Annotated in this window: 52 protein-coding genes and 2 tRNA genes (2 of these 54 running past the window's edge); 45 read left to right on the top strand and 9 right to left on the bottom strand. The window is 53.0% G+C overall.

Annotated features, from left to right (window positions below; all coding sequences use genetic code 11):
- Nucleotides 1-1,446, top strand: the 3' portion of a protein-coding gene (gene groL / locus V8I28_RS07390; RefSeq protein WP_341779483.1) for a chaperonin GroEL. The gene continues 180 nt to the left of window position 1, outside the view; only the last 1,446 of its 1,626 coding nucleotides appear in the window; its start codon lies off the left edge, out of view; it ends in the stop codon at nucleotides 1,444-1,446.
- A 505-nt stretch (nucleotides 1,447-1,951) separates the two neighbouring features.
- Nucleotides 1,952-3,787, top strand: coding sequence for an APC family permease (locus V8I28_RS07395; RefSeq protein ID WP_341779484.1), 1,836 nt, complete (start codon nucleotides 1,952-1,954; stop codon nucleotides 3,785-3,787).
- A gap of 203 nt (nucleotides 3,788-3,990) precedes the next feature.
- Here the strand turns inward: V8I28_RS07395 and lrgB (V8I28_RS07400) are convergent, their stop codons facing one another.
- The 4 genes from lrgB (V8I28_RS07400) to V8I28_RS07415 all read right to left on the bottom strand — a co-directional run bounded on the left by lrgB (V8I28_RS07400) (nucleotide 3,991) and on the right by V8I28_RS07415 (nucleotide 6,939).
- Nucleotides 3,991-4,797, bottom strand: a complete 807-nt coding sequence (lrgB, locus tag V8I28_RS07400) for an antiholin-like protein LrgB (protein WP_341779485.1) — start codon at nucleotides 4,795-4,797, stop codon at nucleotides 3,991-3,993.
- A 24-nt stretch (nucleotides 4,798-4,821) separates the two neighbouring features.
- Entirely contained in the window at nucleotides 4,822-5,202 is a 381-nt protein-coding gene (locus tag V8I28_RS07405; protein WP_341779705.1) for a CidA/LrgA family protein, read from the bottom strand.
- A 439-nt stretch (nucleotides 5,203-5,641) separates the two neighbouring features.
- Nucleotides 5,642-6,448 carry an antiholin-like protein LrgB gene (gene lrgB / locus V8I28_RS07410; protein ID WP_341779486.1) on the bottom strand — a complete coding sequence of 269 codons (807 nt, stop codon included), beginning with the start codon at nucleotides 6,446-6,448 and terminating at the stop codon, nucleotides 5,642-5,644.
- Between the two features lie 50 nt (nucleotides 6,449-6,498).
- The gene (locus V8I28_RS07415) at nucleotides 6,499-6,939 is read right to left on the bottom strand and encodes a CidA/LrgA family protein (RefSeq protein WP_341779487.1); all 441 of its coding nucleotides are present in this window, start codon (nucleotides 6,937-6,939) and stop codon (nucleotides 6,499-6,501) included.
- Nucleotides 6,940-7,340: 401 nt separating this feature from the next.
- On the opposite strand from V8I28_RS07415, the gene V8I28_RS07420 reads away from it, so the two are divergent.
- On the top strand, nucleotides 7,341-8,435 hold the full coding sequence (locus tag V8I28_RS07420) for a glycosyltransferase family 4 protein (RefSeq protein ID WP_341779488.1): 1,095 nt from the start codon (nucleotides 7,341-7,343) through the stop codon (nucleotides 8,433-8,435).
- 221 nt (nucleotides 8,436-8,656) lie between these two features.
- On the opposite strand, the gene V8I28_RS07425 is transcribed toward V8I28_RS07420, so the two are convergent.
- Nucleotides 8,657-9,046 (bottom strand): alpha/beta hydrolase, encoded by a 390-nt coding sequence (locus tag V8I28_RS07425; RefSeq protein ID WP_341779489.1) that lies wholly within the window; start codon nucleotides 9,044-9,046, stop codon nucleotides 8,657-8,659.
- A 27-nt stretch (nucleotides 9,047-9,073) separates the two neighbouring features.
- Here V8I28_RS07425 and V8I28_RS07430 point away from each other — a divergent pair, with 27 nt between their 5' ends.
- Nucleotides 9,074-9,322: a hypothetical protein gene (locus V8I28_RS07430; protein WP_341779490.1), complete on the top strand. Its 249-nt coding sequence runs from the start codon at nucleotides 9,074-9,076 to the stop codon at nucleotides 9,320-9,322.
- Between the two features lie 57 nt (nucleotides 9,323-9,379).
- Here the strand turns inward: V8I28_RS07430 and V8I28_RS07435 are convergent, their stop codons facing one another.
- The gene (locus V8I28_RS07435; RefSeq protein ID WP_341779491.1) at nucleotides 9,380-10,051 is read right to left on the bottom strand and encodes a YigZ family protein; all 672 of its coding nucleotides are present in this window, start codon (nucleotides 10,049-10,051) and stop codon (nucleotides 9,380-9,382) included.
- A 78-nt stretch (nucleotides 10,052-10,129) separates the two neighbouring features.
- Between V8I28_RS07435 and V8I28_RS07440 the strand changes: the two genes are divergently transcribed.
- The 29 genes from V8I28_RS07440 (at nucleotide 10,130) to whiA (ending at nucleotide 43,934) form a co-directional block, all read left to right on the top strand.
- A complete protein-coding gene (locus V8I28_RS07440; protein WP_341779492.1) occupies nucleotides 10,130-11,449 on the top strand; it encodes a DEAD/DEAH box helicase in 1,320 nt (439 codons plus the stop codon).
- A gap of 113 nt (nucleotides 11,450-11,562) precedes the next feature.
- The gene (locus tag V8I28_RS07445) at nucleotides 11,563-12,123 is read left to right on the top strand and encodes a ComF family protein (protein WP_341779493.1); all 561 of its coding nucleotides are present in this window, start codon (nucleotides 11,563-11,565) and stop codon (nucleotides 12,121-12,123) included.
- Between the two features lie 138 nt (nucleotides 12,124-12,261).
- Complete coding sequence (gene hpf, locus V8I28_RS07450; protein WP_341779494.1) at nucleotides 12,262-12,816, top strand: ribosome hibernation-promoting factor, HPF/YfiA family; 555 nt, start codon at nucleotides 12,262-12,264, stop codon at nucleotides 12,814-12,816.
- 1,307 nt (nucleotides 12,817-14,123) lie between these two features.
- Nucleotides 14,124-16,487 (top strand): preprotein translocase subunit SecA, encoded by a 2,364-nt coding sequence (secA, locus tag V8I28_RS07455; protein WP_341779495.1) that lies wholly within the window; start codon nucleotides 14,124-14,126, stop codon nucleotides 16,485-16,487.
- A 639-nt stretch (nucleotides 16,488-17,126) separates the two neighbouring features.
- A protein-coding gene (gene prfB / locus V8I28_RS07460) for a peptide chain release factor 2 (RefSeq protein WP_341779496.1) occupies nucleotides 17,127-18,243 on the top strand; the annotation gives its coding sequence in 2 pieces (ribosomal slippage) (nucleotides 17,127-17,198 and nucleotides 17,200-18,243; 1,116 coding nt in all).
- Between the two features lie 170 nt (nucleotides 18,244-18,413).
- A complete protein-coding gene (locus V8I28_RS07465) occupies nucleotides 18,414-19,586 on the top strand; it encodes a PDZ domain-containing protein (RefSeq protein WP_341779497.1) in 1,173 nt (390 codons plus the stop codon).
- Nucleotides 19,587-19,589: 3 nt separating this feature from the next.
- Nucleotides 19,590-20,297, top strand: coding sequence for a response regulator transcription factor (locus tag V8I28_RS07470; RefSeq protein WP_341779498.1), 708 nt, complete (start codon nucleotides 19,590-19,592; stop codon nucleotides 20,295-20,297).
- Complete coding sequence (locus V8I28_RS07475; RefSeq protein WP_341779499.1) at nucleotides 20,294-21,643, top strand: sensor histidine kinase; 1,350 nt, start codon at nucleotides 20,294-20,296, stop codon at nucleotides 21,641-21,643. Before V8I28_RS07470 ends, V8I28_RS07475 begins: the two co-directional genes overlap by 4 nt.
- A gap of 890 nt (nucleotides 21,644-22,533) precedes the next feature.
- Nucleotides 22,534-23,418 (top strand): phosphate ABC transporter substrate-binding protein, encoded by an 885-nt coding sequence (locus V8I28_RS07480; RefSeq protein ID WP_341779500.1) that lies wholly within the window; start codon nucleotides 22,534-22,536, stop codon nucleotides 23,416-23,418.
- A complete protein-coding gene (pstC, locus tag V8I28_RS07485; protein WP_341779501.1) occupies nucleotides 23,418-24,347 on the top strand; it encodes a phosphate ABC transporter permease subunit PstC in 930 nt (309 codons plus the stop codon). The genes V8I28_RS07480 and pstC overlap by 1 nt, the downstream gene beginning before the upstream one ends.
- A gap of 2 nt (nucleotides 24,348-24,349) precedes the next feature.
- Nucleotides 24,350-25,234: a phosphate ABC transporter permease PstA gene (pstA, locus tag V8I28_RS07490; protein WP_341779502.1), complete on the top strand. Its 885-nt coding sequence runs from the start codon at nucleotides 24,350-24,352 to the stop codon at nucleotides 25,232-25,234.
- Between the two features lie 49 nt (nucleotides 25,235-25,283).
- Nucleotides 25,284-26,072, top strand: coding sequence for a phosphate ABC transporter ATP-binding protein PstB (pstB, locus tag V8I28_RS07495; RefSeq protein ID WP_341779706.1), 789 nt, complete (start codon nucleotides 25,284-25,286; stop codon nucleotides 26,070-26,072).
- An 18-nt stretch (nucleotides 26,073-26,090) separates the two neighbouring features.
- On the top strand, nucleotides 26,091-26,849 hold the full coding sequence (pstB, locus tag V8I28_RS07500; RefSeq protein ID WP_341779503.1) for a phosphate ABC transporter ATP-binding protein PstB: 759 nt from the start codon (nucleotides 26,091-26,093) through the stop codon (nucleotides 26,847-26,849).
- 11 nt (nucleotides 26,850-26,860) lie between these two features.
- Entirely contained in the window at nucleotides 26,861-27,538 is a 678-nt protein-coding gene (gene phoU, locus V8I28_RS07505; protein ID WP_341779504.1) for a phosphate signaling complex protein PhoU, read from the top strand.
- A gap of 210 nt (nucleotides 27,539-27,748) precedes the next feature.
- On the top strand, nucleotides 27,749-28,087 hold the full coding sequence (locus V8I28_RS07510) for a PspC domain-containing protein (protein WP_341779505.1): 339 nt from the start codon (nucleotides 27,749-27,751) through the stop codon (nucleotides 28,085-28,087).
- A 1-nt stretch (nucleotide 28,088) separates the two neighbouring features.
- Nucleotides 28,089-28,460, top strand: a complete 372-nt coding sequence (locus V8I28_RS07515) for a phage holin family protein (protein ID WP_341779506.1) — start codon at nucleotides 28,089-28,091, stop codon at nucleotides 28,458-28,460.
- Between the two features lie 88 nt (nucleotides 28,461-28,548).
- On the top strand, nucleotides 28,549-29,484 hold the full coding sequence (gene hprK, locus V8I28_RS07520; RefSeq protein WP_341779507.1) for an HPr(Ser) kinase/phosphatase: 936 nt from the start codon (nucleotides 28,549-28,551) through the stop codon (nucleotides 29,482-29,484).
- Between the two features lie 5 nt (nucleotides 29,485-29,489).
- A complete protein-coding gene (gene lgt / locus V8I28_RS07525; protein ID WP_341779508.1) occupies nucleotides 29,490-30,353 on the top strand; it encodes a prolipoprotein diacylglyceryl transferase in 864 nt (287 codons plus the stop codon).
- A 15-nt stretch (nucleotides 30,354-30,368) separates the two neighbouring features.
- Nucleotides 30,369-31,382 carry an NAD(P)H-dependent glycerol-3-phosphate dehydrogenase gene (locus tag V8I28_RS07530; protein ID WP_341779509.1) on the top strand — a complete coding sequence of 338 codons (1,014 nt, stop codon included), beginning with the start codon at nucleotides 30,369-30,371 and terminating at the stop codon, nucleotides 31,380-31,382.
- Between the two features lie 32 nt (nucleotides 31,383-31,414).
- Nucleotides 31,415-32,320, top strand: coding sequence for a UTP--glucose-1-phosphate uridylyltransferase GalU (galU, locus tag V8I28_RS07535; protein ID WP_341779510.1), 906 nt, complete (start codon nucleotides 31,415-31,417; stop codon nucleotides 32,318-32,320).
- Nucleotides 32,321-32,386: 66 nt separating this feature from the next.
- Nucleotides 32,387-33,328 carry a thioredoxin-disulfide reductase gene (gene trxB / locus V8I28_RS07540; protein ID WP_341779511.1) on the top strand — a complete coding sequence of 314 codons (942 nt, stop codon included), beginning with the start codon at nucleotides 32,387-32,389 and terminating at the stop codon, nucleotides 33,326-33,328.
- A 330-nt stretch (nucleotides 33,329-33,658) separates the two neighbouring features.
- Nucleotides 33,659-34,303, top strand: coding sequence for a YfbR-like 5'-deoxynucleotidase (locus tag V8I28_RS07545; RefSeq protein WP_341779512.1), 645 nt, complete (start codon nucleotides 33,659-33,661; stop codon nucleotides 34,301-34,303).
- Nucleotides 34,300-34,821, top strand: a complete 522-nt coding sequence (locus V8I28_RS07550; protein WP_341779513.1) for an acetyltransferase — start codon at nucleotides 34,300-34,302, stop codon at nucleotides 34,819-34,821. Before V8I28_RS07545 ends, V8I28_RS07550 begins: the two co-directional genes overlap by 4 nt.
- 213 nt (nucleotides 34,822-35,034) lie before the next feature.
- Entirely contained in the window at nucleotides 35,035-37,041 is a 2,007-nt protein-coding gene (gene uvrB / locus V8I28_RS07555; RefSeq protein WP_341779514.1) for an excinuclease ABC subunit UvrB, read from the top strand.
- Between the two features lie 21 nt (nucleotides 37,042-37,062).
- Nucleotides 37,063-39,921 (top strand): excinuclease ABC subunit UvrA, encoded by a 2,859-nt coding sequence (gene uvrA / locus V8I28_RS07560; RefSeq protein ID WP_341779515.1) that lies wholly within the window; start codon nucleotides 37,063-37,065, stop codon nucleotides 39,919-39,921.
- Nucleotides 39,922-40,066: 145 nt separating this feature from the next.
- Entirely contained in the window at nucleotides 40,067-40,609 is a 543-nt protein-coding gene (locus tag V8I28_RS07565; RefSeq protein ID WP_341779516.1) for an HdeD family acid-resistance protein, read from the top strand.
- 488 nt (nucleotides 40,610-41,097) lie between these two features.
- Nucleotides 41,098-41,982 carry an RNase adapter RapZ gene (gene rapZ, locus V8I28_RS07570; protein WP_341779517.1) on the top strand — a complete coding sequence of 295 codons (885 nt, stop codon included), beginning with the start codon at nucleotides 41,098-41,100 and terminating at the stop codon, nucleotides 41,980-41,982.
- Nucleotides 41,979-42,992, top strand: a complete 1,014-nt coding sequence (locus V8I28_RS07575) for a gluconeogenesis factor YvcK family protein (RefSeq protein WP_341779518.1) — start codon at nucleotides 41,979-41,981, stop codon at nucleotides 42,990-42,992. Before rapZ ends, V8I28_RS07575 begins: the two co-directional genes overlap by 4 nt.
- Before the next feature lie 3 nt (nucleotides 42,993-42,995).
- Nucleotides 42,996-43,934 carry a DNA-binding protein WhiA gene (gene whiA, locus V8I28_RS07580; RefSeq protein ID WP_341779519.1) on the top strand — a complete coding sequence of 313 codons (939 nt, stop codon included), beginning with the start codon at nucleotides 42,996-42,998 and terminating at the stop codon, nucleotides 43,932-43,934.
- A gap of 191 nt (nucleotides 43,935-44,125) precedes the next feature.
- Here whiA and clpP read toward each other — a convergent pair whose 3' ends face one another.
- Nucleotides 44,126-44,722 carry an ATP-dependent Clp endopeptidase proteolytic subunit ClpP gene (gene clpP, locus V8I28_RS07585; RefSeq protein ID WP_341779520.1) on the bottom strand — a complete coding sequence of 199 codons (597 nt, stop codon included), beginning with the start codon at nucleotides 44,720-44,722 and terminating at the stop codon, nucleotides 44,126-44,128.
- Nucleotides 44,723-44,997: 275 nt separating this feature from the next.
- On the opposite strand from clpP, the gene V8I28_RS07590 reads away from it, so the two are divergent.
- Nucleotides 44,998-45,447, top strand: a complete 450-nt coding sequence (locus tag V8I28_RS07590) for a LytTR family DNA-binding domain-containing protein (protein WP_341779522.1) — start codon at nucleotides 44,998-45,000, stop codon at nucleotides 45,445-45,447.
- A gap of 5 nt (nucleotides 45,448-45,452) precedes the next feature.
- Nucleotides 45,453-46,190 (top strand): LiaF transmembrane domain-containing protein, encoded by a 738-nt coding sequence (locus tag V8I28_RS07595; protein ID WP_341779523.1) that lies wholly within the window; start codon nucleotides 45,453-45,455, stop codon nucleotides 46,188-46,190.
- A gap of 242 nt (nucleotides 46,191-46,432) precedes the next feature.
- Here V8I28_RS07595 and V8I28_RS07600 read toward each other — a convergent pair.
- Nucleotides 46,433-46,504 (bottom strand) — tRNA-Arg (locus V8I28_RS07600).
- 191 nt (nucleotides 46,505-46,695) lie between these two features.
- Between V8I28_RS07600 and V8I28_RS07605 the strand changes: the two genes are divergently transcribed.
- Nucleotides 46,696-47,304 (top strand): ECF transporter S component, encoded by a 609-nt coding sequence (locus tag V8I28_RS07605; RefSeq protein ID WP_341779524.1) that lies wholly within the window; start codon nucleotides 46,696-46,698, stop codon nucleotides 47,302-47,304.
- A gap of 239 nt (nucleotides 47,305-47,543) precedes the next feature.
- Here the strand turns inward: V8I28_RS07605 and V8I28_RS07610 are convergent.
- A tRNA-Arg gene (locus tag V8I28_RS07610) sits at nucleotides 47,544-47,615 on the bottom strand.
- Nucleotides 47,616-47,871: 256 nt separating this feature from the next.
- Between V8I28_RS07610 and V8I28_RS07615 the strand changes: the two genes are divergently transcribed.
- From V8I28_RS07615 to V8I28_RS07655, 9 genes are all read left to right on the top strand, one after another.
- Nucleotides 47,872-48,900, top strand: coding sequence for a sugar-binding transcriptional regulator (locus tag V8I28_RS07615; protein WP_341779525.1), 1,029 nt, complete (start codon nucleotides 47,872-47,874; stop codon nucleotides 48,898-48,900).
- A 68-nt stretch (nucleotides 48,901-48,968) separates the two neighbouring features.
- Nucleotides 48,969-49,979 carry a type I glyceraldehyde-3-phosphate dehydrogenase gene (gene gap / locus V8I28_RS07620; protein ID WP_233669699.1) on the top strand — a complete coding sequence of 337 codons (1,011 nt, stop codon included), beginning with the start codon at nucleotides 48,969-48,971 and terminating at the stop codon, nucleotides 49,977-49,979.
- A 189-nt stretch (nucleotides 49,980-50,168) separates the two neighbouring features.
- Complete coding sequence (locus V8I28_RS07625; RefSeq protein ID WP_341779526.1) at nucleotides 50,169-51,371, top strand: phosphoglycerate kinase; 1,203 nt, start codon at nucleotides 50,169-50,171, stop codon at nucleotides 51,369-51,371.
- A 143-nt stretch (nucleotides 51,372-51,514) separates the two neighbouring features.
- Entirely contained in the window at nucleotides 51,515-52,273 is a 759-nt protein-coding gene (gene tpiA / locus V8I28_RS07630; RefSeq protein WP_341779527.1) for a triose-phosphate isomerase, read from the top strand.
- 108 nt (nucleotides 52,274-52,381) lie between these two features.
- Complete coding sequence (eno, locus tag V8I28_RS07635; RefSeq protein ID WP_233669702.1) at nucleotides 52,382-53,701, top strand: phosphopyruvate hydratase; 1,320 nt, start codon at nucleotides 52,382-52,384, stop codon at nucleotides 53,699-53,701.
- Between the two features lie 121 nt (nucleotides 53,702-53,822).
- A complete protein-coding gene (locus tag V8I28_RS07640; protein WP_341779528.1) occupies nucleotides 53,823-55,043 on the top strand; it encodes an LPXTG cell wall anchor domain-containing protein in 1,221 nt (406 codons plus the stop codon).
- A gap of 58 nt (nucleotides 55,044-55,101) precedes the next feature.
- Entirely contained in the window at nucleotides 55,102-56,658 is a 1,557-nt protein-coding gene (locus V8I28_RS07645; protein ID WP_341779529.1) for a ClC family H(+)/Cl(-) exchange transporter, read from the top strand.
- A gap of 96 nt (nucleotides 56,659-56,754) precedes the next feature.
- Nucleotides 56,755-56,991 (top strand): preprotein translocase subunit SecG, encoded by a 237-nt coding sequence (secG, locus tag V8I28_RS07650; RefSeq protein ID WP_168849226.1) that lies wholly within the window; start codon nucleotides 56,755-56,757, stop codon nucleotides 56,989-56,991.
- 146 nt (nucleotides 56,992-57,137) lie between these two features.
- Nucleotides 57,138-57,671 carry the 5' portion of an alpha/beta hydrolase gene (locus V8I28_RS07655; RefSeq protein WP_341779530.1) on the top strand. It continues 210 nt past the right edge of the window, so only the first 534 of its 744 coding nucleotides appear in the window; its start codon is at nucleotides 57,138-57,140; its stop codon lies off the right edge, out of view.

Here is a 57,671-nt window from a genome sequence, read left to right on the forward strand (position 1 = left end):
CTTGACGACCACTTCGAAAACATGGGAGCTAAGTTGGTTTCTGAAGTTGCTTCTAAGACCAACGATATCGCCGGTGATGGGACCACCACTGCTACGGTATTGACGCAAGCCATCGTTAACGAAGGCATGAAGAACGTCACGGCCGGTGCCAACCCTGTCGGCATCCGTCGTGGGATTGAAAAGGCAACGAAGGCCGCCGTTGATGGTTTACACAAGATGTCACATGACGTCAAGACCAAGGACGACATCGCCCAAATCGCTTCTATTTCATCAGCTAGCGAAGAAACCGGTAAGTTAATTGCCGATGCCATGGAAAAGGTTGGTAACGATGGGGTTATCACCATTGAAGAATCCCGTGGTGTTGACACCAGCTTGGACGTGGTTGAAGGGATGCAATTCGACCGTGGCTACATGTCACAATACATGGTTACCGACAACGACAAGATGGAAGCCAACTTGGACAACCCTTACATCTTGATTACCGACAAAAAGATTGCCAACATCCAAGATATCTTACCATTACTGCAATCCGTTGTTGAACAAAGCCGTTCATTGTTGATCATCGCCGATGACATTACCGGTGAAGCTTTGCCAACGTTGGTTCTGAACAAGATGCGTGGGACCTTCAACGTGGTTGCTGTTAAGGCACCTGGCTTTGGTGACCGTCGGAAGGCAACCTTGCAAGACATCGCGGTTCTGACTGGTGGGACGGTCATCACTGATGACTTGGGTCTTAACTTGAAGGACACCACGATTGATCAATTAGGTCAAGCCCAAAAGGTTAACGTGACTAAGGACAACACCACTGTGGTTGAAGGTGCTGGTGCCAAGGATCAAATCGCTAACCGGGTTGCTGAAATCAAGGGCCAAATCGAAGAAACGACTTCTGACTTCGACCGTGACAAGTTGAAGGAACGTTTGGCTAAGTTAGCCGGCGGGGTTGCCGTTGTTCGGGTCGGTGCCGCAACCGAAACTGAATTGAAAGAACGGAAGTACCGCATTGAAGATGCCTTGAACGCAACGCGTGCCGCTGTTGAAGAAGGCTTCGTTGCTGGTGGTGGAACTGCTTTGATCAACGTGATCAAGGACGTTGCCGCTGTCAAGGCAGAAGGCGACGAACAGACCGGGGTTAACATCGTTCTCCGTGCCCTGGAAGAACCCGTTCGTCAAATCGCTGAAAACGCTGGTGTTGAAGGCTCCGTTGTCGTTGAACACCTGAAGGGTGAAAAGGAAGGCATCGGTTACAACGCCGCTGACGGCCAATACGAAGACATGGTTAAGGCCGGTATCACCGACCCAACTAAGGTTACCCGTTCTGCTCTGCAAAACGCCGCATCCGTATCCGCTCTGTTGTTGACGACCGAAGCCGTTGTGGCTGACAAGCCTGAAGACAACCCAGCACCCGCTGCACCTGCTAACCCTGCAGGCATGGGCGGCATGATGTAAAAACTGAATCGCTAGCTTGCTAGTGGATTAAAAAAGCCAATCGGTGCGCCGATTGGCTTTTTTGTGGTTGCACCTAGTTGGCTAAATATGGCCGTCAGACAAGTCGTTTTGAGCACGGGTCTCTTCACCTGGGAGCACGGGAGAAGGCCCACTACGACCGCCTAGGGATGGTTAAACGGCCATGTGCTTCGGCCAGGCTATGCTGGTCCTTGGGGAGCACCTGGGCAGAGCGGTGACCAGTCGGTAGCGGCATAAAATTTATCAACGGCTCATTTAAAACGTGAAGCGCTTTCTTCTGCCATAGACTGGCAACGGTGAATTGCCGATAATTGGCGGTTACGTCGTCATGGCCAGTTTTCTTAGTTGCTATGCTGAACAAGAGTGGTATTGTGGAGCTAGTTGTAGTAGAATTACGTTTGCGTTTGAAATTGGAACGATTAATAAAGACTTTTTAGGCGGGTGCGAGCCCGTTTTCATTATTTATGGAGATAAGGAGTAAGTAGTCATGTGGCGTTATTTAAAGCGGGTTTTGATTGGGAAACCCCTAAAGACCATGGACGAAGGTGGCCAGGCGTTAACGAAATTTAAGGCGCTGGCCTTGCTGTCATCTGACGCACTGTCCTCCGTGGCTTATGGTACTGAGCAAATTACGACAGTTCTGATTACCTTGTCCGCAGCGGCCTTGATGTATCAATTGTGGGTTGCCGCGCTGGTTCTGGTCCTGTTGTTTGCGATCACGCTTTCTTATCAACAGATCATCCATGCCTATCCGACAGGTGGTGGCGCCTACGTGGTTGCTAGCACCAACTGGGGACAGTCGGCCGGTTTAGTCGCCGGGGGATCGCTGTTGGTTGATTATATGCTGACCGTGGCCGTTTCAACGACGTCTGGGACCGAGGCGATTACCTCGGCAATTCCGGCGTTGTCGCCTTATTCAGTGTTGGTTTCGGTGCTGATCGTTATCGGCATTATGTTGCTTAATTTACGGGGAATGCGAGAGTCGGCGTCCTTTCTGACCGGTCCCGTGTACTTCTTCATCCTGATGATTGTGGTCATGATTGGTGTGGGCTTTTACAACATCGTGACCGGGAGCATCACGTATCACGCCTCGGCACGACTGGGCGGTTCGGTCTCCGGGATGACGCTGTTGCTGTTCTTCCGGGCGTTCTCGTCCGGGTCTTCTTCCCTGACTGGGGTGGAAGCCATCAGTAATGCCGTGCCAAACTTTAAGAAACCGAAGAGTCACAATGCCGCGGCGACGTTGGCCATTATGGCAACGATCCTGGCCATCTTCTTCGGCGGGATTACCTTCCTCAGTTATTACATGGGGATTCGGCCCGAGGCAAGCCAAACGGTGCTTTCCCAGATTGGGGTCGGCGTTTTTGGCCATGGGGTTATCTACTATTTGCTACAATTGTCCACGGCTTTGATTTTAGCCGTTGCGGCCAATACCGGGTTTTCGGCCTTTCCGATTCTGGCCTACAACCTGGCGAAGGATAAATTCCTACCACACGCTTACCTGGACCGGGGGGACCGTCTCGGTTACTCCAACGGGATTATTTCCTTGGCGGTCGGGGCCATTGTCCTGATCTTCATCTTCCACGGGCAAACGACGCTGTTGATTCCACTGTACGCGGTCGGTGTGTTCGTGCCATTTACGTTATCGCAATCCGGGATGATTATTCACTGGTTCCGGACGCGCGAAGGGTTCTGGCTGGGCAAGGCCTTCATCAATCTGATTGGGGCCCTGATTTCCGTGGTCCTGGTCATCTTCCTGCTGTTCTTGCACTTCGCCAACGTGTGGCCATACCTCATCATCATGCCGCTGTTGCTCTTGCTGTTTTATCGTATTCACCAGCATTACAAGAAGGTGGCGCGGCAGCTGCGGGTGGCGGCCAAGACGAAGGCCGACATGCACGAGTACGATGGGGCGACCGTCATCGTGCTGGTCAGCAACATCACCCGGGTAACGGCCGGCGCCATCAATTACGCCCGGTCCATTGGGGATTACGTCATCGCCATGCACGTGTCCTTCGACGAGAATCCAGAGAAGGAACACAAGACGGCGCAGGAATTTAAAGAGGAATTTCCGGACATTCGGTTCGTGGATATTCACTCCTCCTACCGGTCGATCGCAACCCCGACGCTGCGGTTTTGTGACGTGATTGCTAAGCGGGCGGCCGAACGGAACTTTACTACCACGGTATTGGTTCCACAATTCGTTCCGCGCCATCCTTGGCAAAACGTCCTGCATAACCAAACGGCGCTGCGCTTACGGACGACTTTGAATTCACGAGAAAATATTATTGTTTCGACTTATAACTACCACTTGAAAGAGTAGTTCCGAAAGGCCCCCAAAACCGGTTTGGTTTTGGGGGCCTTTTTGAATGAAAGTAAAATTAAGGGGTACCGGCACGATGAGGTTCTGTTCACTAAGATTGGTGAAGCCATGAGCCCACGCCTGCTAGGGAGTCCGCCCTCTGCGTTTCAACCCCGATTTGGCGAACGGTCGGGCGGCTGGAAAGGAGCGGCGTCACGATCAGGCTACCGTAATCCCACCAGCGAGGCGAACGGTGGCACGAGCAGATCGACCACAATCGAGATGATGACCACAGCAATGGAAGCCATGGACCCCTGGATGGAGCCCAGTTGAACGGCCTTAGCCGAGCCTACCGTATGGCCGGCGGTTCCTAGCCCTAACCCGGCCCCAATGGGATCCTTGTCAATCCGGAAGAATTTGACAAGCCAGTCGCCCAGCGCGTAAATAATGACGGAATTCAGGATACAAGCGGTGGCCGTGACCGCGCCGACTCCACCAATGGCGTTGGAAATCGGCATGGCAATCGCCGTCGTGGCCGCTTGCGGTAGCATGGAGGCAATCCCCACGGTATCCAGGCCGATGAGCTTGGCGGCCTCGTAGATGACCAATAGGGAGATGCTCAGGCCAATGATCAGGGACAAAATGATTTCTAGCCAAAAGCGTTTGACAATGTCGTTTCGGCGATAGAGCGGCACGGCAAAGGCAATCGTGGCCGGATTCAAGAACCAAAAGATGATGTCACCCCCGGGCTTGTAGGCCGACCGATAGAACGTCTCGGTTGACGTGCCAAAGGTCTTGGCGAGGAGGAAGAGGACTAAAATACCCAGAACCATCCCGACAAAGAGGGGTTGAAAGAGAAAGAAACCTTTACTGACTTTGAAGAGCCATTGGCCGATGAGGTATACGACCAGTGACAAGAAGATGCCAAAGATGGCATTCCCAGCGGTGGAGCCGTCGGCGTTGTTCCCGAGACCGTCGCCGAGCCATTTGCCCCACAGCGCTAAATCGGGGTTTTCCGCTAAAATTATCATGTTATAACCTTCTTCGTTAAGGCGCTAAAGTGTCGTCTCTTGTTCCACCGTACAACTGCGGTGGAATAGGTGTTGTCGAAGCCAGATCAAGCCGACGGCGGTGTAGCTGACTAGCACCAGCATGACAATGGTGGCAATCAGAACGACCGCGGTAATCTGTAGCCCCTGAGTCTTTAAGATATCCAGACTGGCGGCTAGTTGAACGCCGGCGGGAACAAAGAGAAAAGCAATCAAACTGATCATGAAATCGGCAAATTTTTCAACGTGACGTAATTTTAAAATATGAGTGGCCAGTAGGGTGTAGAGAATTACAATCCCGATGACTGGCGTAGGGACTGGGAGCGATGCCGGAAACAGCGGTGAGATGAGGCTGGCCACAAAAAGAATGGCCGCGAAGATACTCATCTGTACCAGAATGGGTGCGGGCTGTTCGTCGACGGGCGCCGTCTTAGTCGTGGGGTGCTGTTGAGCCAAGATAAAATCTCCTTTCAGACGCAAGGCATAATCAGCGATGCGAGAGAGGTTACAAAGAAAACCTTGGCAGAGGCAGTGATGAAACTAGCTGTGAAACCGCTCTCAATCGCTCACCATCATTATATGAGATCTTGACGGTTTGCACAAGGCTAAACTGCGGTGTGGCGCGGTTCAGGCGACCACTTGTGCAGTGAACCGCGCTTGCAAGCGACCGAACGAGGTTTCAAAAAGCTTTTCAGAACGACTAATTTTTCACAAGCGTAAAAATTCGGGGGCGTCTTGTCAAATTTGGCCAAAAAAGTTTATTTTTTTGTGGGAAATGACGCCCAAGAATGACGGCCACCGTCTAGAATGACCTTTGTTCGGCGGACTACTTCAATCCCATAAAGGCCGCGAATGGGGGCACCACGATGTCGACCACAATGGAGATAATAACCACGGCGATGGAGGCCATGGACCCTTGAATGGACCCGAGTTGAAGCGCCTTGGCGGAACCGACCGTGTGACCGGCTGTTCCTAAGCCTAGGCCAGCGCCGATGGGATCGTTGTTGATCCGGAAGAATTTAACCAGCCAATCGCCCAGCGCGTAAATGATGACGGCGTTGAGGATACAGGCCATGGCGGTAACGGCGGCATTTCCACCAATCGCGGTCGCAATTGGCATGGCAATCGCGGTGGTTGCGGCCTGTGGTAGCATGGAGGCAATCCCGATATCGTTGAGACCAAGTAACTTGGCGGCACCGTAGATGAAGAACAGTGACGCAATCAGCCCAATAATGAGGGACAATACAATTTCAAGCCAGAAGCGTTTAACCACATCGTTTCGTCGATACAGTGGGATGGCGAAGGCAATGGTTGCGGGGTTCAGGAACCAGAAGATGATATCGCCCCCGGGCTTGTAGGCCGACTTATAAAAGGTTGCGGTCGTGGTCCCGAAAACCTTGGCCATCAGAAATAAAATGAAGATGCCGAGGACCATCCCAACGAAGAGTGGCTGGAAGAGGAAGAACCCCTTGCCAATCTTGAACAGCCATTGACCGATTAAGTAAACCAATAGGGAAAGAAAAATTCCAAAGATCGCGTTACCTGCTGGTGCGCCGGCGGCATTGGTGCCGAGGGCATCGCCTAACCACTTGCCCCAGATCGCCATGTGTGGCGCGGCTGTTAAAATAATCATGGACACTCATCTCTCTTATGCTTATTGAGTAAGAATCAGGCGGATAAACCTTATGACTTCACGTCAACACTTCGATGGAAGACGTGCTTGCGAATCCAAATCATTCCGGCAGTGGTGTAGGCCACCACGACCAGCATGACAATGGTTGCAATCAGGACCACGGCAACAATCTGGACGCCTTGGGTCTTGAGAATATTCAGGCTGGCGGCCAGCTGAATGCCCGATGGCACAAACAAGAAGGCAATCAAGCTGATCATGAAGTCGCCAAACTTCTCAACGTTACGCAGCTTCACGATGTGCGTGGCGAGTAGCACGTAGAGGAGAATGAGCCCGATAACCGGGGTGGGAACTGGAAAAGAAGGCGGGAAGAGGGGTGAAATCAAACTGGCAACAAACAGAATAGCGGCGAAGATCGCCATTTGAACAATGATGGGCGAGGGCTTCTCCTCCGTCTGCTCCGCCGTTTGGGGAACTTTATCTTGGCTAGCCATAGAAAAATCTCCTTTCGATGAAACACCAAATCTAACCGACAATCGGCCTAATTTCACAAGAAAATTAGGCGCCTATTATAAAGAAATTAATTAGGACTTAAATCTACCTGAACTAACCTCATTATATTGGGCGGGTTCCTAATACTCAAGCTTAATCTCCGCCATTTCGGGAATTCCGGCATATTTATTAACTAATATTGAGCCAACGTAACTAGGCATTTGTTTTCATGAGGTTTTCGTTGAACTAACTAAACGATGATTAAGCCCCACAAGTTTGTGAAAACTGGTTAGACCGATTGAAAAGGTTAACTTTTCTGAACAATCTTAAAATGGCGGTTGTGTTTAAATTGGGAGATTTGTATAATTAGCAAAAGATATGTAGAAAAGAAAGAGGACACTTTATGAGATTTGAGATTATTGTTAGCTTATTTGCTACCATGATTATCTCCGCAGTCCTAACGCCGTTTGTACGCCGCTTCGCGTTTCAAATCGGTGCGGTGGATAAACCGAATCAGCGACGGGTCAATAAGATTCCAATGCCAACGTTGGGTGGCCTGGCGATCTTTATCGCGTTTACATTTTCAACCATGTTCCTCTTGCGTGATCAGATGCCAACGCAACAGTTGTGGGGCCTGTTCGGAGGTGAGTGTATCATCATCGCGGGGGGCATGATTGATGACGTCTTTGAATTAAAGCCACGCCAAAAAGTCATGTTTCAACTGGCGGCGGCACTAGAAGTTTACTTCGTGGCCGGAGTGCGGATGCGTTATCTGACGCTGCCCTTCGTGGGGGTGTGGCACTTTGGCTGGTTGGCGTTGCCCATCACGTTGCTGTGGATTGTGGCGATCGTCAACGCGATTAACCTGATTGACGGCTTGGATGGCCTGGCCACCGGCGTGTCAATCATCGCGTTAACCACTACCGGGATTACCGGTCTGTTCTTCTTAAACGTGGCTAACACCTGGGTTGCCATCATGATTTTTGCCTTGGTGGCCGCGATGGTCGGTTTCCTACCTTATAACTTTTTCCCCGCCCGGATCTATCTGGGGGATACGGGGGCCCAGTTCATTGGGTTCATGATTGCCTGCTTCTCGCTGTATGGCTTGAAGAACGTGACGTTTATCTCCGTCATCATCCCCGTGATTATTCTCGGAGTGCCCATCACGGATACGGTGTACGCCATGATTCGCCGGATTTTAAACAAGCAGCCCATCTCGCACGCCGACAAACACCACTTGCATCACCGCTTGATGCAGCTGGGCTTGACGCATCGACAAACGGTGCTCGTGATTTACGGGATTGCGTTGATCTTTTCCTTTATTTCCCTGCTCTACCCGTTGTCGACCATCTGGGGGTCCGTCCTGTTGACGATTGCCATCCTGATTGGGTTGGAGTTGTTCGTGGAGGCCATTGGCTTGGTCGGTTCGGACCGGCAGCCCCTCCTGCACTGGATTAAGCGTGTCGTGAAGCAGTTAACGTCTAAAAATTCAGATTAGTTTCGAGCAATTGCCGGATTGGTGATTGGTCAAATGATTGAGGGCCGCGTGCTCACCTGTGAATGGGTGAGGATGCGGCCTTTACTTGTGCCCGTCCACCGCGATCCGGACCGAATTTGGCGAACGGTAAGGTGGAGGCGGACGAACCGGCAGTTGACAGAAAAAAAGCCCGGTCGATTGTCGAGAAAATGGCAATCGGTCGGGCTTTCGTGAGGCGGGATTTAGTTCAAATATTGGTTAAAGAAGGTGTCCAACTTGTCGAATGGAATCAGGTCGCGGTTCTTGCCGCCGTCATACAGGTCGGTATGCACGGCACCGGGAATCGTCATTAATTCCTTGTTATCGGTGTACTTAGAGTTGGTCGTCATCTTCTTGTATTCGTCCTTACTGAAGTAGTAAGAGTGGGCCTTGTCCCCGTGGACCATCAGAACCGCACTGCGAATTTCGTTGGTGTACTGGTTGATGGGTTGGTTGATAAAGGACATCGTCCCCGTGACGTTCCAGCCGTCGTTAGAGTTGACGGAACGGGCGTGGTAACCGCGGTCGGTCTTGTAGTAGGCGTTGTAATCGCGGATGAATTGTGGGGCATCGGCCGGAACAGGATCGACCACGCCACCGGCCCGCTTGTAGGCCCCGCTTTGGTAATCGGCCGTCCGTTGTTGGTTGAGGCCGACCTTCAGTTGATGGCGGTCTTCGTGCGCAGTGGGCTAGGCGCCATGCTGACCTTTGCGGGACTCTGTGACACCGGTGCCGATAGCGACCTGGTCTTTCGCCCGTTAGCGCCCCAACTGACGTCTAAGATGTATATTATTTGGAAGAAGTATCAGGTGTTCTCGCCGATTGCGGAGCGCTTCGTCAAGCAGTTGCGCCAGGCATTCCCGGCTTAATTGTCGTCAAAAAGGCGTCGGAAAGCGGATAGGCTTTCCGACGCCTTTCTAGTACGCTCACGATTCCGAGGTGTCCTGATGGCTGCTGGCGTTGATTTCTACCGGAACCTCATTGTAAATGACGTCGCCTAAGGTCACCGTCAATCGGTCGCTCAGCAGGTTGGTGATGGCCTGTTGGGTAGCCGCGACCGCGTCTAAATCGACGGCAATCGTCACGGCAACGTTGTCCGTGTAGACCGTATCGAGAGTGGCAATCTTTTCTTCCGTTAAGTAATGGTTGAGTCGGTCGTAATTGGCGTAATCCACGGCCAGCGTCATCTCCCGCTGACGGACGCGTTTGACCACGCCCACGGCCTCGATTGCCGTGGAGGTGGCGTTGCTGTAGGCACGAATCAGGCCACCGGCACCGAGCTTGATGCCACCGAAGTACCGGGTGACCACGGCAATCACGTTGTGCAGTCGATTACGCTGAAGCACCGTTAGAATCGGGACGCCAGCGGTTCCCGAGGGTTCACCGTTGTCGCTTTCGCGTTGAATCTCGTCGTGTTCGCCGATGACGTAGGCCCAGCAGTGGTGATTGGCCTTGGGTTCGCGGGCGCTGACCGTGGCCAGAAAGGCCTTGGCCTCGTCTTCGGTCGTCACCCAAGCGATATCGGTGATGAACCGGGACTTCTTAATCGTCAGGCTGTGCTGACCGGTTGCTTGAATCGTTAAATAGTCGGTTTCCATCAAAAAACACCTTTCTTAAAAAAATTTTAGCCGTTTTTTACGGAGTTAGTTCCTGTACCGTAAGAGGGGAGGAACGTCATGAATGATTTATCAGAATTCTTTGGCCGCCGCATCCCTGCCCGGCAGGTGATGCCGGCGTTGGGAGACGGTCAAGTCGCCGTGCAGCGGGTCGGCCGCCGCTATCGGTGTCAACGCTGTCAGCAGTGGGTGCAACCGGAAGATCGGTTGCCAAATGGCGCTTGGTATTGTCGCCACTGCTTGCAACTGGGGCGGGTGACGTCACAGACTAAATTATACACTATTCCGGAGCCCAATCGGTTTACGATCCCACCGGCGCCGATTCTGACGTGGACCGGAAAGCTCAGTGACGATCAGCAACGCGCCGCTCGGGCCGTTCGTGACCTGACCCAGCGGAAACAAAATCAGCTCCTGTGGGCCGTGACCGGCGCTGGGAAGACGGAAATTGTGTATCCAGCCTTGGCGTGGGCGTTGGCCCGGGGCTGGCGAGTGGCCTGGGTCTCCCCCAGAGTCGACGTGTGTTTGGAGTTGGCCCCGCGGATTCGCCAGGCCTTTGCGGCGGTGAGTCAGTGTCTCCTGTACGGGGAGCAGCCACTGCCGTACGCCTACAGTCAGTTGACCGTCTGTACCACCCACCAATTGTTGCGCTTCGAGCGGGCCTTCGACTGGATTATTGTCGATGAAGTGGATGCCTTTCCCTTGACGACCAGTCCGTTACTACAGGATGCGATTACCCGTGCGGAGAAGACAACGGGCTGTCACTTGTACCTAACGGCCACGCCGGGCGAGGCCCTGCAACGCCAAATCCGTCGGCACGAGGTGGCCACGACCTATTTACCCTTGCGTTACCACGGCTTTTTGCTACCGCGCCTACAATTACGGTTGGCCTGGCGGTGGCGGGCGGCTCTGGTGAAATCTCAGTTGCCCCGCGGGCTGCAACGCCAGGTGCTGGCCTACGCGCGGGTGGGCCAACGCTTCCTGTTGTTTGTCCCGCACGTGCGCGCCCTCGAACCGGTGATGGCGGCGCTGGCCCGGCTGGCTATCCGCAATGGCGTCAGCGTTCACGCGGCCGACCCGGACCGAACGGCCAAGGTGCAGGCCTTGCGGGACAAACGCGTCGACTTTCTCGTGACGACCACGATCCTGGAGCGTGGGGTGACCTTTCCAGCGATTGCGGTCATCGTCTTGGGTGGGGATGACCCCATCTTTTCCACCGCCGCCCTGGTCCAGATTGCCGGTCGGGCGGGGCGTCACGCCGACTTTCCCGCGGGTGAGGTGACCTGCTACGCACAGAGCCAGACCCGGACCATCCACCGGGCCCAGCGGATGATTGACCAACTGAATCGCCAAGGACGCCGGCAGGGCGGGCGACGACCATGACCATCTGTGTGTGGTGTCAGCGAGAGTTTCAGTCGAGCCTAGCGCTAAGGGACCTTTTATCTTGGCGGCCATTGCCGGTTCCCCCGCTGTGCGCGAGTTGTCAGGCCCGATTCGTGCCCATCACGGCGCAGCACTGTCCGGCGTGTGGGCGGCAACAGGACACATCGACGGTCTGTCACGATTGTACGCGTTGGGCGGCTGAACCCCTGACCAACCGGGCGTTGTTTCGGTATGACGCGGGGATGAAAGCCTACATGCAACAGTATAAATTTCAGGGGGACTACGCGTTGCGCAAGGCCCTACAGGCGCCCCTGCAACGGGCACTAGCTCAGCAAGACTACGATGTGCTGGTGCCCATCCCGATCGACCAGCAGACTTGGTTGACACGTGGGTTTAATCAGGTCACCGGGTGGTTGCGGGGGCAACCGTACCAGCAGGCACTCCTGGTCAAGGCGGATCACAAGACTCGGCCCCAATCGGCGAAGACGCGGGCCGAACGATTGGTGACGCCCCAGCCGTTCACATTAGATCCGCAGGTGGCGTCGGTGCTAGTAAATCGGCGAGTTTTATTGTTGGACGATGTCTATACTACGGGGCGGACGCTACGCCATGCCGCCGCCCAAATTTATTTAGGCGGCGCGAAAGCGGTTACTAGCCTGACTTTAGCGCGCTGAGGCCGATTAAATTTCGTGAGAATAATTGTTTCTGGTAGGGCTTTCTATTATAATAATAGTAAGCAAAGCATATTAGAAGAGTGGTCCTTCTAATGCTGAGCAAACCGAGTTTATCTTGGTTGAAGGGAGAGAAGTTTTATGCTCACATTTAATATTCGTGGTGAAAACATCGAAGTTACTGACGCAATACGGGATTACGTTGAAAAGCGTATCAGCAAGTTGGAGAAATATTTCGACAACAAAGTTGAGGCAATTGCGCATGTCAACCTGAAGGTCTACCAAAACAAGACAGCGAAGGTTGAAGTAACAATCCCACTCCCATACTTGACATTACGGGCAGAGGAAACTTCTCCGGACTTATATGCAAGTGTTGATTTGGTTACCGATAAGCTGGAACGGCAAATTCGCAAGTACAAGACCAAAGTTAACCGTAAGTCCCGGGAGAAGGGCTACAAGAATCTCGACTTCGCACCGGAAGCTACGGAATCAGATCCAGCTGAAAGCAAGGAGTTAGAGGTTGTTCGGACGAAGCGCGTTTCGTTGAAGCCAATGGATAATGAAGAGGCCGTCTTGCAAATGGACATGTTAGGCCACGACTTCTTTATCTACGAAGATGCGGAAACGAACGGCATTAGCATTGTGTACCGTCGTAATGACGGCCGCTATGGTTTGATCGAAGCCGACGACCAATAAACCAATAATGTTGACCTAACGAAGCACTGCCTGTCGCGGTGCTTTTTTAGTGTCCAACCAAGTGCGCGTTGCGCTGGCAATTGCTGGTCCAACTCGTTTTTGCTATAATCCGTGCCTGCGCCTGCCAGCAGTTCCGCCTGCTGTGGGGACCGCCTGCAGCCAAGAAGCAGGCTTCCGGCTCGCTTGGAAGCCTCGCAAGGCCCGTGAGTCTCCCAAGTCGTCCCACGCCGTAACCTGGCTAAAAACGCCAGCTAACGGCGTCGTCACGGCTGGCTCCACTACTGGCGATCTCCGGCTAGATAGTGGTTTTCATGGACCACGCGATTCAGATGGCGGCCATGAACGCTCCTATGCCTTCAGCAAATCGTTGTGTTTGGGTACTACCGGAGCCGAGAGTGAAGCCCCAGATGAGCTCAGCCGTGGGATTCCCTTAGCGGCTGGTTCTTGCCGGTTAGGGAATGGCGACTTGGAAACGCCGGTTCTTGGCGGTTTCAAGCGAGTCCTGAGACCGCTTCTCAGGCTCAGGGCGTCCTGCCCACAGCGTTCCAGCTCATCTGGGGCGAACGGCAAGGCGGCCAGTTCCGAAGAGGTAGCTGGCAGGCGCAGGCACAGATTTATCAACACGACCAATATTGACACGCGGGCAGTTTGGTTGCTCACCCTACAAAGGCTGGCGATAGTGAGTGGTGGGGTTGGCAGGGTGGTTGGTGACTATATAGAATAGAAGGTAGACCACCGCTCACCGAGGGGCTTGGCGGCGAAACATTTCGGGGTTTGCCGGTATTGCGCAATCATTAAGGGCGCTCATCTATTCGACCTGCTGTCATGGGATTGTTAAGTAACTGTTACGCAAAAAGCGATACTTTCCGGGGAGAATCTGGTAAAATTAATGAGATTATGCTTATACCTTGAGCTGGCCGCAATGGTTCGGGTACAGGCGATCGGTTGTTGCGAGAATAGTCAGTCATGATTTTAATCAAGAATACTGCGAAAGAAAGCGGTTTTACGGCATTTACATGATTAGAAAAGTTTCATCTTAGCCGGGTTAGTGTTAAAATGTAGATTGATTTATTGTCAAAATAAATGATTTAAATCCTGTCCCTCGCGTGATGCTGACACCTTGGTTGATGCGGGAAATATTCTTGTAACGGGGTTTGTGATTTTATCAATTACTCAGATGTCCGCTCCGCAATCGATGGGGCGTCACGACCGATTAACGGTTGACTGACGTCAGTGGCGCCAAGCGTGCCACGTCCTGCCAAGAGGTTGACGGAGACTTATTAAACTGTACTGAAGGGAATTCTCACATGGCAAATATTTTGAAACGATGGGTCGAAAGTGATCGACGGACTTTACGACGCCTCAGTAAATTAGCGGATGAAGTCGGTGCTTACGCTGACGAATACGCAAAGCTTTCGGACGAAGATCTGCAAGCAAAAACGCCTGAATTTAAGCAACGCTATCAGGATGGCGAAACTTTGGACGATTTGTTGCCCGAAGCTTTTGCCGCCGTTCGTGAAGGTGCTAAGCGGGTCCTCGGCCTCTATCCATTCCACGTGCAAATTATGGGGGGAATTGTGCTTCATGAAGGTAACATTGCCGAAATGAAGACCGGTGAAGGGAAGACCTTGACCGCCACGATGCCCGTTTACCTGAACGCCTTAGCTGGCGAAGGGGTTCACGTGGTTACGGTTAACGAATACTTATCCGCACGTGATGCCACTGAAATGGGTGAGTTGTACAACTGGATGGGCCTGACCGTTGGGTTAAACTCCGCCGAAAAATCACCAGAAGAAAAGCGTGAAGCCTACAAGGCCGATATCACGTACTCGACCAACGGGGAAATCGGGTTCGATTACCTGCGGGACAACATGGTCGTTTACAAAGAAGATATGGTTCAACGTCCCTTAAACTTCGCGATTGTCGATGAAGTTGACTCCATCTTAATTGATGAAGCGCGGACGCCGCTGATCATTTCTGGTCAGTCTGAAGGAACGAGTGCCCTGTATAAACGGGTGGACCGTTTCGCCAAGACGTTGCACGAAAAAGAAGACTTTAAGATCGACCTGGAATCCAAGACCGTTGCTTTGACGGACGTGGGGATCGAAAAGGCCGAAAAATACTTTAATTTAAAGAACTTGTACGACACGGACAACACCGCCTTAACCCACCATATGGACCAAGCCTTACGGGCGAACTTCATCATGCTACGGGATAAGGACTACGTGGTTCAAGATGGTGAAGTCTTGATCGTTGATTCCTTTACTGGGCGGGTCATGGAAGGCCGGCGCTACTCCGATGGGTTGCACCAAGCCATCGAGGCCAAGGAAGGCGTCGAGATTCAAGAAGAAACTAAGACCATGGCGAACATCACGTATCAGAACTTGTTCCGGATGTACAAGAAGCTTGCCGGGATGACCGGGACGGCCAAGACCGAAGTCGAGGAATTCCGGGAAATCTACAACATGGACGTTATTTCCGTACCAACCAACAAGCCGGTGGTCCGGGTTGACGAACCCGATCTGTTGTACCCAACCCTGGAATCCAAGTTCAATGCCGTTATTAAGGAAATTAAGGTGTTACACGAAAAAGGTCAACCGATGTTAATCGGGACCGTGGCCGTTGAAACGTCCGAATACCTATCACAACGGTTGGATCAGGAAAAGATTCCGCACGTGGTCTTGAACGCCAAGAACCATGCCAAGGAAGCCGACATCATTCAGAATGCCGGCCAACGGGGCGCCGTAACGATTGCGACCAACATGGCCGGGCGGGGGACCGATATTAAATTGGGACCCGGCGTGGTTGAAATTGGTGGTTTAGCGGTTATTGGGACCGAACGACACGAGTCGCGGCGGATTGATAACCAGCTGCGTGGCCGTTCCGGTCGGCAAGGTGACCCTGGTATGACCCAGTTCTACCTGTCTCTGGAAGATGACTTGATGCGCCGGTTCGGTTCCGAACGGGTCAAGAGCTTCCTGGAACGGATGAACGTAGATGGCGAAGACGCCGTTATTCGGAGCCGCATGATCACCAAGCAAGTGGAATCCGCCCAGAAGCGGGTTGAAGGGAACAACTACGATTCCCGGAAGAACGTGCTGCAATACGATGATGTCATGCGTCAACAACGTGACGTCATCTATGGCGAACGGAACCAAGTGATTAACCAGGACAAGTCCCTCAAATGGGTCCTGATGCCAATGATTAAGCGGACGGTCGACCGGGTGGTTAACTTGCACACCCAAGGCGATCAATCCGATTGGGATTTGGATACGTTACTGGACTTCGGGATTTCCGCAATGGTTTCACCGGACAAGATTAGCCTGAACGATTTGAAGGATAAGTCTGCCGACGAAATCAAGGCGTTCTTCATGGGCTTAGCCGAAGATGTCTATCAAGAAAAGCAGAAGCAACTCTACGATCCAGCACAGATGTTGGAATTCGAAAAGGTTGTGCTCTTGCGTTGCGTGGACTCTCACTGGACCGACCACATCGACACCATGGACCAATTGCGTCAATCAATTGGGCTGCGGGGCTACGGTCAGTTGAACCCATTAGTTGAATATCAACAAGAAGGATTCCGGATGTTCGGTGAAATGATCTCTGACATCGACTACGATGCCACCCGTCTATTCATGAAGTCAGAAATTCGACAAAATATTACCCGGTAGTTCGGGAGATGACGAGGCGGGAAGCAATTCCGGCCTCGTTTTATTTAAAGCAACGAACCGACCGCCGCACCTAAGTGGGTGACTGGTCGCCGTGCCTGCGGCTGCCAGGAGTTCCGCCTGCTGTGGGGGACGGTTCCAGCCGAAGAGCGGGCTTCCACCTCGCTCGGAAGCCTTGCCAAACCCGCAAGTCTCCCGAGTCGCCCCATGCTGTAAGCTGGCAAAGGACGCCAGCCAACACCATCGACACGGCTGGCTCCACTCCTGACCTCCTCCGGCACGGCTGGCGAATTTCCGCGCCAATCAGGCGATTCGTCGCTAATTGGCGGTGGTCAGGTGTGATTGGTGTGTTTGGCAGGACGTCGGTTGGACCAATCATCACCGGTGTAGCCGAGAGTGAAGCAACTGATGGGCTCAGCCGTGGGATTCCCTTAGCGGCATGGGTCTTGCCGGTTAGGGAATGGCGTCTTTGAGACGTGATTTCTCGGCTCAAAGCGAGTTGCGAGACCGCCCTTTGGCTCGCAACGTCCGCCCACAGCGTTCCAGCTCATCAGGTGCGAACGGTAGGCGGCCAGGTTGCCGTAAAGTTAGCAACAGATCTAACAAGAAAGTAAAATCTAATCAAAAAAGGAGCCAATCACGATGGAATTAAGCGATGCAAAACGTGACATTGCCACCATGAAAGAACAACTTGCCGGCTTTAGGGGGTCGCTTTGACTTCGATGCCCTCAGTGAGAGTATCAGTGTCAACGAAGGTCAGATGGCCCAGCCGGGATTCTGGGACAATGCCCAATCAGCTCAGAAGCTGATTGACGAAACCAATGAAATGAAGAAAAAAGTTGAGGAGTTCAAGCACCTCAGCGAACAGATCGATGACTTGGAAGTGGCCGTGGCCCTGCTCCAAGAGGAACCCGACCCGGACATGCAGGCCGAGTTCGAGCAGAACTTTAAGGCGGCCCAGGCGGCCCTGCACCAATACAGCCTGAATCAACTGTTGAACCAGAAGTATGACAAGAACAATGCAATTTTGGAAATTCACCCGGGCGCTGGGGGCACGGAATCCCAGGACTGGGGCGAAATGCTGATGCGGATGTACACGCGCTGGGCGGACCAACACGACTTCAAGGTCACCGTGTTGGACTATCAGCCGGGCGAAGTCGCCGGGTTAAGTAGTGCCACGTTACTGATTGCCGGGCACAACGCCTACGGTTATCTGCGTTCCGAGAAGGGCGTGCACCGGTTGGTTCGGATTTCCCCATTTGATTCGGCCGGTCGGCGGCATACCTCGTTTGCCTCGGTCGATGTTCTGCCAGAACTGGACGATACCGTGGATATTGAGATTAATCCGGCCGACTTGAAGGTCGACGTCTACCGGGCTTCCGGTGCCGGTGGGCAACACGTCAACAAGACCTCCTCGGCCGTACGGATCACGCATATTCCAACCGGTATCGTCACGCAGAGTCAGGCACAACGCTCGCAGCTTCAGAACCGGCAAACGGCGCTGGGCATGTTACGGGCCAAGTTGTACGAGCGGGAGGAAGAAAAGAAGGCCAAGGAAAAGGCGGCCATCGAAGGTGAGCAGATGGATATTGGCTGGGGGTCGCAGATTCGCTCCTACGTTTTCCATCCGTACACCATGGTAAAAGACCACCGCACGGACTACGAAACGGGGAACGGCCAGGCCGTCATGGACGGGGACCTCGATCCCTTCATCGATGCGTACCTGCAGTGGCAATTGAGTCAGAAGAATCCGGATTAAGCCGAGGCGGTTCGGCAACACGAGCCGTGACCTCGTGAATCGGTGAGTGTCATTAATCACGAGATAGGCGTTTTTGAAAATCATTGGGCGGGTAACACGAATGTCGTGCGGCCCGCTTTTCTTTCATGCTATACTGGGGTCAGTTATTTTTTTAGAAAGGTGTCGATGACATGCGGATATTTATTGCGTGTGGCAGTTATCTCCTCCAACTGATGGTGTGGGTGGCGGTACTGCGCTTGTGGGTGACGAGTCGCTCACGAATCAAGCACGAACGGCAAAATTTTGGGAGTGCGGTTTACAGTGATCATTTTGAGTTACGCCATTTCTTGACGCAGGGGGTTGTTTTGGGCCTAGCGTTATCGGTGGTCAACATGGTGGTGGGCTTTAGCCTGCCGCTACTGTGGATTGTGATTTATGAAATCTTAGCGGTGATAACGTTGGTGATTCTACCCACGACCGTTTTACCGCTGACGCTACTGGTGGTCAGCACGCTAGCGACCATTTCAGTGAGTGTCTTTGGGGGAACGTACATATCGGATTTACCCAGTCTAGCGCCCACCGGCTTACGCTGGGGCATTAACGCCGTACCGGTGCAGAATTATCTGTGGCTGGTCGCCTTCTTCTTTCTGGTGTTGGGGCACTGGCTGTCACACTACGGTGGGCGGTTCACGGCGCCACGAATCTACGCCAAGCAACGGGGGAAGCGAATTGCCGGTTACCCGTGGCGTGAATTTCTCGTCTTACCCATGGTGACGCTGGTTCCCGGCGATTGGTTCGCCAGTCATTGGGCGTTTTGGCCACTTCTCACGATTCACGGGCAGACCTTTGCGGTATTGGTCGTGCCCCTCTTAGTCGGGCTCCGGTTCACCGTTTTTCGGCAGGTCCCCCGGCAGGTTTATCAAGGGTTGGCGAAAAAGCTAGTTTGGCTGGCCGTCCTAGCGTTACTCTTCTTCGCCTGGGCCATCTATCGGCCCCAAGACGTGCCGGTGACGCTGGTCATTTTATTAGTTGGTTACGCCATCATCCTATGGCGGGCTAAACGCTATGATGCGCAGCAACAATTCTGGTATTCTCAAGTTGATGACGGGGTGCGCGTCCTCGCGATTCGGCCACGGACACCAGCCGTAAAGCTCGACCTAACCGCTGGCGATATTATTTTAGAATGTAACCATCAACCGATCGACAGTGAAACATCCTTTTACGAAGCATTACTCATCAATCCCACGTATTGCCATCTCAAGGTCCGCAACCGAGACGGCGAATTAAAGGTGACGGAGACCGCGATTTATTCCGGGGCGCCGCATGAAATTGGGATTGTTTTATTCAGAGATCAGGAGGGATGACCCATGAGTAGAGTCCTAGTCGTCGATGACGAACCAGCAATCGTGACGTTATTACAGTACAATCTGGAGCAGGCAGACTATCAAGTTGTCACCGCAATTGACGGTGAGCAGGCGTTAAATTTGGCGCTGCACGAGAAGTTTGATGTGATTCTATTGGATTTAATGCTCCCTAAGTTGGACGGTGTTGAGGTGACCAAGCGGTTGCGTCAAGAAAAGATCAGCACCCCCATCATCATGATTACGGCTAAGACTAGTGAGTTCGATACCGTCTTTGGCCTAGAACTCGGCGCGGATGATTACATCACCAAGCCATTCAGTCCCCGCGAAGTGATTGCCCGCATGAAGGCCGTGATGCGGCGTTACCACGAGGACGAGCCGGAAGAAAAGCCGGCCGCGCCCGCCACGAATCTGTTGCAGGTGGCCGATTTAACTATTGACCAGGATAAGTTTCAGGTTAAACGCGGCGATCAGGCGATTGACCTGACGCCCAAGGAATTTGAGCTCCTCTTGTTCTTTGCGAAACGTCCTGGTAAGGTCTGGAGTCGCGAGCAGTTACTCGAGGGCGTCTGGGGCTTCGACTACAGCGGGCAAACGCGGATGGTCGACATTCACGTGTCCCACTTACGCGAAAAAATTGAAATTGATCCGAAGCACCCCAAGCTTCTCAAGACGGTGCGGGGCTTCGGTTATACGTTTGAGGCGCAGTCATGAAACGGCTACTAGTGGTCTGGTTAACCGTGGGGCTCGCCAATACCCTGCTGGTGTGGCTGGTCCGGCCGTCTCACCTAGGCATTGCGCTACTCATCGGTTGGTCGGTAGCCCTGATTGAGACGGCGGGGGTGAGTGCGGGCTTTCGCTGGGGCGACCGGCGCATCGGTATTCTCACCAAGAAGGTCGAGGGCATCCGGCACGAACAGACGCCGGCCCACGTCCTCCTGTCGCCGCACGATCCCTTCTATCAGCTGGCCCTCCAGATTAACTACCTGCAGACGCATCAGCGTAAGGTCCAGCGAAAGATGGCCGGGCAAAATCAGGAGTTCGCCACGTTATTGGATTATCTGCCCATTGGCGTCATGGTGATCGACCGGTATCGTAAGGTCGAGTTGGCCAATCCCGCGATGGAACAGTTCCTGCAGCAGCAGATTTCGCCGCGCCGGCATCCCTTTACGCAAGATGTCCGGCAGTTCGAATTGGCCAGCCTGATTAACACGGCCTTAAGCGAATCGACGACCCAGCACCGGGTTCTAAAGCTCCCCGGCACGCCTAACGAGCGGACGGTAGATGCTCAAGCCATTTATACGGAGACCTCCCAGGATTATTTCCAAGTGTTGGTTCTGCTGTACGACGTGACTGAGGTCTACGCGGTCGAGCAGATGCAGGCGGACTTCGTGTCCAATGCCTCGCACGAGTTGAAGACGCCGGTGACCGCCATCTCGGGCTTCGCCAAGACCTTACTGGCGGGAGCCAAGGACGATCCGGAGAAGCTGACTGAGTTTCTAGAAATCATCGATCAGCAGAGTGAACGGTTGGTTGAGCTGATTAACGATGTCCTGACGATTTCGCACCTAGAAGCGGGCAATGCGGTCGAACTGGCCCAGGTGCCGGTGGGGCGGCAGGTGGATGCCCAAGTTTCCCTGCTGAAACCGTTGGCGGCGGTCAATCACGTGACGCTAATCAATCACGTGCCCGCCGACTTAGTGGTAGCGACCGACCAGCATAAATTCGATCAAATCTTGAAAAATGTCCTCGGCAACGCCATCAAGTACAATCGACCGGACGGGCACGTCACGTTGACGGCGGAAACGACCGATAAGACGTGGTCGCTACGGGTCGCCGATACGGGCGTGGGTATTTCGCCGCAGGACCAGCTCCGCGTCTTCGAGCGCTTCTACCGTGCGGAGGTGTCGCACTCCAATCAGCGGGTTAGCGGAAGTGGTCTGGGGTTGGCCATCGTGCGCGAGTTAGTCCAGTCACTCAACGGCAAGATCGACCTGCAAAGTCAGCTGGACCAGGGCACCACGGTCACGTTGACCTTTCCATTGAATGCGCCTAGTTAAGGCGTTTTTCTTGGTAACTGTTAGCAGGGCTGGCCGCCTTACCGTTCGCCCCAGATGAGCTGGAACTGGTTGCCATATCTGCGGCTGTCAGGAGTTCCGCCCGCCGCACCTAAGTGGGTGACTGGTCGCCTTCCGTTCGCAAAATATGAGCTGGATCGCTGTGGGCAGGACGGCTAAAGCCTGAGGAGCGGTCTTTAGCCTCGCTTGGAACCGCCAAGGACCGGCGTTTCCAAGTCGCCATTATCTAATCGGCTGACGCCGTTCAGATAATCCCACGGCTGAGCTCATATTTTGCTTCACTCTTGGCTACGTTACTGTTTGTCAGCAGCTAGGTCGCTCAGTTCGTTGCGAGCTCAGCCGTGGCTACAGCCGTTCTCTGTCGGAGGAGGCCAGTAATGGAGCCAGCCGTGACAACCCAGTTAGCTGGCGTTTTTAGCCAGGTTACTGGGTGGGACGACTTGGGAGATTTGTGGTCTGGGCAAGGCTTCCAAGCGAGGCGGAAGCCCGCTTCTGGGCTGAAGCCGGTCCCCACAGCAGGCGGAATTGCTGGCAGCCGCAGACAACTGCCAAGACCAATTTAATGGTGGCCTTTGCGAACGGGAGGCGGCCAGGCTCCACTAACTTAAAAGATTATTATCAACCAAAATCACGATCAAGATGGCGGGGCGGTTTCCTTCGAGGAGAGCGTCCCGCCTTTTTCGTTCGCTGGATAGTCAAGCCGATAGCCGACTGATTGGCCGGGGGCCATACCGATTTCGGCAAAAAGTGGTCAATACCGGGTAACATTTACATAACCTTTACAATACACCTACAGGACATTTACATTGGTTCGGTATACTAATTTTTGAAAAGGTCGCGCAGTAGCGTTTGGCCAATAGGAGGTTAACGGTATGTCAAAGAAACGCTGGTGGCAAGGGCTCGGCCTACTACTTGTGGTGGGCTTGGGGCTCTTTGCCTATCAAACGCGTGAGGTCAGTCATGCGGGTGAATCCATCACGGCGGTGGGGTCAACGGCCCTGCAACCCCTGGTGGAGGCAGCCGGTGAACAATATACGGGCGAACACCTAGGCACGTTTGTCAACGTTCAGGGTGGGGGAACCGGGACCGGATTAAGCCAAATTCAAGAGGGGGCCGTCCAGATCGGAAATTCCGATCTCTTTGCCGGCGAGCAGAAGGGGATTCGTTCCCAGGAGCTGGTAGACCATCGGGTAGCCGTGGTCGGGATTACCCCCATCGTGAACAAAAAAGCCGGGGTGGACCATTTGACAACCGCCCAACTCATTCAAGTCTTTACGGGCAAGGTGACCAATTGGCGCGAGGTCGGCGGGAAGAATCTGCCAATCGTGCTGGTGAACCGCGCGCAAGGGAGTGGCACCCGTGCAACGTTTGAACAATTCGGCTTAGCCGGTCACCAGTCCAAGACCGCGCAGGAACAAGATTCTTCCGGCATGGTGCGCCAGATCGTGGCGACGACGCCGGGTGCGATTAGTTACGTGGCTTTCTCATACGCGGACAAGACGGTTCAGGCGATTACCCTCAACGGGGTCGCGCCGACGGAAGCCAACGTCATCACGAACCACTGGAAAATCTGGTCTTATGAACATCTGTACACGAAGGGCCAACCCACGGGCTTAACGAAGAACTTCATTCGTTACATCCAGTCGCCGGCGGTCCAAAAGACGCTGGTTCGGCAGCTCGGGTACCTTTCACCGGATCAGATGCGGGTTAACCGTGACGTGCACGGACAAATTACGAAATTGGAGGGCGCCGAGTGATGAAATCCACAGAACAACTGGAACAACAGCTAAAGCGTCACTCCAAGGCCGCCAAGTTAGAAGTTTGGGGCAAGGTCGTCAGCTTCTCCGCGCTGCTCCTAATCGTGGCGGTGGTGGTGGCGATTATTGGGTTTGTTGCCTCCAAGGGACTCGCGACCTTCTTCAGCAATCATGTCAGTCTCTGGGACTTCCTATCCGGTAAGAGCTGGAATCCGGGCATCACGGACGCTCACGGTAAGCCGGAGGTGGGGGCGTTACCCATGATTGTGGGGTCGTTTCTGATTACGATTCTGTCGGCCCTTGTGGCGACGCCGTTTGCGATTGGGACGGCCGTCTTTATGAATGAAATTTCGCCCAACAAAGGGGCCAAGATTCTCCAGCCCGTCACCGAACTGCTGGTGGGGATTCCCTCCGTGGTGTACGGGTTCATCGGGCTATCCGTGATTGTTCCGGTCACGCGGACCCTCTTCGGCGGCAGTGGGTTCGGGATTCTCTCCGGGACCTGCGTGCTCTTCGTCATGATTCTACCCACGGTGACCTCGATGAGTGTCGATGCACTGCGGGCGGTGCCGCGGTACTACCGCGAAGCATCGCTGGCGCTGGGGGCCACGCAATGGCAGACTATCTATAAGGTCGTCTTGCGGGCCGCAACGCCCGGCATGATGACGGCCGTGGTCTTCGGCATGGCGCGGGCCTTTGGCGAAGCGCTGGCCGTTCAAATGGTCATCGGGAATGCGGCGTTGATGCCCGGTAGTCTGGTTGATCCGGCGTCCACGCTGACCTCCGTGTTAACCACGGGAATTGGTAACACCGTCATGGGGTCGCTACAAAACAATGCACTGTGGTCACTGGCCCTAGTGCTGCTCCTCATGTCCTTAATCTTTAATCTGATCATTCGCCTGATTGGTCGAAAGGGGCGTCTCCAATAGTGATGAATCCAAAAACACAAAATAAAGTGGCAATTGGAACGTTATACGGCGTTGCCGGGTTGGTTGTCTTGATTTTGCTAGCCCTGCTCGGCTATATTCTGGTTAGCGGGCTCCCGCAACTGAGTTGGCACTTCCTGACGGCGCCCGCCAAGGCCTTCCTTAAGGGTGGCGGGGTCGGCATTCAATTATACAATTCCTTTTATCTCTTGATTTTAGCCATGCTGATTTCCTTTCCCATTGCCTTGGGAGCGGCTATTTACCTGTACGAATACGCCAAGGATAACTGGGTAACCACGACCATCCGGACGGCGATTGAAATTCTGAGCTCGCTACCTTCCGTGGTGGTGGGGCTGTTCGGTTTCCTGTTCTTCGTGGTCAAATTGAACCTGGGCTTCTCCATTCTATCGGGGGCCTTCGCGCTGACCTTCTTCAACCTCCCGTTACTAACGCGGAGTATTGAGGATTCGTTGCGAACGATTGATACCACCCAACGCGAAGGAGGCCTGGCACTGGGCCTCTCACGGTGGGAAACGGTGACGCGGGTCATCTTACCGGCCGCGGTACCTAGCATCCTGACCGGGGTGATTCTAAGTGCCGGTCGGGTCTTCGGTGAGGCGGCCGCGCTGATTTACACGGCGGGGCAGAGTGCGCCGGCGCTGGACTTCACCGATTGGAATCCGTTTAACATTTCCAGTCCGCTGAACCCGATGCGACCGGCCGAAACGTTGGCGGTCCACATCTGGAAGATTAACTCCGAGGGGATCATGCCGGATGCCAAGGCCATCTCTTCCGGCTCGTCGGCGGTCCTGGTCTTAGCCATTCTGTTGTTCAACTTTGCCGCGCGTTACCTAGGCAAGCGGCTGTATAAACGCTTAACGTCAGCGTAGAGGAGGTTGGTCCATGTTTTTAAATAACGATGTCACGCAGAACACAGAGATGTTGGAACGGCACGTGGTCCAGCCAGCCGATCCCGAGCACCCCACGATTCTGTCGACCGAGGATTTACACGTTTACTATGGAAAGAAAGAGGCCATCTCGGAGGGGGATCTCCGGTTCGCCAGCAACCAGATTACGGCGCTGATTGGGCCGTCTGGTTCGGGAAAATCCACGTTTCTGCGGTCGTTGAACCGAATGAATGACCGGATCGCAACGGTTACCGGTAAGATCATGTACCGCGGCGTGGACATTAACCAGCCGGCCATCGACGTCTACGAGATGCGGCGCCGGGTGGGGATGGTGTTCCAGCGCCCCAACCCGTTTGCCAAGTCCATCTACGATAACATCGCCTTCGCACTGCGACTACGGGGCGTGACCGATAAGCACGACTTGGATGAAATTGTCGAGACGTCGTTGAAGCAAGCGGCGCTGTGGAATCAGGTCAAAGACGACCTGAACAAGAGCGCGCTGGCACTTTCCGGGGGGCAAGCACAACGGCTGTGCATCGCCAGGGCCATCGCGGTCAAGCCGGACATCCTGCTGTTGGATGAACCGGCGAGTGCGTTGGACCCGGTCTCGACCAGTCAGTTGGAAGATACGTTGTTGGAACTCAAGCAGCATTACAGCATTATTATCGTGACACACAACATGCAACAAGCTGGACGGATCAGTGAATATACGGCATTTTTCAATCAGGGGCGCGTATTGGAGTACGATACGACGAGCCAAATCTTCACGAATCCACAGGTCCAGATTACCAGTGATTATGTTTCGGGGAACTTCGGTTAACGAGGAGGAGAATTGATAATGAGTAAGGATATTTTAACCACGCAGGATCTACATTTGTACTATGGTGATAAGGAAGCATTGATGGGGATTAACCTCAACTTTGCGGCCAAGGGGATTACGGCATTAATCGGACCGTCCGGGTGTGGTAAGTCCACGTATCTGCGGACGCTCAACCGGATGAACGACCTGATTCCCAACGTGACCATCACCGGGACCATTAAGTTTAAGGACCAGGACCTCTATGCGCCGAGTGCCGACACCGTTCAGATTCGTAAGGAAATTGGCATGGTATTTCAACAGCCTAATCCGTTTCCATTTTCCATCTACGACAACGTGATTTACGGCTTGCGGATTGCCGGGGAAAAGGACAAGGAAAAGTTGGATGCCGTGGTTGAAAAATCCTTGCGGCAGGCGGCCGTCTGGGACGAGGTCAAGGATCACTTACACGAGAGCGCTCTGGCCTTGTCCGGTGGGCAACAGCAACGGGTGTGCATCGCCCGGGTGCTGGCCGTTTCACCGGAAATCATTTTGCTAGACGAACCCACGAGTGCCCTGGACCCCGTTTCGAGTAGTCAAATTGAAACAACCCTCTTGAATTTACGTCACGATTATACGATTATTACAGTAACCCACAATCTCCAACAGGCCTCAAGAATTGCGGATCGGACCGCATTCTTCATGAATGGCGAGTTGGTGGAAGTGGACCAAACTAAGAATATTTTCATGAATCCCGCTGAAAAGCAGACGGAAGATTATATTAGCGGACGATTCGGTTAAGGAGGCAAGTTATGCGGAGATTGTTTGATGACGAGTTGGCAGAACTGGACGCAGACTTCACGGAAATGGGCATGCTGGTCAGCGAAGTCGTTCAGCAGGCGGTGGATGCGTTCATGAGTCGCGATGCCGTGGCGGCACAGAAGCTGATCGACCACGACCATGAGATTAATCAACGTGAGATTGCGCTGGAGCAAAAGACGTTTGAGATGATTGCCCTGTACCAGCCCGTGACCACGGACCTACGGGAAATTGTGACCATCTTAAAGGCGGTATCGGAACTGGAACGGGCCGCGGACCACGCCCGTAACGTGGCCCATTCGACCATTAAGTTCGGCAGTAAGCAGAAGATTCCCGGGCTGGAACAGTTGATTGGCGAGATGGGGCAGATTACGACCCGGATGATTCGCGACGTGCTGGCGGCCTACGTGAATAAGGACGACCACGCCGCACGCGAATTGGCGGAAATTGACCGGAAACTCGACCAATTAAACCATCAGATTCGTGCCGATAGTTACCAACAGATGCGGCTGGACCCGACGTTTGAGACGGGCGCCTCGATCTACCTCAACGTGTCGCAGGACCTAAGCCGGATCGGCGATTACGTCACCAACGTTTGCGAATGGATTGTCTACCGGAAGTCCGGCCAGATTGTGGAATTGAACCCGGCTAACTCCGATAGTGCCGATTAGGGAGCGGAACCGGCTGACTTTTGTCCCACGTTTCAGCTATGTAAAGGTGACGCGAACAAGCGTGGGCGGTTTTGGCCCAGGCTCACCAAGAATCATTAATCTAATCTGAAGATTTACCGAAACGGTCACTGGAAACTTGCTTTCAGTGGCCGCTTTCGTTATTCTTGCCATAAAAGGAATTTTAATTTAACACAAAGGAAGTGGCCGCCGATGGCAGCAAAGAAACGTTTCGTTCGTTCTCGCACCAACCGATTAGTGGGCGGTGTCTTGGGCGGAATCGCTGAACATTTTAATTGGAATGCTAATCTCTTACGAATCATCTACGTCTTGATTACGGTCGCCATGCCGTTCGCTCACGGTATCTTGGGCCTGGCCGTCTACGTGATTCTCTATACCTTCATGCCCTTCGAAGACCGGGAGACTGGGAGTGGGCCGAGCCTGCGCGATCTCTTCCGCGGGGCCAGTCCGGCACCCAAGGACAGTGGACGCAAGGTCATCCACGATGTGACGGAACAGGATGTCAAGGATTCCCATAAGGATGGTGAATAAGATGCGCTTTTGGACCCGAATTTTAGTCAACGCCGTAATTTTTCTGGCGTTGGCTGGTTTTTTTCAAAGCTCGTTGGCCGGTAGCCTACAGAATGCCTTCTACGTTTCCGGGATCGGCATCGCGCTGTTGGCTAGTTTTGTCTTGGCCCTGCTTAATGCCGTAGTGAAGCCAATCTTGTTCGTCTTGTCACTACCCATTACCGTTTTGACCCTGGGACTATTCAGCGTGGTGATTAATGCCATCATGCTTGAATTGACCTCATGGTTCGTGGGCAGCAATTTTGCCTTCGCTTCGTTTTGGATCACCATGATGGTGGCCGTGATTATGTCCATCTTTAATGCTATCATCAGTGATCATTTCGCCCGCAATTAACTTACCCGATACGAATGAATTTGGTAGGAGTAACCCCATTAAAGTGCTAAAATTAAAGTAGTTCACTATGCAATAAGGAGGAACTCCTATGCCAGAAAGTGTTACAGTGGCTGATCTGGTGAAAGCCAACCGGTTAGATGTCTATTCCGGTGAGGATCACCTGGATCGCCTGATTACGACGAGTGATATTTCACGTCCCGGTTTGGAATTGACCGGGTACTTTAATTACTATCCAGCAAAACGGATTCAATTATTAGGGATTACGGAAACGTCCTTTGCCAAGGGGATGACCCACGAGAAGATTCTCGACGTCATGCGGAAGATGTGTCAGCCGGAGACGCCGGCCTTTGTCGTCTCAACGCAACTGGACCCGCCGGAGGAACTGAAACAGTCCGCCGAGGAAGCCGAGATTCCGATTCTAGGAACGAAGCTGACGACCTCGCGGGTGCTGAGTAATATGACCAACTTCCTCGAAGGCAAGCTGGCCGAACGGCAATCCGTTCACGGTGTACTGGTCGATATCTACGGGGTCGGGGTCATGATTACCGGGGACTCCGGCGTTGGGAAAAGTGAAACCGCTTTGGAATTAGTCAAACGGGGACACCGGTTGATTGCCGACGACCGCGTCGAGGTTTACCAACAAGACGAGCAAACGTTGGTTGGGGCGGCGCCGGCCATCCTGAGTCACCTGCTGGAAATTCGCGGGATTGGGATTATCGACGTCATGAACCTGTTCGGGGCCGGGGCCGTTCGCTCCGAGACCGATATTGATTTGATCGTGCACCTGCAGGCTTGGAAGGACGACAATCACTTTGATCGCTTGGGCAACAACAGCGAGTCGCAGAAGTTCTTCGACGTGGTCGTGCCCAAGATTACCATTCCGGTTAGAACCGGGCGGAACCTGGCAATTATCGTCGAAGCCGCGGCCATGAACTTCCGGGCCCGTTCCATGGGTTACGATGCTACCAAGGTCTTCGATGAGAACCTGAACCGCTTAATCAAACAAAACTCACAAAATAAATAGGGGAGATGGGCGTTATTTTTTCACCAATTGTGGCGGCGCTTAATCCCATCGCCATTCATCTAGGGCCCATCGCGGTACACTGGTACGGCGTGATCATCGCCTCCGGTGTCGTTCTGGCCGTGATCTTAGCCGTGCGCGAGGGCCGTCGTCGCGGGATTAATCCCGATGACATTTACGATATGATTCTGTGGGCCTTACCGGCGGCGCTGATCGCCGCACGGACCTACTACGTTGTCTTTCAGTGGTCGTACTACGCCAAGCACCCCGGCGAGATTATTGCCATCTGGGACGGGGGGATTGCCATCTACGGCTCGCTGATTGGGGCCGGCCTCGTGGTCTTCTTCTTCTGTCGTTCCCGGTTCATTCCCGTCTGGTTAATGTTAGACGTTGCCGCGCCGACCGTGATTCTAGGACAGGCCATCGGGCGCTGGGGGAACTTCATGAACCAAGAAGCCTTTGGGCGAATTACCAGCCTGGCCTTTCTGCAGGGCTTACATCTGCCGAATTTCATCGTTAATCAGATGTTGATTAACGGTGCTTACCGGCAGCCGACCTTTCTATATGAGTCGACCTGGGATCTACTGGGATTCATCATGCTGATGAGCTTGCGGCACACGCCGGGGCTCTTCAAGCAGGGGGAAGTCTTCCTCAGCTACGTCCTGTGGTATTCGTTCGGCCGCTTCTTTATCGAGGGCATGCGGACGGATAGTTTGATGTTATTCGGTGGCTTGCGCGTGTCGCAGTTGCTTTCAGTCGTGTTATTCGTAGGCGCCTTGATTATCTGGGTTTACCGGCGTCGGCAACAGATTCAGCCGACTGCCTACCTGGATGGCAACCCGTTTCGCGAACAATCAAAACTTTCTAAATAAGGAGAATCCATTACTATGTCAGAGAAAATTGCAGTACTCGGTGCCGGTTCATGGGGGTCAATCTTAGCGAGTGTCTTGGATGAAAACGGGCATGACGTCCGGTTATGGTCGTACAATCCCAAGCAAGTTGAGGAGCTCAACACGAACCACACGAATTCGCACTATATTAAAGACTTTACGTTTTCTCCTTCGTTAGTAGCTTACTCCGACTTGGCGAGTGCCCTAGACGGCGTACAAACGATTCTGTTTGTCGTCCCGACCAAGGCCGTTCGTTCGGTGGCGGGTCAGGTGGCCGCCATTCTCCAGAAGACGGGGAACCGGCCAGCGCTGATTCACGCCAGCAAGGGGATTGAACAGAAGACTTATAAGCGGATTTCGCAGGTCTTGGCCGAAGAGATTCCGGCGGCCAACCGGCAATCCATCACGGTCTTGTCCGGTCCGAGTCACGCCGAGGACGTTGCCCGGCATGACCTGACGTTGGTCACGGCGGCCAGTGAAAGTTTGGATGCGGCTAAACACACGCAAAAGTTGTTTATGACCAATTACTTCCGGGTTTACACTAACCCCGACGTGATTGGCGTTGAAATCGGGGCAGCCTTGAAGAACATCATCGCTTTAGGGGCCGGTGCGTTACACGGCTTAGGGTATGGCGATAATGCCAAGGCCGCGTTGATGACACGGGGCCTGGCCGAAATCTCTCGGCTGGGGACCTCGTTTGGTGCCGATCCGATGACCTTTATCGGGTTGTCCGGTGTCGGTGATATTATTGTTACGGCCACGAGTTCCAATTCACGGAATTGGCGGGCCGGTGACGAGTTAGGCCGTGGTGAAGCCCTCGACGACGTAATCAACCATATGGGGATGGTGATTGAAGGGGTCGCTACCACGAAGGCCGCTTATGAATTGTCCAAGCAACGCGGGGTTTCGATGCCGATTACCGAGGCGATCTACCAAGTGTTGTACGAAGGAAAAGACATTCGCACGGCCATTTCAGAATTAATGCAACGTGAAGGACGCTCAGAATTTTAGTTTAGTTGGGGATACACAGGAGGATATGAATTATGAGAAAAGTTAGAAAAGCCGTCATTCCAGCCGCAGGTCTTGGGACCCGTTTCTTACCTGCCACCAAAGCTTTAGCCAAGGAAATGCTGCCCATCGTGGACAAGCCAACCATCCAATTCATCGTCGAAGAGGCCCGCAAGTCCGGGATCGAAGACATTGTGATTGTCGATGGGAAGTCCAAGCGGTCAATCGAAGACCACTTTGATTCCAACCCCGAGTTGGAAGCTAACCTGCGGGCCAAGCACAAGGATGAAATGTTGCGGCAGGTCCAGGAAACGACTGGCATGAATCTTTACTTCATTCGCCAGCCGTACCCGCGTGGCTTGGGTGACGCTGTTCTAACCGCTAAGGCCTTTATCGGGGACGAACCGTTCGTCGTGATGTTAGGGGACGACATGACCGATAGCAAGGTGCCATTGACCAAGCAATTGATCGACCGGTACAACCAGACGGGGGCTTCCACGCTGGCCGTCATGCGGGTACCGCACAAGGATACCGCTAAGTATGGGGTTATCAATCCTTCCGAGGAAACGGCACCGGGTCTCTACAACGTGACGAACTTCGTGGAAAAGCCACAACCGGACGAGGCACCGAGTGATTTGGCCATTATTGGCCGGTACCTCTTCACGCCGGAAATCTTCGAATCATTGGAAAACACGCCGGTTGGTTTGGGTAACGAACTTCAATTGACGGACGCCATCGACAACCTCAATAAGACGCAACGGGTCTTTGCCCACGAATACAAGGGCAAGCGTTACGATGTCGGCAACAAGTTCGGCTGGATCCAAACCAACATCGAATACGGCCTGCAACACCCAGAAACCAAGGACGCTTTGCGGACGTACATTAAAGAAATGGGGGCTAAGCTGAGCGCCGAGGATGAAAAGACCCCCAAGTCAAAATAGGTGACAAACTTCCTTTTTGATAGTAAAGTACACTAAAGGCGAAGAGCAGAAGGGAGCGTTAAGAATTTGAAAAACTATGATGTCATTGTAATTGGTGCGGGACCCGGCGGCATGACCGGTGCGCTGTACGCTTCTCGGGCGAACCTTTCCGTTTTGATGTTGGACCGCGGGATTTACGGTGGTCAGATGAACAACACGGCGGCAATCGAAAACTATCCGGGGTTCAAGTCGGTTCTCGGACCAGACTTGGCCAAGGACATGTACGAGGGGTCAACCCAATTTGGCGCGGAATTCGCATACGGCAACGTGGAAAGCATTGAAGACCACGGCGACCACAAGGTGGTTAAGACCGATGATGGGGATTACAGTGCCGGTGCCGTTCTGATTGCCTCTGGTTCCGAATACAAGAAGCTGGGCGTGCCTGGCGAAAATGAATTTGGTGGCCGAGGGGTGTCCTACTGCGCGGTCTGCGACGGGGCGTTCTTTAAGAATCGCGAAGTCGTTGTCGTGGGTGGTGGCGATTCCGCTGTTGAGGAAAGCCTCTACCTGGCAGGGATTACGTCCAAGGTGACGGTCGTGGTTCGGCGTGACCAACTGCGGGCCCAAAAGATTTTGCAAGACCGGGCCTTTGCTAACGATAAGATTGAATTTGTTTGGAACACCAACGTCACCGAAATCGTGGGTGACGCGATGAAAGTGACAGGCGTCAAGACGAAGAACAACCAGACCGGTGAAACCGGTGAACTGGCGGTCAGTGGGGTCTTCATTTACGTGGGGAATCTCCCAATGACCGAAGCCTTCACGAGCCTGGGTATCACGGACGACAAGGGTTGGATCAAGACCGATGACCGGATGGCCACGGCGGTTCCTGGTATCTTTGCTATCGGTGATGTTCGGCAAAAGACCTTGCGGCAGATTACGACGGCCGTAGGGGATGGCGGCATTGCTGGCCAAGAAGCCTTCAGTTATCTGGAAGCCTTAAAGTCCAAGGCGGCTTCCGCCAAATAATGAATAAATGAGCGGAGACAACCTCACAGGGGTGGTTTCCGCTTTTTGTGAAGGCGCAATTCTCTCTGGCGGAGTGAGCGTGGGACAGAAAGTGACGAGTCAGGGCTATTTAAAATAAACGTGAAAGGGTCTGGGGATGTTTGATTCCAGGCCCGCCGTACATAACGAATGGTTGGGGCAACTGAGGTCGCTGCCTTGCCATTCGCGGCATCTAGACTCGAGCCAAAGGGGCAGTGAAACGCGCAGACCGCGTTTCCAAGTCGCCATTTCCTAACCGGCGTAGGCGTCTAGCCACAACTAAAAATTAAGATGATAGAGGAGTGTTCTATTATGGGGATGAATCAATTTTTACAGAGTCTCAGTGATTTGGAAACAATCGACCGGGCACCGGGGTATTTCAAGTTTGAGCAACACTCCGTGGCTGCCCATTCCTTTAAGGTGGCCGAAGTTGCCCAATTCCTAGGGGACGTGGAGGAGAATGCGGGCCATCAGGTCAACTGGCGCCTGCTTTACGAGAAATCCCTGAACCACGACTACACGGAGCGGTTCATTGGGGATATTAAGACGCCCGTCAAGTACGCCACTCCGCAGTTGCGCCAGATGCTGGCCGACGTGGAGTCCTCGCTGACGGCCAACTTCATTAAGAATGAAATTCCGACCCAATTTCAGGCCGCCTACACCCGTCGACTGGGTGAGGGCAAGGACGATACCCTCGAGGGGCAGATCCTGTCCGTGGCCGATAAGGTTGACCTGCTGTACGAATCCTTTGGTGAGATTCAAAAGGGCAATCCGGATCCGGTTTTCACCGAGATTTATCGGGAGAGTCTAACCACGATTTTGAAATTCAAGCAGATGCCGTGCGTGCAATACTTCCTGGCGGAGGTCTTACCGGAAATGTTGGCCGCCGACTTTAGCGACCGACAGAAGCTCGCGACACTGACGGATAATTTGTTGAAACAGGGAGATAACGCATGAAATTAGCTGAGGTTTGGAACCAAATGTTGACGGGCGCCACGGTACGACCACTGACGCACGCCGATGATGATTTAATTTATGATTTTCAGGCGGCACATCCCGCCTACTTTAATTATTTTCAGGATCACCCGGTAACGCGTAACGAAGCGATTCAAGACGTCACGGATGTTCCGATGAACGCGATGCCCGACCAGAAGGCCTACCTGGGTATTTTTCAGGGGGATCAGTTGGTGGTCTTAGTCGATTTGATTATTGACTATCCCTTACCCAGCCTCGTTTGGTTGGGCATGTGGATGACCGACCGGCAGTTAACGACCGAGCAAGCCGCCGATTATTACCACAGTTTAGTCGCCACCTTGCGGGCAGCCGGCGCGGTTCAACTCCAGCTCAGCGTCTTCATGGGCGACCGGGAAACGAAGCAGTTCTGGGAAGACCAACAATTACAGGCTATTCAAACAACCACGGTCGTTCGCGGTGAACGGACGGCCAACGTCACCATCTATCAGGATAAGTTTTGAGCATAGGACCTGAGACTGGCGAAAGTATGTTCGGTATGGTAAAATATTTGGGCACGATGGGAAGCGGATTGTTTCCCATTTTTTCTAGTGAGATAAGAAGTTTTAAGCGTGCTGGCAGACGGGAATGCTCGTCTAAATCGTGAATGACTGAGATTGACCGTCAGGCACGTCTGCATGACGGTTTTTCGTAGAATTTGGTAGGGAGGTTATGCCATGATAGATCGACAATCGGACCGGAAGTTCGACTTGGTTTCCAATTATCAACCCACGGGTGATCAGCCAGAGGCGATTGCCCAACTTACAAAGGGGCTGAATGAACACGAGAAGGCACAGATTCTGCTGGGGGCCACCGGGACTGGGAAGACCTTCACGATTTCTAATGTAATTAAGAACGTGAACAAGCCCACGCTGGTGTTGTCCCACAATAAGACGTTGGCCGGCCAGCTCTATGGTGAGTTTAAGGAGTTTTTCCCCAACAATGCGGTTGAGTACTTCGTGAGTTACTACGATTATTACCAACCTGAAGCCTACGTGCCGTCCAGTGATACCTACATTGAAAAGGATTCTTCCATTAATGATGAAATCGATAAGCTCCGGCACTCGGCGACCAGCTCGCTACTGGAACGTAACGATGTGATCGTGGTGGCCTCCGTGTCCTCCATCTTCGGGTTAGGGGACCCTACCGAATACAAGAATCACGTGGTTTCCTTGCGGGTTGGCCAGGAGATTGAACGCGACGATCTGTTGCGTAAACTGGTGAATATTCAATTTGAACGCAACGACTACGACTTCCAGCGGGGTCGGTTCCGGGTTCATGGTGACGTGGTGGAAATCTTCCCGGCGTCGCGTGACGATCGGGCCCTACGGATTGAATTCTTTGGCGATGAGATTGACCGGATTCGCGAGGTAGACTCCTTAACCGGCGAGATTGTCGGCGATCGCGAGCACGTGGCAATTTTCCCGGCCACCCACTTTATGACCAACGATGACATCATGGCGAAGGCCACGGCGGGCATCGAAGGTGAAATGAAGGATCGAGTCGCCGAACTCGAGGGTCAGAGCAAGTTGCTCGAGGCCCAGCGACTCAAGCAACGGACCACCTATGACCTGGAAATGATGCGTGAAATGGGCTATACGAGTGGGATTGAAAACTACTCGCGGTGGATGGATGGTCGCAAGGCCGGGGAACCACCGTACACCTTGCTCGACTTCTTCCCCAAGGACTTCCTGTTGGTCGTGGATGAATCCCACGTCACCATGCCGCAAGTTCGCGGGATGTACAACGGGGACCAGGCCCGGAAGCAACAGCTGGTCGACTACGGTTTCCGGTTGCCGAGTGCGCTGGATAACCGGCCGTTGAAGTTGTCCGAATTTGAACAACACGTCAACCAGGTTATTTACATGTCGGCTACCCCAGGTCCGTACGAACATGAGCAGACGGATCACGTGGTTCAACAGATTATTCGGCCAACTGGGTTGCTCGACCCGACGATTGAGGTCCGGCCAATCATGGGCCAGATGGACGATCTGGTGGGTGAGATTAACCAACGCGTCGAAGCCAACGAGCGGACGTTTGTGACCACGTTAACCAAGAAGATGGCCGAAGACTTGACCGACTATCTGAAAGATTTGGGTATCAAGGTGGCCTACCTGCACTCCGATATCAAGACGTTGGAGCGGACGCAGATCATGCGTGACCTGCGTTTGGGTAAATACGACGTGCTGGTCGGCATTAACCTGCTGCGTGAAGGGATTGATATCCCCGAAGTCTCGCTCGTCGCGATTCTGGATGCCGATAAGGAAGGGTTCTTGCGTAACGAACGGTCGCTGATTCAGACGATTGGTCGGGCGGCGCGGAACTCCCATGGGGCCGTCATCATGTATGCCGATTCCGTGACGGAGTCCATGCAGGCCGCGATCGATGAGACGGCACGTCGGCGGAAGGTCCAGATGGCTTACAATAAGCAGCATGGCATCACGCCGAAGACCATCATTAAGCCAATTCGGGACCTGATTGCGGTAACGAAGAAGAACGATCACGAGGGCGAAAAGGATGATTTCGTTTCGACTGACTTTGAAGACATGTCCAAGGATGACCAACGTAAATTGATTGCGCGGTTGGAAGACGAGATGCGTGCGGCCGCTAAGAAGCTGGACTTCGAACAAGCGGCGTCGCTTCGGGATACCGTCATGGATATGAAGACCGAGATCGGCGATTAGGTCGAGTAAGGAGAAGATGAAGTGTTAAACGATAAAATCGTAATTCACGGCGCTAGAGCGCATAACTTAAAGAACATTGACGTCACGATTCCTAAGAATAAACTGGTAGTCATCAGTGGCTTGTCCGGTTCCGGGAAGAGTTCACTGGCGTTTGATACCCTTTATGCGGAAGGCCAACGCCGTTACGTGGAAAGCCTATCGTCCTACGCCCGGCAGTTCCTGGGTCAGATGGATAAGCCGGATGTTGACTCGATTGATGGCCTAAGCCCGGCCATTTCAATCGACCAGAAGACGACCTCGAAGAACCCCCGGTCCACGGTCGGGACGGTGACCGAAATCAACGATTACCTCCGCTTGCTGTGGGCCAGAGTCGGAACGCCTATCTGTCCCAACGACGGGACCAAGATTACCAGTCAGAGTGTCGAGCAGATGGTCAACCAGGTTCTGGACTTGCCCGAACGGACGAAGCTCCAGGTTCTGTCGCCAATCGTGCGGGCCAAGAAGGGGCAACACAAGAAGGTCTTTGAAAAGATTCGCCGCGAGGGCTTTGTCCGCGTGCGCGTGGACGGAGACATCATGGATATTGACGATGTTCCGGAACTAAATAAGAATCAGAACCACGATATCGCGATCGTTATCGATCGGATCGTAGTCAAGTCGGGCATTCGCTCACGGCTCTTCGATTCCTTTGAAGCGGCGCTCCGGTTGAGTGGTGGTTACGCCATTGCCGACCTCATTGGCGGCGAACCAATGATCTTTTCAGAACACTACGCCTGCCCCGTCTGTGGGTTCACGGTGGGTGAACTGGAGCCGCGGTTATTCTCCTTTAACGCGCCGTTCGGGGCCTGCCCCGACTGTGACGGGCTGGGTGTCAAGCTCGAGGTCGACTTGGATCTCGTCGTGCCCGATAAGACCAAGACACTGCGTGAGGGCGCCTTAGCACCCTGGAATCCAATCAGTTCGCAATACTACCCGGCCTTGCTAGAACAGGCCGCGGCTGCCTTTAACATCGACATGGACGTGCCGTTTAAGGATTTACCGAAGGCCGATCGGGACCTGGTTCTTTACGGCTCAAAGGGCAAGGAATTTCACTTCCACTACGAAAATGACTTCGGTGGTGTCCGCGACGTGGATGTTGCCTTCGAAGGTGTCGTTCCCAACGTCGACCGTCGTTACAAGGAAACCAACAGTGACTTCACGCGTGACGTTATGCGTAAGTACATGGCGGAGTTGACCTGTCAGACCTGCCACGGCTACCGGTTGAATCGGCAGGCGCTGAGTGTTCAGGTTAACCACCAACACATCGGGGCGGTCTCGGACTTACCCGTCGATAAGGAACTGGCCTTCTTCAAGGACCTGAGCTTTGGCGAACAGAACCAAGTCATTGCCCAGCCAATTTTAAAGGAAATCAAGGATCGCTTGACCTTCCTGCGTAACGTGGGCTTGGATTACCTGACGCTGAGTCGTTCCGCCCGGACGCTATCCGGTGGGGAAGCACAGCGAATCCGGTTGGCCACCCAGATTGGGTCGAACCTGTCGGGGGTGCTCTACATCCTGGATGAACCCTCGATTGGGCTGCATCAACGGGACAACGACCGGCTCATTTCGTCGCTGAAACAGATGCGTGACCTGGGAAATACCCTGATCGTGGTGGAACACGACGAGGATACCATGCGGGCCGCCGATTATATCGTGGACATCGGCCCAGGTGCCGGGGAAAACGGGGGCCATGTGATGGCCGCCGGCACGCCGAAACAGGTGATGCGCTCACGCAAGTCACTGACCGGGCAGTATCTCTCGGGCAAACGGTACATTCCGGTGCCGCTGACACGGCGTTCCGGTAATGGAAAGACCATTCGGGTGACCGGTGCGGCCGAGAATAACTTGAAAGACATCACAGTGGACTTCCCGTTGGGCGAATTCGTCGTGGTTACTGGGGTCTCCGGTTCCGGGAAGTCAACGCTGGTGAATACCATTTTGAAACGCGCCTTGGCGCAGAAGCTGAACCGAAATTCTGAAAAACCCGGGAAATACAAGAGCATTGCCGGCGTCAAGAACATCGAACGACTGGTGGATATCGATCAGAGTCCAATTGGTCGGACGCCGCGGAGTAACCCGGCCACCTATACCGGGGTCTTCGACGATGTCCGCGCGCTCTTTGCACAGACCAACGATGCCAAACTGCGGGGCTACCAGAAGGGCCGCTTTAGTTTTAACACCAAGGGCGGTCGTTGTGAGGCCTGTCACGGGGATGGGATCTTGAAGATCGAGATGAACTTCCTGCCCGACGTCTACGTGCCCTGCGAGGTTTGTCACGGGACGCGGTATAATTCCGAGACGCTGGAAGTCGAATACAAGGGGAAGAACATCGCCGACGTATTGGACATGACGGTCAGCGAAGCCCTGAAGTTCTTCGAGGCCATTCCTAAGATTACCCGCAAGCTCCAGACCATTCAGGACGTGGGCCTGGGCTACGTGAAGCTCGGTCAACCCGCCACGACGTTGTCCGGTGGGGAAGCCCAACGGATGAAGTTGGCCTCCGAGCTGCATAAGCAACAGAATGGGAAGAACTTCTACATTCTGGATGAACCCACGACCGGTCTGCATACCGACGATATCAAACGCCTGCTGACGGTGCTTCACCGCCTGGTGGACAAGGGCAACACGGTATTGGTCATCGAACATAACTTAGACGTCATCAAGACGGCCGACCACCTGATTGACCTGGGTCCGGAAGGTGGCGAAGCCGGGGGTAACGTGGTTGCGACCGGCACACCGGAAGAATTGGCGGAAGTCAAGGACAGCTATACCGGTCAGTACCTGAAGCCTGTTCTGGAACGGGATAAGGCGCGAACGGAAGCGGATGCCTCGGCGTCATGAAAATGTAAATTAGGACGAGAAGACTGCTAACTGGCGGTTTTCCCGTCCTCTTTTGTTAAGTGAACTTGTTTACCTTAACGAAAACCAGTACAATGGTTGAAAACCGGTCGTCACTTGACCGAAGTTGTGAGGAGATATGTAGACGATGTTTAATATGAATCGAACCCGCTGGGGCTTTGACTGGAGCGAATTCATTCTTGGTATCTTATTCTTAGTTGCCGCGTATGGACTTTTCCGCTCGCCCAAGATTGGGTTAACTGGTTTAGCGATTATTTTTGCCATTATGGCGTTATTGAGTGGGTTTACCACGATTGCTGGGTACCGGAAGCTCCATGAAGCGACGGGATTCCGGGCTAATTTTGCGTTAGTTTTAGGCATCCTGGATATCCTGATTGCGGTAGTCTTCTTCTTTGACATGAACAGTGCCATCGTGACGTTGGGCTACCTGTTTGCCATCTGGTTTATCGTTGATTCCTTGGAACGTTTACTGGTTGCTAGCCACCTGCGGAGCTTCGGGGGCTTTTACTTCTGGCTGTCCATCATCTTTGATGTCCTGGCGTTAGTCGTGGGGATTCTGTTGTTCGTCCACCCGGTCGTGGCCGCACTGTCCCTGAATGGCTTAATCGCCATCTTCTTCACCATCTTTGGCATCAATGCCATCTGGATCTCCATCGCCCGTAGCCGGTAAAGTTACGTAGCGGCTTGCTGGCTTGGTCGCCTTACCGTTCGCCAAATATGAGCTGGAACGCGGTGGGGAGGACCGAACTGAGCCTGAGAAACGGTCTCAGTTCTCGCTTGGAACCGCCCAAAACCGGCGTTTCCAAGTCGCCATTTCCCAAGAAACCCACTTGGGAAATCCCACGGCTGAGCTCATATTTGGCTTCACTCTCGGCTACGGTCATGGTTATCCGCAACCAAACAGTTTATTCAGCCAGGCAATGTCGCTGGTGAACGGCAAGGCGACCAGATCCGCGGCCAGGGCGGGCCAAAGATTTGCCAATTAATGAGTTAATCAAACGCTAGTCCCAGCCTAGATGGTGGGGGCTAGCGTTTTTGTGTGGGGCAGTTTGGTCGAAAAAGAGAAGGATTTGTGGAATTTAAGGGAATTGTTAGGAAAAGACACGCCCGGTGTGTTATACTGCTTAAAGACGTTTTTAAAGAAGCTGGAGGAGAGCCATGACAAATGAAATCCATTTAGTCATCATCACTGGGATGAGTGGCGCCGGGAAGACCGTTGCCATGCAGAGTTTTGAAGATTTGGGGTATTTCTGTATTGATAATATGCCACCTTCGTTACTGCCCAAGTTTTGGGATTTGGTCCGCGAGTCCGGTAAATTATCGAAGATTGCCCTGGTGATCGATTTACGATCCCGAGCATTTTACGATGAAATCGTCAATATGCTGAATAACGTGGCCGTTCACGGCACGATGAACGCCCAGGTCTTATTCCTGGACGCTTCCGATGAGGAGCTGGTCTCGCGCTACAAGGAGACCCGGCGTTCCCATCCCTTGGCGCGCAACGGTCGGGTGATGGAAGGTATTCAACGCGAACGGCGGCTGTTGGCGCCGATTCGCCAGGCGGCACAATTGGTGATCGACACCACCCAGTTGAGCCCCCGGAAGTTGCGGGAAGAGATTTTTCACAATTACGAGACCGAGTCGGCCCAGGTCTTCCACATCGAAGTCATGTCGTTCGGCTTTAAATACGGGTTGCCCATCGATGCCGACATCGTCATGGACGTTCGTTTCCTGCCCAATCCGTACTATATTCCGGCTCTTCGGAATCAAACGGGGAAGGATCAGGATGTTTATGACTACGTCATGGCGCAGCCCCAAACCGAAGAATTTTACGAACAGTTTATCAAGCTCCTCACGACCATCGTGCCGGGCTATAAAAAGGAAGGTAAGGCTAACCTTACCATCGCGATTGGCTGTACGGGCGGGCAACACCGCTCGGTAGCCCTGGCAACACGTATCGGTCAAGCACTAGGCAATACTTACCCAGTCCACGTGACCCATCGCGATATTGAAAAGCGAAAGGAGTCCGCTAACCGCTCATGAGAGATCCATTGCGTACCCGCCGGCCCAAGATTGTGGTCATTGGTGGGGGGACTGGTTTACCGGTCATCTTAGGCAATCTCCGCGATCGTGATGTCGATATCACGGCGGTGGTAACCGTTGCCGATGACGGCGGTTCTTCAGGCATTATTCGCCACTACGTCAACGTGGTGCCGCCTGGAGATATCCGTAACGTCATGGTGGCTCTGGCCGAAGTCCCATCTATTTATAAAGACTTGTTTCAATACCGATTCGAAACGACTGATGATTTCTTTGCCGGCCACGCCATTGGAAACCTAATCATTGCCGCCTTATCGGAAATGAAGGGCGGTATTTTTGATGCTGTCCAAGAACTTTCGCAGTTGATGCGCGTCAACGGTCACATCTATCCGGCCGCTAACGAGCCACTGGAGCTGCACGCGCAGTTTGCCGATGGCAGTACGCTCAGCGGTGAATCCGAGATTACGGCGGCTCACAAGCTGATTAAGCGGGTGTGGGTCGAGACCAGTGATCACCATGACCAACCGCATGCGGTGCGGCAAGTGATCGATGCGATTATGGACGCCGACCAGATTGTGCTGGGACCCGGGAGCTTATTTACCAGTATCCTGCCGAACCTGATGATCGACAGCGTAGGGACGGCCGTCAAGGAGAGTCCCGCCGAGGTTGTGTACATCTGCAATATCATGACGCAGAAAGGTGAAACGGAAAACTTCAGCGATGCCGACCACGTCCGGGTTCTGAATCAACATTTAAACGAAAACTTTATCGACACGGTGCTGGTGAACTCCCAGACGGTGCCGAGTCAGTACATCGATTATCAACGTTGGGATGAGATGTCCCAACCCGTTCGTCACGATTTCCAGGGACTCCGCGATCAGGGGTGCCGGGTAATCTCCACGGACTTTCTTGAATTACGCGATAACGGGGCGTTCCACAATGGGCAGGAGGTTGTCAATGAACTGCTCAACCTGATTGGTCAGCCTCGTTATCGGATGGAAAGGGGACTTTAACGCATGTCATATGCCAGTGAAGTGAAGAAAGAGCTGACGACCCTCGAAGTCCATCGGGACAATGCCAAGGCCGAGCTGGTAGCGTTGATCCGGATGAACGGGGCGTTAGGCTTAGCGAACCACCATTTCGTCTTGAACGTGCAGACGGAGAATCCGGCCATTGCGCGGCGGATGTACCAACTGCTCAAGCAGTTCTACGATTTGGAAAGTGAATTGTTGGTTCGGCGGAAGATGAAATTAAAGAAAAATAACCTCTACATCGTGCGGGTGAAGACCGGTGTGACGGAAGTCTTGTCCGATCTGGGTATTTTCGACGGCATGCAACTGCTCGAATCCGTCCCAGCGGAGATTTTGAATTCCGACCTATCCGTGCGCTCCTACCTACGCGGCGCCTTTCTGGCCGGCGGGTCCGTCAACAATCCGGAAACCAGCCGGTATCATCTGGAGATCTACTCCCTATACGAGGAACATAACCAGATGATTGCGGAAATGATGAACCGGTATAACTTGAACGCGCGAACGATTGTGCGGCGCAGTGGTTATATCACTTATCTGAAGAGTGCCGAAGAAATTGCCGACTTTCTATCGTTAATTGGGGCCACCACGTCCATGCTGAAGTTCGAAGACATTCGGATTATGCGGGACATGCGGAACTCCGTGAACCGGCTGGTCAATTGCGAGAACGCCAACTTAGATAAGGTGGCCAACGCTTCAACCCGGCAGATCGATAACATTCAATTCATCGATGCCACGGTGGGACTGGCGCAGTTGCCGGTCAAACTGCGTGAGGTGGCCGAGACCCGGTTGGCTCACAAGGAAGTCAGCCTCAAGGAACTGGGCGATCTGGTGCCCGGTGGTCCGATCTCCAAGTCGGGGATTAATCATCGACTGCGGAAGATTAACGACTACGCCAAGCAGCTGCGCGAACAGGCTTCTGCTTAAAGTTTTAGAAATAACGAGACCTCGAGCCGAATGGCTGGGGGCCTTTTTGGTCTCTGGACTGGTCAGAGACGCCGCCCGTGGCTTAAACGAGCGATCGGGGCGAGCTTGACGGTCCCGTTGCGCCAGTGTTTCCAAAAAAAACCACCCAACGCTCACAGTCGTTGGGTGGTTTCGTTTAAATTAAACATCAATTACTTGGTTTGTTCGCTACTGTTGGTCATGATGTGGTCGATTAACCCGTAATCGACGGCTTCTTGAGCACTCAAGTAGTTGTCCCGTTCGGTGTCTTGGTTCAGACGTTCAACGGGTTGACCGGAGTTTTCGGCCAAAATCTTGTTGATTAATTCACGCGTCTTCAAGATTTCGCGAGCGGCAATTTCGATTTCGGTCTGTTGACCTTGCGCGCCACCGGATGGTTGGTGAATCATCACTTGGGCGTGAGGCAAGGCAAACCGCTTGCCTTTAGTCCCAGATGAAGCCAGAACACTGGCCATAGAAGCGGCCATCCCCAAGGTGATCGTTTGTACGTCAGATTGGATGAAGTTCATGGTATCGTAGATGGCTAAGCCGGAAGAAACGACACCACCGGGTGAGTTGATGTAAAGTGAGATGTCCTTGGTGGAGTCTTGGGCATCCAAGAAGAGCAATTGTGCAATGATGGCGTTGGCCATGTCATCTTCAATTGGACCGGAAAGCATAATGATCCGGTCTTTTAATAGTCGTGAATAGATATCATAGGCCCGTTCGCCACGGGATGATTGTTCAATAACTGTAGGTACTAAATTCATGACAAGATAGCCTCCCTTATTTATTTAACGTAGAAATGGCTAGCGATTGCTAACATGTTGCTAGTGTACCGCTATGGTCAAAATAGGTCAAACAATATGACTTCGATAATTTCAACAACCATTTGACTAGAACTATCATACCAGAAATTGACCAAACGTCACGTATTCTATCACGTTAGCCACCGGTTACGCCAAGAAAGTGACCACTTACGAACGCGCTATTTATTTTTGGTCGGTCGTATGGTTAACTAAGTAAGACGAAAGGGGGTGACGACTTGAAAATCCATGTGGAGGTTGATCCGACACTAAGCGAACCGGAAGTGACCATCCGGGTACCAGCCCGCACACCAGTGGTTGACCAGTTAGTGGGGGCCATTCAAGAGGTCGCGGCGGGCAATCAGCAGTGGACGTTCAGTTGGCACGGCGAGAGTTTTCGGGTCAATCTTACGGATATTCTATTCTTCGAGGCAAGTGACCATCAGGTGGCGGTGCATACGGCAACGGCGCGCTATACGACCACGCAGCGGCTGTACGAATTAGCGGAGGCCCTGCCGCCTCAGTTCATGCGGGTTTCCAAGTCGGCCATCCTCAATCGGACGCAGGTCTTCTCCCTGACGCGGTCGGTGACGGGGAACCTGGTTAAATTTCAAAATTCACACAAGCAACTCTACGTTTCGCGGCGTTATTATCAGGCGTTGAAGCGGGCGCTAGAGGAAAAGGGGTAAAAATTATGCGTAAACGAGCAAATTGGTTTTGGGGCGTCTTCCTGGTCCTAGGCGCCGTGGTCCTAGTGACGAGTCAACTCGGTATCTTCAGTTATCACGTGGGTCTCTGGCCACTATTGTTGGCGGTTTTTCTGGTGGCGGCCTTCGTTGAAAGTCTCATGCATCTGGCCGTGTGGGGGATGGTCTTCTCCCTGGCGTTTCTGGCCATTATCTTTGCTAAGCCGCTGGGCATCGCGGCCCTGGCCCCGTGGACCATTCTGATTGCGGCGGTGTTGTTGTCGCTGGGACTGTCATTGATCATTCGGCCCAAGCGCTGGTACCACTACGATTGGCGGGCTCAGGGAAATTGGTCGCATCACCATCACCGCGATTGGTCGCACCACGGCGAGGATGACGTGGAAACGCTAGACGACTCGGCCATTGTGGTCGATGTCAATATGAGTAACAGCATCCGCTACCTCCAGTCGAGTGATTTTCGTCAGGCGGACGTGCGGGTTTCCATGGGCAATGCCAAGCTGTACTTTGACGACGTGACCCTCAGCGATGGTGGGGCCCTAATCAACGTGGACGCCCATCTCGGTGGCATTCAACTGTATCTTCCTACGGACTGGAACGTGAAGGTGGACGTGGATGCCGACCTCGGAAGCGTCGAGACCACGGGGGAACCCGCGGGAACGACTGGTCCAACGGTGATGGTCAAGGGGCGGGTCTCCCTGGGGGGCCTTGGAATTATTTATATTTAAACAAACTGTAGGAAGCCTGGGACAAAATCGCCCAGGCTTGTTTGCGTCACCTTTACATAGCTAAAACGTGCGCCAAAAGGCAGTCGGTTCCGCTTAAAACGACTAACCAAACAATCCAAGCCCGGGATTATTCAGTTAGCAGCCTTAATGCTCGCCGGCTAATCGCCTTTTGTCACACTCCCTTTTTAAGCGACAAAAAAAGCCTCATCCCGAAAGATGAGACCTGACCGCTTTGCTGGTAATGCGCCCGGAGGGAATCGAACCCCCATTTCAAGAACCGGAATCTTACGTGCGATCCATTACACTACGGGCGCATAGTGATTAACAACACCTTAACTACTATAACTGATTTTGGATAAAAATACAAGTTAGTTTCTGATGAGAATGCCAGATTTACCGAACGTCGGGATTCGGCGAACCGGCCACGCCAAATTAGTCGTTACCTGAACGCTGTCAGCGGAATTATGCTATAATATCGGCATTAACTTTTCAGTGGGGGCCAAAGATGACGCGACATAAGACTTTTCGCCTAGTGGTGGATGCACTGTTGATGGCGATCGTTTTACTACAAAATATTTTACCTTTCTTGGGGTACATCCCATTAGGACCGTTCAGCATGACCCTGATTGGGTTGACGGTCATCGTGGCCGGCACGGCGTTGGGACCCAAGGACGGGATGCTCATTGGGGGCTTCTGGGGCCTGATTACCTTCGTACGGGCCTTCACCTGGCCATCGAGTCCGGTTGCGCCGCTGGTGTTTACCAATCCGCTGGTTTCGGTCGTGCCGCGTCTCCTGATGGGGTTGGGCGCCGGCCTGATTTACCTGTGGGGGCGTAATCGGCAGTGGCCGATGCGTCGAGCCATGCGCTGGGCTGCGGCGGTGGCGGCGTTGATTAACACGTTACTTGTGTTAGGTTTGGTCTTTTTCTTCTATCAAACACCGGCCGTTGCGACGGCCTTTGGCGCCAAAGGCAACCAGACGTTGGGTTACGTCCTGATGCTTTCGCTGGTGACCAATGCCATTCCGGAATTAATCTTGGATGTCCTAGTCGCACCGTTGATTGCGGCCCCGTTACGCAAGCGGTGGGATAAAATTAATCATGTGATGAGATGAAAAATAAGCGTGGGCGCAAAGGCGGTTAGCCGGATAATCCGGGCCTTGACTGTTGGGATTATTAGGTTTAAACAGAACCGATTGCCTTTAGGTCTGCGTTTCGGCCAGCTAGCGTTGGTGTGCAAGAGTTTGGGGATTTTATGCCGAACTCTTTTTTTATAGACCGGTGGTCATGCCACGCTGAGGCCCTCAAAAGGGTATAAAAAAAGTCGCAACCACCACGGGTTACGACGAGCCAATGCGCCCGGAGGGAATCGAACCCCCATTTCAAGAACCGGAATCTTACGTGCGATCCATTACACTACGGGCGCATAGTGCCTTTGCTCTTTTTGAGCACTTAACTACTATAACCGAAGCTGAATATAAATTCAAGGGGCGTTTAAATATTTTTTATTTTCGAAAATTTCTACACCCAAATCGGCGGGAGTGTTGGCTTGCAATGTTGGGGATGGGGGCTTATACTAACAAACGTAAAGGTTAGCTCTGGTTGGCCTGAATTTTTTTGACCAGGGTGGGCGCTAGTCGACCACCGCTGGTCGTTAATCGTCCCACTAGGAGGTAAGTCGGATGCGTGAAGATTGGCAGTGGGTGGAAGCTATTATGCCCCAGATGGTTACGAAATTAACCAGCCGATTCCGGGTCCTCCAAGGGATCGCGAACACGCAGCCGGTTGGCCGCCGCACATTGGCCACCAACTTGGACTGCTCCGAGCGGACGATTCGGACGACTACGGATGCTCTAGCCGAGCTGGGCTTTATTCAGATGTCGGTGAAGGGCATGCAAATCACGGAGGCCGGTCAACGGCTCTTACGCGGGTTAGCGCCCGTGATGAATGACCTGTCCGGTTGGCAGGATCGCGAACGGCAACTGGCAGCTAAGCTACACATTGCCCACTGCACGATTGTGCCCGGTGACAGTACCGCCCCGACCGGATCGCTCATGGCGATGGCGCAAGCGGCCCGCCAAGTCTTGACGGATCAGTTGCCTGCGGGCAAGAGCACCATTGCCGTGATGGGCGGCCATACGTTAGCGACTGTGGCTTCGGTTCTGACGCCGGCCCTGTCGATTAACCGGGAATTGTTGTTCGTTCCGGCCCGCGGTGGGGTTGGTGAGGCGCCGGCCATTCAGGCTAACGCCGTGAGCGCCCAGATGGCCCAGCAGACCAACGGCCAGTTTCGTTCCTTATTCATTCCCGAGCAGTTAAACACGGCGACCTACAAGCCGCTGTTTGCGGAGCCCGCGATTCACGAGGTGCTTCAGCTGATTGCTCAGAGTAATGTTGTGATTCACGGCATCGGTCAAGCCTTCGTGATGGCCGAGCGCCGGAAAATTTCACCCCACGTGATTGCCGATTTGACGGCCGCACATGCCGTGGGGGAGGCCTTCGGCTATTTCTTCGATGCCGAGGGTCACGTGGTCAGTAAATTTCCCCGAATTGGGGTCGAAATTGCTGATTTAGCCGCTAAAGAATTAGTGGTTGCCGTTGCCGGGGGTGCCGAGAAGGGCGCCGCCATTGCGGCCTACATGCATTTAGCGCCAGCTTCAACTTGGCTAATAACCGATGAAGGAGCTGCTGACTTTGTTTTAAAAAAGTGATACACTTAACACGTACTGCTTTTTAAAAAATTATTCTTTATTTGCTTCCTGAAGGAGGAAATCACAGTATGACTGTAAAGATTGGTATTAATGGTTTCGGACGTATCGGCCGTTTGGCTTTCAAGCGGATTCACGAACTCCACTCAAGCGACATCGAAGTTGTTGCCATCAACGATTTGACGACACCTTCAATGTTAGCTTACTTGTTGAAGTATGACTCAACTCATGGCCGTTTCCCTGGTGAAGTTTCATCAACGGATAAGGGTATCGTGGTTGACGGTAAGGAATACCCTGTATATGCTGAACCAAAGGCACAAAACATTCCTTGGGTTAAGAATGACGGTGTTGACTTCGTCCTCGAATGTACCGGTTTCTACACTTCCGAAGAAAAGTCACAAGCACATATCGATGCTGGTGTTAAGCGGGTTCTGATCTCCGCTCCAGCCGGTGCCGTTACGACTGTTGTTCCTGGCGTTAACTTGGACGTTTTGAGCAAGGATGACGTTATCGTTTCTGCTGGTTCTTGCACGACCAACTGCTTGGCCCCAATGGCATACTTCTTAAACGAAGAATTTGGCATCAAGGCCGGGACTATGACGACTATCCACGCCTTCACTTCTACGCAAATGATCTTGGACGGCCCTCGTGGCAAGAAGATGCGTAACAACCGTACCGCAAGCATCAACACCATTCCTCACTCAACTGGTGCTGCTAAGGCTATCGGTTTAGTTATCCCTGACTTGAAGGGTAAGTTACAAGGCCATGCACAACGTGTTGGTGTTGTTGACGGTTCCTTGACTGAATTAGTTACTGTTCTGGACAAGAAGGTTACTGCTGACGAAGTCAACGAAGCTATCAAGAAGCACACTGAAGGTAACGATGCTTTCGGTTACAACGCTGATGAAATCGTTTCTACTGATATCATCGATGACGACCATGGTTCTGTTTACGACCCAACGCAAACGGAAGTTACCACTGCCGGTGACACCCAATTAGTTAAGACCGTTGCTTGGTACGATAACGAATGGGGCTTCACTTGCAACATGGTTCGGACCTTATTGCACTTCGCTACGCTCTAATCAGCTAGCGGCGCAAGTCGGTTAAATTTAAACAGTTTAAGTGTTAAACGCGGCGGAGGAGGGCATTCTCCGACGCGTTTTTCATTAGTTTTGAAAATTAACACAAGTCCTTTGAATTCTGAAGGTAAGTGCTGTATATTGTGAAAGTAATCTTTTATTTTGATAAGCAATCAAGGAGGGTTTTCTAAATTGGCTAAATTAACAGTTTCTGATTTAGACTTAAAGGGCAAAAAAGTCCTTATGCGGGTCGACTTCAACGTCCCAATCAAAGACGGTGTGATCGGTAACGATAACCGTATCGTGGCTGCATTACCAACGATCAAGTACGTAAGTGAACATGGTGGCAAGGCCATCCTCTTGTCCCACTTAGGTCGGATCAAGAAGGAAGAAGACAAGCCAGGTTTGTCCATGCGTCCAGTCGCAGAACGCCTGTCCAACTTGTTAAACAAGCCAGTAACCTTCGTCCCAACGACTGAAGGTAAGCAACTCGAAGACGCCATTGACGGTTTGAGTGATGGGGATGTTTTGGTTATGGAAAACACCCGTTACGAAGACGTTAAGGACGGCGAAAACGTTAAGCGTGAATCCGGTAACGACCCTGAATTGGGCAAGTACTGGGCTTCATTGGGTGACGTCTTCGTTAACGATGCGTTCGGGACGGCTCACCGTTCCCACGCTTCTAACGTCGGCATTGCTTCCAATATGGGCCAAACGGCTGCCGGCTTCTTGATGGAAAAGGAAATCAAGTTTATCGGTGGCGCCGTGGACAACCCAGAACACCCATTTGTTGCCATCTTAGGTGGTGCCAAGGTTTCTGACAAGATCGGTGTGATCGATAACTTATTGGCCAAGGCCGACAAGATTCTTATCGGTGGTGGGATGACTTACACGTTCTACGCCGCTAAGGGCATGAAGATCGGGAACTCCCTGGTTGAAAAGGACAAGATTGACTTAGCCAAGGAAATCTTAGACAAGGCCGGCGACAAGCTGGTTCTGCCTACGGACTCCGTTGTTGCTGAAAAATTCGATAACGATGCCGCCCACAAGACGGTTGATGGCGATATTCCTGATGGCTACATGGCCTTGGATATCGGACCTAAGTCTGTTGCTGAATTCGAAGATGTTTTGAAGTCAGCTAAGACGGTGGTTTGGAACGGCCCGATGGGTGTCTTCGAAATGAGTAATTATGCAGAAGGTACCTTGGAAATTGGTAAGTTCTTAGGGACTTTGACCGAAGCCAAGACCATCGTTGGTGGTGGGGATTCCACTGCTGCCGTTCAACAACTCGGTGTTGCTGACAAATTGTCCCACATTTCTACTGGTGGTGGCGCTTCTCTGGAATACCTTGAAGGTAAGACGTTACCAGGAATTGCTGCAATTTCTGATAAGTAAATGGATAAAGAGCTGTGGTGCCAGTCATCATGGCTTTTTATTATGATGACCGCTCATCGCGAAGACACTTCACTGGCTAAATGGCGGGGCGTCCGGTAAGATGATAAGCGTAGTCAATTTATTTTGAGAAAGGGTGGATTAGGTTGCGGATACCCCTGATTGCAGGTAACTGGAAAATGAATAAGTCGGTTACGGAAGCCCGCAGTTTCATCGAAGCTGTTCAGGGTAAACTACCGGCTACGGATACCGTAGAAACGGCCATTGCGGCCCCGGCGTTGTTTCTACAAACAATGCTGGACGCTAACCAGGACAATATCTTGCGGATTGCCGCGGAGACGTGCTACTACGAAGACGAGGGGGCCTATACGGGCGAGACCAGCCCCAAGGCGCTCCACGAGATGGGGATTCCCTATACCATCGTGGGCCATTCCGAACGGCGGCGGTACTTTAACGAAACGGATGATGTGATCAACCGTAAAGTCCTCGCTGTTTTGCGCAACGGAATGACGCCCATCGTGTGTTGCGATGAAACCATGGGGCGTCGGGAATCCGGCGAAAAGATTCATTGGGTCGTCAACCAAGTTTCCGCTGCTTTAAGCGGGGTTAGTAGTGAGGATGCCGCCAAGATTGTGATTGCCTATGAACCGAGTTGGGCGATTGGCAGTGGGACTTCGGCATCGGCAGACCAGGCCGAGGATGGCTGTTACCTGATCCGCCAAACGTTGGCCGATCTTTACTCGGATGATGTGGCCAATGGCGTTCGTGTTTTATATGGTGGGAGCGTGAAGCCGGACAATATTGTCGGTTTAATGCAGCGAGATAACGTGGATGGCGTCTTAGCCGGGGGTTCCAGCCTCGACGAGCAGTCATTTATTCAGCTCGCAAACTACCAAAATTTGTAAAACGGTAAAATTGTGATTGAAAGTTCAAAGTTAAACTTATAGAATGATACATGGGATGGTTGTCTTGTTCCCGTGAAGCCAAACTTTCATAAGGAGAGAATACAAAAAATGTCTATTATTTCTGATATTTACGCACGCGAAGTCTTAGATTCTCGTGGTAACCCAACTGTTGAAGTTGAACTCTACACCGAAGCCGGTGCTATGGGCCGGGGGATCGTTCCTTCTGGTGCCTCAACTGGTGAACACGAAGCCGTTGAACTTCGTGATGGCGACAAGAGTCGTTTCATGGGTAAGGGTGTTACTAAGGCCGTTGACAACGTTAACAACCTGATTGCCAAGGAAATTGTCGGCTACGATGTTACCGACCAACGGGCTATCGACCAAGCCATGATCGACTTGGATGGTACGCCAAACAAGGGTAAGTTAGGGGCCAACGCCATCTTGGGTGTTTCTTTAGCCGCTGCCCGTGCCGCTGCTGACGAATTAGGCCAACCTTTGTACAACTACTTAGGCGGGTTCAATGGTCACGTTTTACCTACGCCAATGATGAACGTTATCAACGGTGGGAAGCACGCCAACAACAAGGTTGACTTCCAAGAATTCATGATCATGCCTGTTGGTGCTAAGAGTGTCAAGGAAGCTATCCGGATGGGTTCCGAAACGTTCCACAACTTAAAGAACTTGTTGAACGAAAAGGGCTACTCAACTGCCGTTGGTGACGAAGGTGGTTTTGCTCCTGACTTGAAGAACAACGAAGAACCATTCGAAATCTTAGTTGAAGCAATCAAGAACGCCGGCTACGTCCCTGGTAAGGATGTTGCTATCGCCTTTGACTGTGCTTCATCAGAATTCTACAACGCTGACACCAAGAAGTACGAACTTAAGGGTGACGGCAAGGAATACACTGCTGAAGAATTCGTTACCTTACTTGAAGGTATCGTTGACAAGTACCCAGTTGTTTCTATCGAAGATCCTTTGGATGAAAACGAATGGGAAGACTGGCAAATGGCTACGAAGCGCTTAGGCAAGAAGGTCCAAATCGTCGGTGACGACTTGTTCGTTACGAACACGGACTACTTGGCTAAGGGAATCAAGATGGGTGTTGGTAACTCTATCTTAATCAAGCTGAACCAAATCGGGACTTTGACTGAAACCGTTGAAGCCGTTGAAATGGCTAAGCAAGCTGGCTACACGGCCGTTATCTCTCACCGTTCTGGTGAAACTGAAGACACGACTATCGCCGACTTAGTTGTTGCTTTGAACGCTGGTCAAATCAAGACTGGTTCTATGAGCCGTGGCGAACGGATCGCCAAGTACAACCAATTAATGCGGATCGAAGACCAATTAGGTAAGACTTCCGAATACAAGGGGATTCACTCCTTCTACAACTTGGACGAAGACGCACGTTTGGCCATCGTTAACAAGTAATTCAAAAGTTAAATTAGAGAGTGGCATTTACGCATTTCGGTGGGTAGATGCCACTTTTTTTGATTTCCACGAATATTTCTCGACTTTTGCCGGAGTTAAGGGATATAAGGGGGAATTGATGATGAAAATGAAATGGCAACATGGTGTGATGCTCAGCTTATTTGCGAGTGGCTTCTTGATGGGTAGTGGCGGGATGGTTGGGTTGGCGGCCGACGGTGGAAAAACGTATGCTCTCCACGTCAACTACATGATTTGCGCCAGAGACGAGGGACGCGCTGAGGTCGATCGGCTTTATAAGTCAGAAATCTTTCAAGTGAGGCCGGGGGATCAGATTCCAGGTAAACCAGAATTGGCGGCTTATTTGACGAGCATGAGAACGGGCACGGGCATGCAGGCCCCGGAAGAAACGGATCGGCCGATGGTATGGACCTACACGGGCGCCCGGAAGCTGGCGACGGTTAAACTCAGCTACGTTAACACCCAAACCAGGGTGGTAGTTGCCAGCCGCATTGTTAAGGGAACCGTCACGGTTGGCGGTAAATTAAATATTGTGGCACCGGTGGGGTATCGGCTGGAGAAACCGACCGATGTGGATCGACTCGTTCATAAGGTCAGTGAGGCGTGGCAGGTGGCCGTGACGCCTAAGTCTACCCAATCGGGAACCGACCAAGCGACTGCACCGGGCACCCCGCAGACGGATGCCGGGGAAAAGCCGAATGCCGGTGAGCACTCCACACCACCCGTGACGGCTAAACCCAGTCAACCGGTCCCACCAACTCAGGGGACGGGGGACCAGCCTAGTCAGCCGGAGAAGCCCGTTGTTCCCGATCAGCCGGGGCCAGTCCAGCCCGGTGGGACACCGACACGACCGGGTAATCCTTTACCAATCGCGCCGATACTGCCTGGTCAGCACCCATTGCCGACCGAACCGGTACCGGCCTTCCCGTTAACCCATCCCGAACTGGTCGTGCCGGTCGCACCCGATCCGACCGATGAATCTGACGAGACGGGTTCTCAATCTGTGGGGCCCTCATCCACGCTGAACCCAACCAGCAATCTCGATCACGTTTCAGAGCTCGCTGAACAGCCCGTGACGGCCATCGACGAGCCAACGCTATCAAGTACCCCTGCATCGGAGACTAAGCCGGCAAAAGCGTCACAGACGGCTCAGACGACCGATTCACAGCCATTGCGAGCAGGTGGTCGTCAGTGGCGGATTCAAAAGACCAAGCAACAGTCCAAATTACCGCAAACTAATGAACAAACCGCGAAGGCGAGTCTGTTAGGCTTGGTAGCGCTAGCAGGAATCGGTGGTTATCGTTTTTGGCGTTTTCGTGACTAATCTCCCCTAAAACTGTGATAGACTAGTTGCTGGACGATAAAAAACGGAGGAATCAGTCATGCAGAAGAAACAACCCATTCAACCAGATTTAACGCGACTTAAAGCCATTTACTTTGGGGCCCTCGTGGGGTTATTTGCGGGAATTGTGGTGAGTGTGTTTCGCCTGCTGATTGAACATATGCTGATTCTGGTTCAGGGAATCTACGGCTGGTTAGGCCAACACCCATGGTGGCTAATCCCGTGGGCCGCGCTCCTCGTGGGACTGGCCCTCGTGGTGGGCCGCTGGGTTAAGCAGACCCCCATGATTAAGGGGTCCGGGATTCCTCAGGTTGAAGGGCAGCTGGCCGGTGAGCTGGACTATGCCTGGTGGCCGGTTCTGTGGAAGAAATTTGTCAGCGGCGTTCTGGGCATCGGTTCCGGCCTGTTCCTGGGACGGGAAGGCCCGTCTATTCAATTGGGCGGGACCGTGGCCCAGGGCTTGGCGTATCGCTTGGGCTTTAAGGGGACCCAGCGGCGGCTGGTGATTGCCGGTGGTGCGGCGGCCGGACTGTCGGCGGCCTTCAATGCGCCCATCGCCTCGACACTATTCATTTTGGAAGAAGTCTACCATAGCTTTTCAACTCTAGTCTGGCTTACCGCTTTGACTAGCGCGGTCGTGGCCAACTTTGTTTCCAACGGCATCTTTGGCTTGACGCCCGTGTTACATATTAATTATCATCAGGCGTTGCCGCTGAAATACTACGGCCTATTGCTGATTCTCGGCATTGGTCTGGGACTGCTCGGCTACGTCTATCAATGGGTGACGTTGCGCGTGGGCGACTGGTATGCCCGCATCAAATGGTTGCCACGGCACCTCGATGGCGTGATTCCCTTCCTCGCAGTGATTCCCATTGGGTTGATGTGGCCTTTGACCTTGGGCGGCGGCAATCAGATGATTGTGACGTTTGCCAAGGAAACGCCACTGCTATTGCCACTAATTGGGTACTTTATTTTACGATTTGTCTTCTCAACCGTTAGTTACGGTTCCGGGCTACCCGGGGGGATTTTCCTGCCAATTCTGACGCTGGGCGCGTTGCTGGGGGCGATTGGCGCCCGGACGTTTGTCCTCCTCGGTTGGTTGCCATCAATGTTTGTGGCGAACTTCATTATTTACGCCATGGCCGGCTACTTTGCGGGGATTTCTAAGGCACCGTTCACGGCGATTCTGCTGATTACGGAAATGGTTGGAACGCTCCATCACCTGATGCCCTTGGCCGTGGTGGCCATCGTGGCCTACATCACGGTAGATATTCTCGGTGGGGCGCCCATCTACGAAGCCATGCTCCGGCAACTGGTTAAGCCGGCGGCGGCCAATCGCGATGGTGTCGCCGACCGGGTCGAATACACGGTCGGTGAGAATTCCGGCTTCGATACCCAACAGGTGCGTGACCTGACCTGGCCGGATGGGTCGCTATTGGTGGCCGTTCGGCGGGGCGAACGCGAGGTTATTCCCAACGGGGACACCATCCTCAAGTCGGGCGACACCCTAATTATTTTTACCTACCGGCACAACCGGGCGTATGTCCGCCAACAGCTGACGCGGCTGGATCATTCGCCGCATCGCTTATTGGATTAAGTGAGCACGGGACTGGTAAAACCGGCCCGACTATGATAAATTAGGAAGAGTATAGTTAGACCTATTAGACCTATTCGATAGGTAGGAGGCAAATTTGTGTATAATTTTTTAATGACTTGTATTTTAATTGTCAGTGTTTTGATCATTATTGCGGTAATGATGCAACCTGCTAAGACCAATGACGCGTTGTCTGCTTTATCCGGTGGTGCCGATGACTTATTCGCTAAGTCCAAGCCACGGGGGTTTGAAGCCTTCATGCAAAAGGTCACGGTCGTCTTGGGGGCAATCTTCTTTGGACTGGCACTGGCTTTAGTTTATCTATCTTCACACTAGAGATTGAGCCTCCTGTTCGTGTTCGTTACAGGGGGCTTTTTTACAGCTAGTGGGGCTGAGAACCAGCCCGAGGGGATCCTCGAATCGTGTGTCGGCACGAAGTTCACGATGACTATCTCAGCAATAGCGGAAAGTGGTGGTTTTACATGATTCGAAAACCAACCCAGCTCTTCTTTGAGCAGGGGCCTCACGCAGTTATTCTGCTGCACGCCTATTCGGGTAGTTCTAACGATATGCGCTTGCTGGCTCGCCGGCTAGAGAGCGAAAATTACACGGTGCTTGCCCCCATCTTCACGGGGCACGCCACGGGAGACCCGGCGGATATTCTCCGCGAGGGGTCGCCACGGAAATGGTGGCAGGACACGCGCGATGCGATTGCGTCGTTACGGCGGCGTGGGTATCAACAGATTGCCATCTTTGGCTTGTCCCTGGGCGGTTTGTTTGCAACGCGCGCGTTGCAGACGGACCCGCAGTTAGTGGGGGGCGGAACGATTGCGTCTCCTGTGGTCTTTCGCGGGCAGACCAACGTCCCAACGGCCTTTATCCAGATGGCTCGAGCCGCCTATCAGCAACAGGGATTAGACGGTCCGGAGATTGCTAATCGCATGGCCTGGATTCAGGAACATCTGCCCGCGCAGTTGACGGCGATTCAAGCCTTCACGGATACGACCGCGACTCAC

Origin of the sequence: Levilactobacillus sp. HBUAS70063 (assembly GCF_038374745.1) — a bacterium.
In the GTDB taxonomy this organism is placed as follows: Bacteria; Bacillota; Bacilli; order Lactobacillales; family Lactobacillaceae; genus Levilactobacillus.

Excerpts from the sequence above, each read along its gene's own strand:
- V8I28_RS07395 (WP_341779484.1), top strand. The coding sequence starts at position 1,952 with ATGTGGCGTTATTTAAAGCGGGTTTTGATTGGGAAACCCCTAAAGACC.
- lrgB (WP_341779485.1), bottom strand. The coding sequence starts at position 4,797 with ATGATAATTTTAGCGGAAAACCCCGATTTAGCGCTGTGGGGCAAATGG.
- V8I28_RS07405 (WP_341779705.1), bottom strand. The coding sequence starts at position 5,202 with ATGAGTATCTTCGCGGCCATTCTTTTTGTGGCCAGCCTCATCTCACCG.
- lrgB (WP_341779486.1), bottom strand. The coding sequence starts at position 6,448 with ATGATTATTTTAACAGCCGCGCCACACATGGCGATCTGGGGCAAGTGG.
- V8I28_RS07415 (WP_341779487.1), bottom strand. The coding sequence starts at position 6,939 with ATGGCTAGCCAAGATAAAGTTCCCCAAACGGCGGAGCAGACGGAGGAG.
- V8I28_RS07420 (WP_341779488.1), top strand. The coding sequence starts at position 7,341 with ATGAGATTTGAGATTATTGTTAGCTTATTTGCTACCATGATTATCTCC.
- V8I28_RS07435 (WP_341779491.1), bottom strand. The coding sequence starts at position 10,051 with ATGGAAACCGACTATTTAACGATTCAAGCAACCGGTCAGCACAGCCTG.
- V8I28_RS07440 (WP_341779492.1), top strand. The coding sequence starts at position 10,130 with ATGAATGATTTATCAGAATTCTTTGGCCGCCGCATCCCTGCCCGGCAG.
- hpf (WP_341779494.1), top strand. The coding sequence starts at position 12,262 with ATGCTCACATTTAATATTCGTGGTGAAAACATCGAAGTTACTGACGCA.
- secA (WP_341779495.1), top strand. The coding sequence starts at position 14,124 with ATGGCAAATATTTTGAAACGATGGGTCGAAAGTGATCGACGGACTTTA.
- V8I28_RS07465 (WP_341779497.1), top strand. The coding sequence starts at position 18,414 with ATGCGGATATTTATTGCGTGTGGCAGTTATCTCCTCCAACTGATGGTG.
- V8I28_RS07470 (WP_341779498.1), top strand. The coding sequence starts at position 19,590 with ATGAGTAGAGTCCTAGTCGTCGATGACGAACCAGCAATCGTGACGTTA.
- V8I28_RS07475 (WP_341779499.1), top strand. The coding sequence starts at position 20,294 with ATGAAACGGCTACTAGTGGTCTGGTTAACCGTGGGGCTCGCCAATACC.
- V8I28_RS07480 (WP_341779500.1), top strand. The coding sequence starts at position 22,534 with ATGTCAAAGAAACGCTGGTGGCAAGGGCTCGGCCTACTACTTGTGGTG.
- pstC (WP_341779501.1), top strand. The coding sequence starts at position 23,418 with ATGAAATCCACAGAACAACTGGAACAACAGCTAAAGCGTCACTCCAAG.
- pstA (WP_341779502.1), top strand. The coding sequence starts at position 24,350 with ATGAATCCAAAAACACAAAATAAAGTGGCAATTGGAACGTTATACGGC.
- pstB (WP_341779706.1), top strand. The coding sequence starts at position 25,284 with ATGTTGGAACGGCACGTGGTCCAGCCAGCCGATCCCGAGCACCCCACG.
- pstB (WP_341779503.1), top strand. The coding sequence starts at position 26,091 with ATGAGTAAGGATATTTTAACCACGCAGGATCTACATTTGTACTATGGT.
- phoU (WP_341779504.1), top strand. The coding sequence starts at position 26,861 with ATGCGGAGATTGTTTGATGACGAGTTGGCAGAACTGGACGCAGACTTC.
- V8I28_RS07510 (WP_341779505.1), top strand. The coding sequence starts at position 27,749 with ATGGCAGCAAAGAAACGTTTCGTTCGTTCTCGCACCAACCGATTAGTG.
- V8I28_RS07515 (WP_341779506.1), top strand. The coding sequence starts at position 28,089 with ATGCGCTTTTGGACCCGAATTTTAGTCAACGCCGTAATTTTTCTGGCG.
- hprK (WP_341779507.1), top strand. The coding sequence starts at position 28,549 with ATGCCAGAAAGTGTTACAGTGGCTGATCTGGTGAAAGCCAACCGGTTA.
- lgt (WP_341779508.1), top strand. The coding sequence starts at position 29,490 with ATGGGCGTTATTTTTTCACCAATTGTGGCGGCGCTTAATCCCATCGCC.
- V8I28_RS07530 (WP_341779509.1), top strand. The coding sequence starts at position 30,369 with ATGTCAGAGAAAATTGCAGTACTCGGTGCCGGTTCATGGGGGTCAATC.
- galU (WP_341779510.1), top strand. The coding sequence starts at position 31,415 with ATGAGAAAAGTTAGAAAAGCCGTCATTCCAGCCGCAGGTCTTGGGACC.
- V8I28_RS07545 (WP_341779512.1), top strand. The coding sequence starts at position 33,659 with ATGGGGATGAATCAATTTTTACAGAGTCTCAGTGATTTGGAAACAATC.
- V8I28_RS07550 (WP_341779513.1), top strand. The coding sequence starts at position 34,300 with ATGAAATTAGCTGAGGTTTGGAACCAAATGTTGACGGGCGCCACGGTA.
- uvrB (WP_341779514.1), top strand. The coding sequence starts at position 35,035 with ATGATAGATCGACAATCGGACCGGAAGTTCGACTTGGTTTCCAATTAT.
- V8I28_RS07565 (WP_341779516.1), top strand. The coding sequence starts at position 40,067 with ATGTTTAATATGAATCGAACCCGCTGGGGCTTTGACTGGAGCGAATTC.
- rapZ (WP_341779517.1), top strand. The coding sequence starts at position 41,098 with ATGACAAATGAAATCCATTTAGTCATCATCACTGGGATGAGTGGCGCC.
- V8I28_RS07575 (WP_341779518.1), top strand. The coding sequence starts at position 41,979 with ATGAGAGATCCATTGCGTACCCGCCGGCCCAAGATTGTGGTCATTGGT.
- whiA (WP_341779519.1), top strand. The coding sequence starts at position 42,996 with ATGTCATATGCCAGTGAAGTGAAGAAAGAGCTGACGACCCTCGAAGTC.
- clpP (WP_341779520.1), bottom strand. The coding sequence starts at position 44,722 with ATGAATTTAGTACCTACAGTTATTGAACAATCATCCCGTGGCGAACGG.
- V8I28_RS07595 (WP_341779523.1), top strand. The coding sequence starts at position 45,453 with ATGCGTAAACGAGCAAATTGGTTTTGGGGCGTCTTCCTGGTCCTAGGC.
- V8I28_RS07605 (WP_341779524.1), top strand. The coding sequence starts at position 46,696 with ATGACGCGACATAAGACTTTTCGCCTAGTGGTGGATGCACTGTTGATG.
- V8I28_RS07615 (WP_341779525.1), top strand. The coding sequence starts at position 47,872 with ATGCGTGAAGATTGGCAGTGGGTGGAAGCTATTATGCCCCAGATGGTT.
- gap (WP_233669699.1), top strand. The coding sequence starts at position 48,969 with ATGACTGTAAAGATTGGTATTAATGGTTTCGGACGTATCGGCCGTTTG.
- eno (WP_233669702.1), top strand. The coding sequence starts at position 52,382 with ATGTCTATTATTTCTGATATTTACGCACGCGAAGTCTTAGATTCTCGT.
- V8I28_RS07640 (WP_341779528.1), top strand. The coding sequence starts at position 53,823 with ATGAAAATGAAATGGCAACATGGTGTGATGCTCAGCTTATTTGCGAGT.
- V8I28_RS07645 (WP_341779529.1), top strand. The coding sequence starts at position 55,102 with ATGCAGAAGAAACAACCCATTCAACCAGATTTAACGCGACTTAAAGCC.